The sequence below is a fragment of the Streptomyces sp. NPDC048650 genome (assembly GCF_043199095.1).
In the GTDB taxonomy this organism is placed as follows: Bacteria; Actinomycetota; Actinomycetes; order Streptomycetales; family Streptomycetaceae; genus Streptomyces.
On the sequence record NZ_JBICVM010000007.1, the window covers coordinates 1 to 55,237 of the forward strand.

General features: G+C 70.7%; 57 protein-coding genes and 1 rRNA gene (1 of these 58 cut by a window edge). 36 read left to right on the forward strand and 22 right to left on the reverse strand.

Translation table 11 applies throughout. From position 1 onward, the window contains the following. From rrf to ACGFML_RS20525, 9 genes are all read left to right on the forward strand, one after another. A 5S ribosomal RNA gene (gene rrf, locus ACGFML_RS20485) occupies nt 1-91 on the forward strand; the annotation flags it as partial. Between the two features lie 73 nt (nt 92-164). Continuing rightward, a complete protein-coding gene (locus ACGFML_RS20490) occupies nt 165-815 on the forward strand; it encodes an HAD family hydrolase (protein WP_393545617.1) in 651 nt (216 codons plus the stop codon). Between the two features lie 64 nt (nt 816-879). Then, a complete protein-coding gene (locus ACGFML_RS20495) occupies nt 880-2,103 on the forward strand; it encodes an MFS transporter (protein ID WP_393545619.1) in 1,224 nt (407 codons plus the stop codon). After that, entirely contained in the window at nt 2,072-3,247 is a 1,176-nt protein-coding gene (locus ACGFML_RS20500) for an acetoin utilization protein AcuC (RefSeq protein ID WP_393545620.1), read from the forward strand. Before ACGFML_RS20495 ends, ACGFML_RS20500 begins: the two co-directional genes overlap by 32 nt. A gap of 142 nt (nt 3,248-3,389) precedes the next feature. Beyond that, the gene (locus tag ACGFML_RS20505) at nt 3,390-4,205 is read left to right on the forward strand and encodes a phosphatase (protein ID WP_393545622.1); all 816 of its coding nucleotides are present in this window, start codon (nt 3,390-3,392) and stop codon (nt 4,203-4,205) included. 128 nt (nt 4,206-4,333) lie between these two features. After that, nucleotides 4,334-4,543, forward strand: a complete 210-nt coding sequence (locus ACGFML_RS20510) for a helix-turn-helix domain-containing protein (protein WP_014144137.1) — start codon at nt 4,334-4,336, stop codon at nt 4,541-4,543. A 118-nt stretch (nt 4,544-4,661) separates the two neighbouring features. Further along, complete coding sequence (locus ACGFML_RS20515) at nt 4,662-4,760, forward strand: 30S ribosomal protein bS22 (RefSeq protein ID WP_003948845.1); 99 nt, start codon at nt 4,662-4,664, stop codon at nt 4,758-4,760. Nucleotides 4,761-4,962: 202 nt separating this feature from the next. Continuing rightward, nucleotides 4,963-6,012 carry an NAD-dependent epimerase/dehydratase family protein gene (locus ACGFML_RS20520; RefSeq protein ID WP_393545624.1) on the forward strand — a complete coding sequence of 350 codons (1,050 nt, stop codon included), beginning with the start codon at nt 4,963-4,965 and terminating at the stop codon, nt 6,010-6,012. Between the two features lie 14 nt (nt 6,013-6,026). Next, the gene (locus ACGFML_RS20525; RefSeq protein WP_393545626.1) at nt 6,027-7,025 is read left to right on the forward strand and encodes a lysophospholipid acyltransferase family protein; all 999 of its coding nucleotides are present in this window, start codon (nt 6,027-6,029) and stop codon (nt 7,023-7,025) included. Between the two features lie 49 nt (nt 7,026-7,074). Here ACGFML_RS20525 and ACGFML_RS20530 read toward each other — a convergent pair whose 3' ends face one another. The 4 genes from ACGFML_RS20530 to ACGFML_RS20545 all read right to left on the reverse strand — a co-directional run bounded on the left by ACGFML_RS20530 (nt 7,075) and on the right by ACGFML_RS20545 (nt 11,017). Then, complete coding sequence (locus ACGFML_RS20530; protein WP_393545628.1) at nt 7,075-8,286, reverse strand: DUF5667 domain-containing protein; 1,212 nt, start codon at nt 8,284-8,286, stop codon at nt 7,075-7,077. Nucleotides 8,287-8,569: 283 nt separating this feature from the next. Beyond that, nucleotides 8,570-9,355 carry an ECF subfamily RNA polymerase sigma factor, BldN family gene (locus tag ACGFML_RS20535; RefSeq protein ID WP_393545629.1) on the reverse strand — a complete coding sequence of 262 codons (786 nt, stop codon included), beginning with the start codon at nt 9,353-9,355 and terminating at the stop codon, nt 8,570-8,572. Nucleotides 9,356-9,685: 330 nt separating this feature from the next. Beyond that, a complete protein-coding gene (locus ACGFML_RS20540; protein ID WP_393545630.1) occupies nt 9,686-10,615 on the reverse strand; it encodes an HAD family hydrolase in 930 nt (309 codons plus the stop codon). Nucleotides 10,616-10,738: 123 nt separating this feature from the next. After that, on the reverse strand, nt 10,739-11,017 hold the full coding sequence (locus ACGFML_RS20545; RefSeq protein WP_393545632.1) for a glutaredoxin family protein: 279 nt from the start codon (nt 11,015-11,017) through the stop codon (nt 10,739-10,741). A gap of 333 nt (nt 11,018-11,350) precedes the next feature. Between ACGFML_RS20545 and ACGFML_RS20550 the strand changes: the two genes are divergently transcribed. The 4 genes from ACGFML_RS20550 to ACGFML_RS20565 are packed head-to-tail and all read left to right on the forward strand — an operon-like array spanning nt 11,351 to nt 16,165. Continuing rightward, complete coding sequence (locus tag ACGFML_RS20550) at nt 11,351-12,139, forward strand: redox-sensing transcriptional repressor Rex (protein WP_393545634.1); 789 nt, start codon at nt 11,351-11,353, stop codon at nt 12,137-12,139. Continuing rightward, nucleotides 12,136-13,497, forward strand: a complete 1,362-nt coding sequence (locus tag ACGFML_RS20555; protein ID WP_393545636.1) for a glutamyl-tRNA reductase — start codon at nt 12,136-12,138, stop codon at nt 13,495-13,497. Before ACGFML_RS20550 ends, ACGFML_RS20555 begins: the two co-directional genes overlap by 4 nt. Further along, nucleotides 13,494-14,510, forward strand: coding sequence for a hydroxymethylbilane synthase (hemC, locus tag ACGFML_RS20560; protein WP_393545638.1), 1,017 nt, complete (start codon nt 13,494-13,496; stop codon nt 14,508-14,510). Before ACGFML_RS20555 ends, hemC begins: the two co-directional genes overlap by 4 nt. Next, entirely contained in the window at nt 14,507-16,165 is a 1,659-nt protein-coding gene (locus ACGFML_RS20565; RefSeq protein ID WP_393545640.1) for a uroporphyrinogen-III synthase, read from the forward strand. The genes hemC and ACGFML_RS20565 overlap by 4 nt, the downstream gene beginning before the upstream one ends. A 50-nt stretch (nt 16,166-16,215) precedes the next feature. On the opposite strand, the gene ACGFML_RS20570 is transcribed toward ACGFML_RS20565, so the two are convergent. Together ACGFML_RS20570 and ACGFML_RS20575 are read right to left on the reverse strand one after the other, a co-directional pair. After that, entirely contained in the window at nt 16,216-16,425 is a 210-nt protein-coding gene (locus ACGFML_RS20570; RefSeq protein WP_393545642.1) for a DUF397 domain-containing protein, read from the reverse strand. Continuing rightward, nucleotides 16,422-17,234: a helix-turn-helix domain-containing protein gene (locus tag ACGFML_RS20575; protein WP_393545644.1), complete on the reverse strand. Its 813-nt coding sequence runs from the start codon at nt 17,232-17,234 to the stop codon at nt 16,422-16,424. Before ACGFML_RS20575 ends, ACGFML_RS20570 begins: the two co-directional genes overlap by 4 nt. A 195-nt stretch (nt 17,235-17,429) precedes the next feature. On the opposite strand from ACGFML_RS20575, the gene ACGFML_RS20580 reads away from it, so the two are divergent. The 4 genes from ACGFML_RS20580 to ACGFML_RS20595 all read left to right on the forward strand — a co-directional run bounded on the left by ACGFML_RS20580 (nt 17,430) and on the right by ACGFML_RS20595 (nt 20,469). Further along, nucleotides 17,430-17,909, forward strand: a complete 480-nt coding sequence (locus ACGFML_RS20580) for an ATP-binding protein (RefSeq protein ID WP_393546377.1) — start codon at nt 17,430-17,432, stop codon at nt 17,907-17,909. A 236-nt stretch (nt 17,910-18,145) separates the two neighbouring features. Continuing rightward, nucleotides 18,146-19,090, forward strand: coding sequence for a helix-turn-helix domain-containing protein (locus ACGFML_RS20585; RefSeq protein WP_393545646.1), 945 nt, complete (start codon nt 18,146-18,148; stop codon nt 19,088-19,090). A gap of 55 nt (nt 19,091-19,145) precedes the next feature. Beyond that, entirely contained in the window at nt 19,146-20,135 is a 990-nt protein-coding gene (gene hemB, locus ACGFML_RS20590; RefSeq protein ID WP_393545648.1) for a porphobilinogen synthase, read from the forward strand. A 157-nt stretch (nt 20,136-20,292) separates the two neighbouring features. Next, complete coding sequence (locus ACGFML_RS20595; protein WP_393545650.1) at nt 20,293-20,469, forward strand: CsbD family protein; 177 nt, start codon at nt 20,293-20,295, stop codon at nt 20,467-20,469. Nucleotides 20,470-20,579: 110 nt separating this feature from the next. Here the strand turns inward: ACGFML_RS20595 and argS are convergent, their stop codons facing one another. Further along, nucleotides 20,580-22,358, reverse strand: coding sequence for an arginine--tRNA ligase (argS, locus tag ACGFML_RS20600; protein ID WP_393545651.1), 1,779 nt, complete (start codon nt 22,356-22,358; stop codon nt 20,580-20,582). A gap of 184 nt (nt 22,359-22,542) precedes the next feature. On the opposite strand from argS, the gene lysS reads away from it, so the two are divergent. Further along, nucleotides 22,543-24,291, forward strand: coding sequence for a lysine--tRNA ligase (gene lysS, locus ACGFML_RS20605; RefSeq protein WP_393545652.1), 1,749 nt, complete (start codon nt 22,543-22,545; stop codon nt 24,289-24,291). Nucleotides 24,292-24,407: 116 nt separating this feature from the next. After that, nucleotides 24,408-24,626: a hypothetical protein gene (locus ACGFML_RS20610; RefSeq protein ID WP_393545654.1), complete on the forward strand. Its 219-nt coding sequence runs from the start codon at nt 24,408-24,410 to the stop codon at nt 24,624-24,626. A 102-nt stretch (nt 24,627-24,728) separates the two neighbouring features. On the opposite strand, the gene ACGFML_RS20615 is transcribed toward ACGFML_RS20610, so the two are convergent. The 3 genes from ACGFML_RS20615 to ACGFML_RS20625 all read right to left on the reverse strand — a co-directional run bounded on the left by ACGFML_RS20615 (nt 24,729) and on the right by ACGFML_RS20625 (nt 27,964). Continuing rightward, nucleotides 24,729-26,069: a DUF2637 domain-containing protein gene (locus tag ACGFML_RS20615; RefSeq protein WP_393545656.1), complete on the reverse strand. Its 1,341-nt coding sequence runs from the start codon at nt 26,067-26,069 to the stop codon at nt 24,729-24,731. A gap of 88 nt (nt 26,070-26,157) precedes the next feature. Continuing rightward, the gene (locus ACGFML_RS20620) at nt 26,158-26,868 is read right to left on the reverse strand and encodes a DUF3558 domain-containing protein (RefSeq protein WP_393545658.1); all 711 of its coding nucleotides are present in this window, start codon (nt 26,866-26,868) and stop codon (nt 26,158-26,160) included. Nucleotides 26,869-27,076: 208 nt separating this feature from the next. Continuing rightward, nucleotides 27,077-27,964 carry a hypothetical protein gene (locus ACGFML_RS20625; RefSeq protein ID WP_393545660.1) on the reverse strand — a complete coding sequence of 296 codons (888 nt, stop codon included), beginning with the start codon at nt 27,962-27,964 and terminating at the stop codon, nt 27,077-27,079. Between the two features lie 174 nt (nt 27,965-28,138). On the opposite strand from ACGFML_RS20625, the gene ACGFML_RS20630 reads away from it, so the two are divergent. Then, complete coding sequence (locus tag ACGFML_RS20630; protein WP_393545661.1) at nt 28,139-29,332, forward strand: RtcB family protein; 1,194 nt, start codon at nt 28,139-28,141, stop codon at nt 29,330-29,332. A gap of 353 nt (nt 29,333-29,685) precedes the next feature. After that, nucleotides 29,686-30,315: an RDD family protein gene (locus ACGFML_RS20635; RefSeq protein WP_393545663.1), complete on the forward strand. Its 630-nt coding sequence runs from the start codon at nt 29,686-29,688 to the stop codon at nt 30,313-30,315. Nucleotides 30,316-30,512: 197 nt separating this feature from the next. On the opposite strand, the gene ACGFML_RS20640 is transcribed toward ACGFML_RS20635, so the two are convergent. Then, a complete protein-coding gene (locus ACGFML_RS20640; RefSeq protein ID WP_393545665.1) occupies nt 30,513-31,301 on the reverse strand; it encodes an SDR family NAD(P)-dependent oxidoreductase in 789 nt (262 codons plus the stop codon). A 93-nt stretch (nt 31,302-31,394) separates the two neighbouring features. Next, nucleotides 31,395-31,730: a YnfA family protein gene (locus tag ACGFML_RS20645; RefSeq protein ID WP_393545667.1), complete on the reverse strand. Its 336-nt coding sequence runs from the start codon at nt 31,728-31,730 to the stop codon at nt 31,395-31,397. Between the two features lie 88 nt (nt 31,731-31,818). Between ACGFML_RS20645 and ACGFML_RS20650 the strand changes: the two genes are divergently transcribed. Further along, nucleotides 31,819-32,562: an ATP-binding cassette domain-containing protein gene (locus ACGFML_RS20650; protein WP_393545669.1), complete on the forward strand. Its 744-nt coding sequence runs from the start codon at nt 31,819-31,821 to the stop codon at nt 32,560-32,562. A 75-nt stretch (nt 32,563-32,637) separates the two neighbouring features. Here ACGFML_RS20650 and ACGFML_RS20655 read toward each other — a convergent pair whose 3' ends face one another. After that, on the reverse strand, nt 32,638-34,224 hold the full coding sequence (locus ACGFML_RS20655; RefSeq protein ID WP_393545671.1) for an FAD-dependent oxidoreductase: 1,587 nt from the start codon (nt 34,222-34,224) through the stop codon (nt 32,638-32,640). 165 nt (nt 34,225-34,389) lie between these two features. Here ACGFML_RS20655 and ACGFML_RS20660 point away from each other — a divergent pair, with 165 nt between their 5' ends. Further along, on the forward strand, nt 34,390-34,980 hold the full coding sequence (locus tag ACGFML_RS20660) for a TetR family transcriptional regulator (RefSeq protein ID WP_393546379.1): 591 nt from the start codon (nt 34,390-34,392) through the stop codon (nt 34,978-34,980). A gap of 144 nt (nt 34,981-35,124) precedes the next feature. On the opposite strand, the gene ACGFML_RS20665 is transcribed toward ACGFML_RS20660, so the two are convergent. Beyond that, nucleotides 35,125-35,475 carry a MazG-like family protein gene (locus ACGFML_RS20665; protein ID WP_393545673.1) on the reverse strand — a complete coding sequence of 117 codons (351 nt, stop codon included), beginning with the start codon at nt 35,473-35,475 and terminating at the stop codon, nt 35,125-35,127. A gap of 73 nt (nt 35,476-35,548) precedes the next feature. On the opposite strand from ACGFML_RS20665, the gene ACGFML_RS20670 reads away from it, so the two are divergent. From ACGFML_RS20670 to ACGFML_RS20680, 3 genes are all read left to right on the forward strand, one after another. Further along, a complete protein-coding gene (locus ACGFML_RS20670) occupies nt 35,549-36,037 on the forward strand; it encodes a cupin domain-containing protein (protein WP_393545675.1) in 489 nt (162 codons plus the stop codon). Between the two features lie 215 nt (nt 36,038-36,252). Beyond that, nucleotides 36,253-37,008: an SDR family NAD(P)-dependent oxidoreductase gene (locus ACGFML_RS20675; RefSeq protein ID WP_393546381.1), complete on the forward strand. Its 756-nt coding sequence runs from the start codon at nt 36,253-36,255 to the stop codon at nt 37,006-37,008. Nucleotides 37,009-37,144: 136 nt separating this feature from the next. Beyond that, a complete protein-coding gene (locus ACGFML_RS20680; RefSeq protein WP_393545676.1) occupies nt 37,145-38,182 on the forward strand; it encodes a cation diffusion facilitator family transporter in 1,038 nt (345 codons plus the stop codon). Between the two features lie 140 nt (nt 38,183-38,322). On the opposite strand, the gene ACGFML_RS20685 is transcribed toward ACGFML_RS20680, so the two are convergent. Further along, a complete protein-coding gene (locus tag ACGFML_RS20685; RefSeq protein ID WP_393545678.1) occupies nt 38,323-38,883 on the reverse strand; it encodes a hypothetical protein in 561 nt (186 codons plus the stop codon). 324 nt (nt 38,884-39,207) lie between these two features. On the opposite strand from ACGFML_RS20685, the gene hemL reads away from it, so the two are divergent. The 7 genes from hemL to ccsB all read left to right on the forward strand — a co-directional run bounded on the left by hemL (nt 39,208) and on the right by ccsB (nt 46,994). Beyond that, nucleotides 39,208-40,515, forward strand: a complete 1,308-nt coding sequence (gene hemL / locus ACGFML_RS20690) for a glutamate-1-semialdehyde 2,1-aminomutase (RefSeq protein ID WP_393545679.1) — start codon at nt 39,208-39,210, stop codon at nt 40,513-40,515. A 26-nt stretch (nt 40,516-40,541) separates the two neighbouring features. Continuing rightward, nucleotides 40,542-41,222 (forward strand): histidine phosphatase family protein, encoded by a 681-nt coding sequence (locus ACGFML_RS20695; protein ID WP_393545680.1) that lies wholly within the window; start codon nt 40,542-40,544, stop codon nt 41,220-41,222. A gap of 145 nt (nt 41,223-41,367) precedes the next feature. Next, complete coding sequence (locus ACGFML_RS20700) at nt 41,368-42,591, forward strand: hypothetical protein (RefSeq protein ID WP_393545682.1); 1,224 nt, start codon at nt 41,368-41,370, stop codon at nt 42,589-42,591. Between the two features lie 110 nt (nt 42,592-42,701). Then, nucleotides 42,702-43,313: a TlpA family protein disulfide reductase gene (locus ACGFML_RS20705; RefSeq protein ID WP_393545684.1), complete on the forward strand. Its 612-nt coding sequence runs from the start codon at nt 42,702-42,704 to the stop codon at nt 43,311-43,313. Between the two features lie 4 nt (nt 43,314-43,317). Continuing rightward, entirely contained in the window at nt 43,318-44,079 is a 762-nt protein-coding gene (locus ACGFML_RS20710; protein WP_393545685.1) for a cytochrome c biogenesis CcdA family protein, read from the forward strand. Between the two features lie 3 nt (nt 44,080-44,082). Then, complete coding sequence (locus tag ACGFML_RS20715) at nt 44,083-45,909, forward strand: cytochrome c biogenesis protein ResB (protein WP_393545687.1); 1,827 nt, start codon at nt 44,083-44,085, stop codon at nt 45,907-45,909. Next, the gene (gene ccsB, locus ACGFML_RS20720) at nt 45,906-46,994 is read left to right on the forward strand and encodes a c-type cytochrome biogenesis protein CcsB (RefSeq protein ID WP_393545689.1); all 1,089 of its coding nucleotides are present in this window, start codon (nt 45,906-45,908) and stop codon (nt 46,992-46,994) included. Before ACGFML_RS20715 ends, ccsB begins: the two co-directional genes overlap by 4 nt. A gap of 85 nt (nt 46,995-47,079) precedes the next feature. Here ccsB and ACGFML_RS20725 read toward each other — a convergent pair whose 3' ends face one another. The 4 genes from ACGFML_RS20725 to ACGFML_RS20740 all read right to left on the reverse strand — a co-directional run bounded on the left by ACGFML_RS20725 (nt 47,080) and on the right by ACGFML_RS20740 (nt 50,484). Further along, complete coding sequence (locus tag ACGFML_RS20725; protein ID WP_393545691.1) at nt 47,080-48,507, reverse strand: alkaline phosphatase family protein; 1,428 nt, start codon at nt 48,505-48,507, stop codon at nt 47,080-47,082. Between the two features lie 213 nt (nt 48,508-48,720). Beyond that, nucleotides 48,721-49,335, reverse strand: coding sequence for a DUF4291 domain-containing protein (locus tag ACGFML_RS20730; protein ID WP_393545693.1), 615 nt, complete (start codon nt 49,333-49,335; stop codon nt 48,721-48,723). Nucleotides 49,336-49,405: 70 nt separating this feature from the next. After that, nucleotides 49,406-49,969, reverse strand: a complete 564-nt coding sequence (locus ACGFML_RS20735) for a nucleoside deaminase (RefSeq protein ID WP_393545695.1) — start codon at nt 49,967-49,969, stop codon at nt 49,406-49,408. Between the two features lie 68 nt (nt 49,970-50,037). Beyond that, nucleotides 50,038-50,484 carry a PLD nuclease N-terminal domain-containing protein gene (locus ACGFML_RS20740; RefSeq protein ID WP_393545697.1) on the reverse strand — a complete coding sequence of 149 codons (447 nt, stop codon included), beginning with the start codon at nt 50,482-50,484 and terminating at the stop codon, nt 50,038-50,040. Between the two features lie 87 nt (nt 50,485-50,571). On the opposite strand from ACGFML_RS20740, the gene ACGFML_RS20745 reads away from it, so the two are divergent. Next, a complete protein-coding gene (locus ACGFML_RS20745; RefSeq protein WP_393545699.1) occupies nt 50,572-52,029 on the forward strand; it encodes a menaquinone biosynthesis decarboxylase in 1,458 nt (485 codons plus the stop codon). Then, nucleotides 52,026-52,955, forward strand: a complete 930-nt coding sequence (gene mqnP, locus ACGFML_RS20750) for a menaquinone biosynthesis prenyltransferase MqnP (RefSeq protein WP_393545701.1) — start codon at nt 52,026-52,028, stop codon at nt 52,953-52,955. Before ACGFML_RS20745 ends, mqnP begins: the two co-directional genes overlap by 4 nt. Nucleotides 52,956-52,997: 42 nt before the next feature. Here mqnP and ACGFML_RS20755 read toward each other — a convergent pair whose 3' ends face one another. Then, nucleotides 52,998-53,624 carry a DUF4870 domain-containing protein gene (locus ACGFML_RS20755; protein ID WP_393545703.1) on the reverse strand — a complete coding sequence of 209 codons (627 nt, stop codon included), beginning with the start codon at nt 53,622-53,624 and terminating at the stop codon, nt 52,998-53,000. Between the two features lie 88 nt (nt 53,625-53,712). Further along, the gene (locus tag ACGFML_RS20760) at nt 53,713-54,306 is read right to left on the reverse strand and encodes a rhomboid family intramembrane serine protease (RefSeq protein ID WP_393545705.1); all 594 of its coding nucleotides are present in this window, start codon (nt 54,304-54,306) and stop codon (nt 53,713-53,715) included. 118 nt (nt 54,307-54,424) lie between these two features. On the opposite strand from ACGFML_RS20760, the gene ACGFML_RS20765 reads away from it, so the two are divergent. Beyond that, entirely contained in the window at nt 54,425-55,147 is a 723-nt protein-coding gene (locus ACGFML_RS20765; protein ID WP_393545707.1) for a UbiX family flavin prenyltransferase, read from the forward strand. 6 nt (nt 55,148-55,153) lie between these two features. Here ACGFML_RS20765 and ACGFML_RS20770 read toward each other — a convergent pair whose 3' ends face one another. Next, nucleotides 55,154-55,237: the 3' portion of a hypothetical protein gene (locus tag ACGFML_RS20770; RefSeq protein ID WP_393546436.1), read on the reverse strand. The gene runs 48 nt beyond the window's last position; the window shows 84 of its 132 coding nt (coding positions 49-132); its start codon lies beyond the right edge, outside the window; it ends in the stop codon at nt 55,154-55,156.

The window sequence follows — 55,237 nt, forward strand, 5'->3', positions numbered from 1 at the left end:
GCCCGGTTACATTTCGAACCCGGAAGCTAAGCCTTTCAGCGCCGATGGTACTGCAGGGGGGACCCTGTGGGAGAGTAGGACGCCGCCGAACAATCATTGTGGGAAAGCCCCGCACCTTATGGTGCGGGGCTTTTCTGCTTTTTCCCGCTCGGTAGGCTCACGGTATGCGCTATGACCTGGTCATCTTCGACAACGATGGCGTACTGGTGGACAGCGAGCCGATCTCCAATCGGATCCTGGCCGAGTACCTCACGGAATTGGGATACCCGACGACGTACGAGGATTCGTTGCGGGACTACATGGGTGCGGCGGTGCACCGTATCCATGATGTGGTGCTCGAGCGGTCCGGTGAGCGGCTGCCGGCGGAATTCGATGCGATATTTCACGGCCGGGTATTCGACGCGTTCCGGAGGCAGTTGGAGCCGGTCGACGGGGTGGCCGACGTACTGGAGAAGCTCGCCGTGGAGGAGGTTCCGTACTGCGTCGGATCGTCGGGGAGCCATGCGCGGATCCGGGTGGCGCTGGGGAAGACCGGGCTGTTCGATCGGTTCGGGGCGGAGCGGATCTTCTCGTCGCAGGATGTGGGGCGGGGGAAGCCGGCACCGGATCTGTTTCTGCATGCCGCACGGGTGATGGGCGTCGCGCCGCAGCGGTGTGCGGTGGTCGAGGACAGCGTGCTGGGGGTGCGGGCCGCGGTTGCTGCGGGGATGGACGTCTTCGGGTTCACGGCGATGACGCCGGCGGCGCAGCTGGCGGAGGCCGGGGCGACGGCGCTGTTCAGGGAGATGGCCGAGCTACCCGGGCTGCTGCAGTGAGGCACACAATTGGTTGAGTGATCCATCTACCCATCGGTAGCGCGGAGTCCTAGGCTGTGCGGCCATGACGGCCCCACGGGTACCAGGAGCGCAGCTGCGGCACGGGCGGGTCTCGCTCGCCCTCAGCTTCTTCATCCAGGGAGCGGTCTTCGCCCTCCTGGTGACGCGTATACCGGCGATACAGGACCGCTACGGGATATCCGACGGTCTGCTGCCCGTGTTTCTGGCCGCTGTGCCGGTGCTGGCCGGCGTCGGCAGTGTGGGCACCGAGCATCTGGTGAAGCGGGTGCGGCCGAGCCGGGTGCTGCGGAGCGTCCAGCCGGTGGTGTGTCTGGCGCTGCTGGCCGCCGGGTCGGTCGGGTCGACGGCGCAGGTGGCGGTGGCGCTGGCGGTGTTCGGACTGTCGGTGGGTGCGCTGGATGCCTCGATGAACATGCTCGGCGTCAGCCTCCAGCGGGTGTACGGGCGGAGCATCATGCTCGGCTTCCACGCCGCGTACAGCCTGGGCGGCATCGTGGGGGCGTCGCTGGCGTGGGCCGGGGCGCACTGGCATCTGTCGCTGGCGGGGCTGTACGGGCCGGTGGTGCTGGTGCTCGTGCCGTTGGCCCTGGTGGTCAGCAGGTGGTTCGTGGACGCGCGGGAGAAGGCAGGGGACGGGGCGGCGGCCGGCGGGGCTGCGAAGCCCGCTCCGGTGCCGATGCGTCTGCTGTTGCCGCTGTGCCTGGTCATGGCGTTCGCGTATATCGGGGACTCGACGGTTTCCAATTGGAGCGCCAAATACCTCCAGGACGTCCTGGGCAGCTCGGAGCAGCTCGCGACCGTCCCGTACAACGTCTATATGGTCACCACGCTGCTCGGGCGGGCCGTCGGTGACGTGGGGGTGCGGCGGTTCGGCGCGGTGGCGGTGGTGCGGGCCGGGTCGGTGGTCGCGGCCGGGGGCTTTGCGGTGGTCGCGGTAGCGCCGGGGGCGTGGACCGGGATGGCGGGCTTCACGCTGCTGGGGCTCGGGCTGTGTGTGATCGTTCCGCAGACGTTCGCGGCGGCCGGGCGCATGTTCCCGGGGGCTTCGGACACGGCCGTCGCGCGGCTGAATATTTTCAACTATGTGGGCTTTCTGGTGGGCTCTCCGCTGGTGGGGGCGTTGGGCGATGCCTGGAGCTATCGCGGGGCCATGCTCATACCGATGGTGCTCGTACTGGTGACCCTGGTGTACGCCCGTTCGTTCGGGTCATCGCGGGCCCTATACGGTGACGGATATGAGCGGCCGCGCACAGCTGATGTGGGATGAGGCAGTAACGGGCTACGACTTCGGGCCCGGCCATCCGATGGACCCGGTCAGGCTCGCGCTGACCATGCGACTGGTGGAGGCGTACGAGCTCGACCGGGGGCCTCTGGAGGTGGTCGCGGCCAAGCCTGCCGGGGACTCCACGCTGCGGCTGGTGCACCGCGAGGACTACATCAAGGCGGTGCGCAGTGCTTCGGCCGATCCGGCCTCGGCGGACATGTCGTACGGGCTGGGGACCGAGGACGACCCGGCCTTCGCGGGGATCCACGAGGCGTCGGCGCTGATCGCCGGGCAGTCCGTCGGGGCGGCGGAGGCGGTCTGGCGCGGTGACGCGCTGCACGCGGTGAACTTCGCCGGCGGGCTGCACCATGCGATGCCGGGCGGCGCGTCGGGCTTCTGCATCTACAACGACGCGGCGCTGGCCATCGCGCGGTTGCTGGAGCTGGGCGCCGAGCGGGTCGCGTACGTGGACGTGGACGTGCACCACGGGGACGGCGTGCAGGCGGCGTTCTGGGAGGACCCGCGGGTGCTGACGGTCTCGTTGCACGAGCATCCGCGGACGCTGTTTCCGCAGACCGGCTGGCCGGAGGAGACCGGTGGCGCGGGCGCGGAGGGCAGTGCGGTCAATGTGGCGCTGCCGGCCGGCACCGGTGACGAGGGCTGGCTGCGGGCCTTCCACGCGGTGGTGCCGGAGCTCCTGGGCGCTTTCCGGCCACAGGTGATCGTCACCCAGCACGGCGCGGACACCCATTTCGAAGATCCGCTGGCGCATCTGGCGGTGAGTGTGGACGCCCAGCGGAAGGTGGCGGAGTCCTGCCACGAGCTGGCCCACGAGCGTGCGGACGGGCGATGGATCGCGCTGGGTGGCGGTGGCTACGCAGTGGTGGACGTCGTGCCGCGCAGTTGGACGCACCTGACGGCGATCGCGGCGGGCCGGCCGATCGATCCGGCCTCGATGATCCCGGAATCGTGGCGGCACGAAGTGTTCCGCCGGACACGGCAGTTGGCGCCGCAGCGGATGACGGACGGCCGGATGCCGCAGTGGCGGGACTTCGCCGACAGCGGCTACGACCCGGCCGACCGGCTGGACCAGGCGGTGCTGGCGACCCGCCGCGCGGTGTTCCCCGCGCACGGGCTGCTGCCGTGACGGTGCGGCGGCGGACGCCGTAACGCCGTCATAGCGCGCCGGTCGCCGTGACACGGCCGCAGGCGTCCCCGTACCCCACGGATGTGTGACTACCCGTCGGTTGGGGCATTCGTCCGCCGGCCGGCGGACCACCATGTGATGCGTGTTGGGCACCGGGACGCTGCGGGCGCATCTGATCGAGGCGCGGCTCGCGGGGACGATCGCGACCACGCGCGAGAAGAGTCTGGGACGCTACCGGCTCTTCTCGGCGCGCGATCCCCGGGTCCTGCTGGGGCTGGACCCCGAACGGGACTGGCCCGTGGGGGAAGTTCTGCGACTGATGGGACAGAAGTGCGGGGTTTCGGTCGATCCCGCGCACACTTCAGGCCCCGATGTGATCGATCCGGATCGTACGCTCGCGGCGCTCGACGGGTTCGCGGACCGGGTGGGTGAGGCGGCCGGCTGCCGTGTTCCGGTGCTGCTGGGCACCGGGCATCCGCACCGGCTGCTGGAGTTCTACGCCGCCCTCGCAGACGCTCTCTCATCAGCGGGTTGCCCCGTTCTCACCCCGGCGTATGGCCGCCGTGTCGACATGCCGACCGGGTTCGGGGTACGCACTCGCTCGCTCGACTACGTACGGGGAGTCGCGCTGGTGCGCGAGGTGGGCGCACGCGGAGCACCCGGTGCGGGGGGCGTGCACACCCACTCACCGCTCCCGGTGCGGACCGCTCTGGGGGCGGCGGCGGATGCCGGAGGGCCGCTGCCGGGTCTGGTGATCGGTGACCACGGATGGGTCTGCGGGGCAGGTCAGCTGGGCATCGAGGCCATCGGGCTGGCGGATACGGACGATCCCGCGCCGTTCGTCGGGCAGGCCGAGGGCCGGGTCGCCGTGGTGGTGCCGCTCGATGACGCCGTACGGTCCGCCCACTACCGGCCCCTGGCGCGCTATGTACTCAATCGGGCGTGTCTGTCACAGTAGGCGGCTGTTCGCTGCTCCTCTTCCCCACTCGCATCACCCGCCCCTAATCTGGGGAGTGAGCGCATAGCGACGAAGAGTCACCGGAGGGGAAGCCGGTGACCGTCTTATGCGGAAGGTGCAGGTGTGGCATGGCTGCAGACCAGAGGCCTCTGAACGAGGTCGTGTTCCTGACCGTGGCGGAAGTCGCCACGGTGATGCGAGTGTCGAAGATGACCGTGTACCGCTTGGTGCACAGCGGTCATCTGCCCGCGATCCGGGTGGGGAGGTCTTTCCGGGTCCCGGAGCAGGCGGTTCACGACTACCTCCGTGAGTCCTATGTGGGGGTGGAGTCGGCCTGAGAAGCCGCCCGGACCCTCGGATTACGCCGTACGCCCGGCGGCGGGTAGGCTGGCCCGATGTAGGTAGTGTGGGCTCGGACGCCCCGCACCGAGTGATTCGAAGTAAGCGAGGGTAGTCGTGGGCTCTGTTATCAAAAAGCGGCGCAAGCGGATGGCGAAGAAGAAGCACCGCAAGCTGCTCAAGCGCACCCGCGTTCAGCGTCGCAACAAGAAGTAAGCGACGCTGGATCGCGTTTCGCGGCCCCCTGCCACCTTGGTGTGGCAGGGGGCCGCGGTGCGTTGTGGGCCGTATGGGCGGGCCTGGGGGACGAAATGCGGCTCGGGGCATCCTGTGGTCATCACCGCGCAACATCGACCAGATAGCGTGGCTCGTGCAGCTCGACTCAGGCGGAGGCCGAGGGCGGAAGGAAGGGCTGATCTTGGGCAAGGTCGTGCTCGTCACGGGAGTCGCGCGACAGCTGGGGGGCCGGTTCGTCCGCCGCATCCAGCGGGATCCCGACATCGACCGGGTGATCGGTGTCGACGCCGTGCCACCGGAGCACCATCTGGGCGGCGCCGAATTCCTCCGGGCCGACATCCGGCATCCGACGATCGCCAGAGTCCTGGCCGAGACGGGCGTCGACACCGTGGTCCACATGGACATCAACGGCACGCCCCTGGGCAGCCGTGGCGGCCGTACCGCCGTGAAGGAAACCAACGTCATCGGGACCATGCAGCTCCTCGGCGCCTGCCAGAAGGCCCCGAAGGTGCAGCGCCTGGTCATCAAATCCAGCGCCAACTTCTACGGTTCCGCCCCCAAGGACCCGGCCGTCTTCACCGAGACCACGCCACCCAAGTCGCTGCCCAGCGGCGGCTTCGCGAAGGACGTCGTCGAGGTCGAGGGATATGTGCGCGGTTTCGCGCGGCGCCGGCCCGATGTGGCGGTGTGCGTACTGCGCTTCGCCAACATTCTCGGGCCGTGCGCGGACTCGCCGCTCGCCGAGTACTTCTCCCTGCCCGTGTGGCCCACGGTTCTCGGCTACGACCCGAGGTTGCAGTTCGTCCACGAGAACGATGCCATCGAGGTGCTGCGGATCGCCGCCTCCGCGCCGCGCCGCGGCACGCTCAACAGTGGCACCTTCAACATCGCCGGCGACGGCGTGCTGCTGCTCTCGCAGACCTCCCGGCGGCTGGGGCGGCCCACCCTGCCGCTGTTCCTGCCGACCGTGACCTGGGCCGGTACGGCGCTGCGCGCCATCGGGATCACGGACTTCTCGCCGGAGCAGATCCGGATGCTGACGCACGGCAGAGTGGTCGAAACGACGCAGATGCGCGAGACACTGGGGTTCCGGCCGCAGTACACGACGGCGGAGACCTTCGCGGAATTCGCCCGCAGCCGCGGACCCGGGCTGTTGCCGCCCGAGTCCCTCGCCCGCACCGTCGACCGGATCGGCGGCGTGCTGCCCGCACGTCGCGGCCCGACCCAGTGAGGAGTTCACCCACGATGGCGGACGCCAAGGTCATTCCCTTCGGCGAGGAGCCTCGGGCGCGCAGAAAGGCCCGGCGGGCCGAGCGCGCGGGCCACGGCGCTGCCCTGGCGCCCGTACCGGAGGCGCGCAGTGGGCCCGAGGAACCGGCGGCCCGGCAGCGGCCCAGCGCCGGGCGGTCCCTCGACGAGCGGATCGCGGGTGGCCTGGCCTTCCTGCGTCGGCGGATCACCGGCGACTACGAGGTCGACGACTTCGGCTACGACGAGGAGCTGACCGACCAGGTCCTGATGTCGCTGCTGCGACCCTTCTACGAGAAGTACTTCCGGGTCGAGGTGAAGGGCATCGAGAACATCCCTTCCGACGGCGGGGCGCTGATCGTCGCCAATCACTCCGGGACGCTGCCCCTGGACGGCCTGATGCTTCAGGTCGCGGTGCACGACACCCATCCCGCAGAGCGTCATCTGCGGCTGCTGGCGGCCGATTTGGTGTTCGTCCTGCCGGTGATAAACGAGCTGGCGCGCAAGGCGGGACACACGCTGGCGTGCGCGGAGGACGCGCAGCGGCTGCTGGAGCGCGGCGAGGTCGTCGGGGTGATGCCGGAGGGGTTCAAGGGCATCGGGAAGCCCTTTGCCGACCGGTACAAGCTGCAGCGGTTCGGGCGGGGCGGGTTCGTTTCGACGGCGCTGACGGCCGGGGTGCCGATCGTGCCGTGCTCCATCGTGGGCGCGGAGGAGATCTACCCGATGATCGGCAACGCCAAGACGCTGGCCCGGGTACTGGGGCTGCCGTACTTCCCGGTCACGCCGACGTTCCCGTGGCTGGGGCCGCTGGGGGCGGCGCCGCTGCCGACGAAGTGGACGATCCAGTTCGGCGAGCCGATCTCCACGGACGGCTATCCGCCCGAGGCGGCGGACGACCCGATGCTGATGTTCAACCTGACCGATCAGGTGCGCGAAACGATTCAGCACACCCTCTACAAGCTGCTCGTGCAGCGGCGCTCGGTGTTCTTCTGAGGGAAGGACCAGAAGAACACCGAGCGCCGGGCCCGGTGACCGCGCAGGGTTACTTGGACAGGTCCTCGCCGTCGATGCCAAGGCCGGGAAGCAGCCCGGGCAGCAGCGGCGGGAGGGTGACGTCCGGGTGACCGGGGGCGTGCTGCCCCTGGCTGTGACCGGTGCGCGGGCTGGGGCTGCCGTCCTTGCCGGGCGGATCCAGCAGGCCGCCCGTATTGCCGCCGAGCAGACCGTCCTCATGGGACGGTGAGGCCGACGGGCGCGGCGCCTGCGAACGGTCGCCGTGGTGGCCCGAGGACGCCCCATGACCGGACTGGTGTGTCCGGCCGCCGGGTGTCGAAGCGGTCCCCGGAGTGGCGGGGGCGTCGTGGTGCGGGCGCCTGCCGTCGGGGGCCTGCGGCAGCAACGAGCGGAGCGGACCGACCTCTTCGTCTATGGCGTCGAAGACCGAGCTCACCTTGTCGCGGACGTCCGTGAGCTGAACCGGAAGCCTGTCGCGCAGCTGCGACCAGGTGCCGCGATGGGACCTGGTGAAGGAGTTCAGCGCCTGGATGGGGCTGAGCGAGCCGTCGCGTTGGTACGCCTCGTGCAGCAGCCGATGGCCCTCGCCCGCGTCATGGGTGACGCCGGCCAGGGCCCTGCGGACCTCGCCGAGCGACTCGTGGTCGAGGTCGGCGACCCTGCCGCGCTCCATCAGGCGACGGGCCTCCATCATGCGGGTGGCGGCCTGGTCCAGAAAGAGCCGCCCGCGGTCGGAGTCGTCGCCGGCCATGCCGAGCTTGAGGTCCTCCATGCCGCGTTTGAGGCCGTAGAGGGAGTCGCCTGGCAGGGCGTCGGAGCTGGCCGCGGCGACGCCGCTGAACGCTCCGGCGGCGACGCCGACCGTCAGCCCGCCCGCGGCCAGCCCCTTGGAGAGGCGGGAACGCGGCCGGAGCCGGCCGAGCGATTTGGCGGCGCGGTGTGCGCCCTTGGATGTGCGCTGTCCGGGCACCCTGGCGTCGCCGGACGGGGAGCCTTCGGCGAAGGCGGCCTCCATCGCGGCAACGAGCTGGGCGCGCTGAACAGTCTTGACCTCAGCGGCCAGCTCCGGCTTCGGGAGTCCCCCGAGGCCGTCGGCGACCGCCAACAGGCGTGTTCCTTCCGGTGTCTGCTGCGCCGGACTGTCGACCTGGTCCTCGGCCACCGTGCCGTGGAGGTTCTGCTCCTCCAAGGCCTGGGCGAAGGCGTTGGCCCGCCGGTGCGCCGAGACATTCGCGATCACCTGCGGCACCTCCTCTCGTCATCCCGCTCGACTCCCCGGACTGGCTTTGACTGTCCAGACGGACCGGACGGTTGCACGCCGTGCCTGGCGGCCACTCGAAAGAGTGAGTGGCGGTGGGCATGGCGTGACCGCATGGAGCCTGCATTCCGCACAACGAGCGCCGCGGCACTCGGGTTACGCACTCACGATGATCTGACCGACCGGACATGGACGGTCACCAAGGGTAAGTGGCTGACGGCGTGCGGGTGTTGGTGGATTCAGTGAGGAGGAGGCGGGGGAAGGGTCAGCGTGCGTCTTCGGGGAGAAGCCGCGCGAGGGTACGGACGGCCCGGTACTGGAGCGTCTTGATCGCGCCTTCGTTCTTGCCCATGACGCGGGCGGTTTCGGCGACCGAGAGGCCCTGCAGAAATCGCAGGGTGACGCATTCCTGTTGCTGGGGGTTGAGCTTACGTACCGCCTCCAGCAGGGCGGCGTTGGAGAGGGACTCGAGGACGGAGTCCTCGGGGCTGCGCTCGACTTCGTTGGCGTCGAGCATCTCTCCGGTGGTGACTTCCAGGCGGAAGCGGGAGGACTTGAAGTGATCGGCGACCAGGTTGCGCGCGATGGTCACCAGCCAGGCGCCGAAGTCGCGGCCCTGCCAGGTGAAGGTGCCGATGCGGCGCAGCGCGCGCAGAAAGGTCTCACTGGTGAGGTCCTCGGCCGTGGCCCGGCCCCCCACGCGGTAGTAGATGTAGCGGTAGACCGTGTCGGCGTACTGGTCGTAGAGGCGGCCGAAGGCGTCGGCCTCTCCGGCTTGGGCGCGTTCGACGAGGTCCATCATGCGACGGCTGTCGCTGTCGGCGGGGCGGCGGGCGGTGGCCGTGCCGGTGCCGGAACGGCGGGTTCTGCCGGCGGCCTTGCCGACCGTGGCGCTCCCATCGGCCAAGGCGTAGCAGGGGCCGGCAGCGGGGACGGCTGAGGCGAATGCGGGGACGGTGTACGCGGTGGGGACAAAACTGCGCAGGTGGTCGACGAGCGTCGTACGCAGCGTAGCCAGGCCCGAGGCGTCAACCCCGACGTGTGGGTACACGGGACTCCCAGAGGCAGAGCTTCCATCACGTGCAGTGCGGGACCGTTCACTCGTCGTAGGGACGTGTGGGTTCCGGATTGCGTCTGAGGAGAATAACGCTTCGTACAGGCAGCGCTACACCCAGTTGTTCAAATCATCGATTACTTACGTTCCGTGTCTGGTTCATGACGGATCAAGTATCGAATATTGAGCAACTATTGATCGGAAGGCGACGTAATCTGCCTGGTTGGAGGGCGTGTTGTGGTTGACCGCCAGCAACGGGACTGACGAGGCGGCGACGGGGGTAGACAGTCGGGATGGTCCGGCCCGCCGTCTTGTGATCAACCCTGGTCAGCGGCGGCGGCGCTGGAGCGCGACGGCGGCCGCGGCGCCGCCTGCGAGGGCACCCACGCCGGCGGCGGCCGGGATGCCGATCCTGACCGCCTTGCGGCCCGTGCGGTAGTCGCGCAGCCGCCAGCCCTGTTCCCGGGCGTGCTTGCGCAGCCGGCTGTCGGGATTGATCGCGTACGGGTGCCCGACGAGCGAGAGCATCGGGATGTCGTTGGCGGAGTCGCTGTAGGCGGCGCAGTGCGAGAGGTCCAGGCCCTCCGCCGTGGCGAGCGCGCGGACCGCCTCGGCCTTGGCCGGGCCGTGTAGCGGTTCGCCCACCAACTTGCCCGTGTAGACGCCGCCCACGGACTCGGCGACGGTGCCCAGGGCGCCGGTCAGGCCGAGCCGGCGGGCGATGATCGTCGCGGTCTCGACGGGCGCCGCGGTCACCAGCCAGACCTTCTGGCCGGCGTCGAGGTGTGCCTGGGCGAGCGCGCGGGTGCCGGGCCAGACGCGCTCGGCCATGTACTCGTCGTAGATCTCCTCGCCGATGGACATCAACTCGGCGACGCGATGGCCCTGGACGATGGAGAGCGCGCTGTTGCGGACGTCCGCCATGTGCTCGGGGTTCTCCGAGCCGGCCAGCCGGAAGTAGATCTGCTGCCAGGCGAAGCGGGCCAGGTCGCGCTTGTGGAAGAAGTGGCGCTTGTAGAGGCCGCGGCCGAAGTGGAAGAGGGCCGCGCCCTGCATGACGGTGTTGTCGAGGTCGAAGAAGGCGGCGGCCGCTTCGTCCCCGGCGACCGGAAAGTCCGGCTCCTCCGGGGCTTCCTCGGGTTCGGGCGCCTCCTGGGAGGACTTGCGGGCGGCCTCGGCCGCGGCCTCGCCGGCCAGCACGCTGCGTGCCGTGGCGGGTCGTCTGCGGCGGGTGAACCATTGGGGAGCGGGCGCCATGACGGTAGCGTAGCCAGTTTGTTCGGTGCGACTGGTTACGGGCGCGTGTCCGGCACCCCTGGTAAGGGAAAAGGTTGCGCAATGCCGGGCGGTACGGGCGCTCCGTGGGGGTTTCGGCGGTGTTCAGGCACCCAGCGCCGTGCGGAGTCGCCGGGGGTCGACGCGCCAGAAATCGTGCTGCTTGCCGTCCACCAGGACGACAGGGATCTGCTCCCAGTACTTGCGGTGGAGCTCGGCGTCCTCGGTGATGTCCTTCTTCTCCCAGGACGCGCCCGTCTCGGCGCAGACCTGTTCGATCACGGCCTGGGCGTCGTCGCACAGGTGGCAGCCGGGCTTCCCGACGAGGGTGACCGTCGAGTCGGCGGGGTTCTTGCGGGGGGTGCGGCTGAACAAGGGGGCCATGGAGTCATTGTGCCGGGTCGGTGCGGTGCTCCGGGGGCGCAGGTTCGATTACCATCGGTGGGCGATTTGTAGGTTTTCCGGGGGCGTAGCGGTAAGGAGTGAGGACTCGTGCTCCCGTCGGCGCTCCCGCGATACCAGTGGGAAGCGAGTGAACGGTGTGACGTGGGAGTTGGTTCCGCGGACACTGGTATAAGCCGCGTGACCCCGGTCACTTTGGGCGGACAAAGCGGACACCATCTTTGTGCACGCGTTCACAAAGGCATAGCCTGCGAGAGACAGGGCGGTCGGGTTCCACGCCGGCGCCCGCAGCCCCGCTCTACCCGCAGGAGCACCGTGGCAACTGGCCGAACTCACCGACCGGCGACCCGAAGCCGAGGCATTCCCGAGGCCACCGTCGCCAGGCTCCCGCTGTATCTGCGTGCGCTGACCGCGCTCTCCGAGCGCTCGGTCCCCACGGTCTCCTCCGAGGAGCTCGCAGCCGCGGCGGGGGTCAATTCCGCGAAGCTGCGCAAGGACTTCTCCTACCTCGGCTCCTACGGGACCCGTGGCGTCGGCTACGACGTGGAGTACCTCGTCTACCAGATCTCGCGTGAGCTCGGCCTGACCCAGGACTGGCCCGTGGTCATCGTCGGTATCGGTAACCTCGGCGCCGCCCTCGCCAACTACGGTGGCTTCGCCTCCCGCGGCTTCCGCGTCGCGGCCCTGATAGACGCCGACCCGGCCATGGCCGGCAAGCCCGTCGCGGGGATCGCGGTCCAGCACACCGACGAGCTGGAACACATCATCGAGAGCGACGGCGTCTCGATCGGCGTCATCGCGACGCCGGCGGGCGCGGCCCAGCAGGTCTGCGACCGTCTGGTCGCCGCCGGTGTCACCTCGATCCTGAACTTCGCACCGACCGTCCTGACCGTCCCGGACGGGGTGGACGTGCGCAAGGTCGACCTGTCGATAGAGCTGCAGATCCTCGCCTTCCACGAGCAGCGCAAGGCGGGCGAGGAATCCGGCCACCAGGGCGGCCCGCCGGCCCCCGTGGCCCGTGCCGCCGCCGCGGCGACCGACGCGCCCGGCGCGACCGACCGCAAGGGACCGGACGGGGACGTTCCCGCCGTGATGCCGGCATGAGCCTCCTCGTCGTCGGACTGAGCCATCGCAGCGCGCCCGTGAGCGTGCTGGAGCGCGCCGCGCTCGCCCCCGAGGCGCGCGGCAAGCTGCTGCAGGACGCGGTGTCGGCCGAGCCGGCCACCGAGGCCGCGGTGCTCTCCACCTGCAACCGCATCGAGCTCTACGCCGACGTGGACAAGTTCCACGCCGGTGTCGCCGAGCTGTCCACCCTCCTGGCCCGCCACGGCGGCGCCGCCCTGGAGGAGCTCACCCCTTATCTGTACGTCCACTACGAGGACCGCGCCGTCCACCACCTCTTCTCGGTGGCCTGCGGCCTGGACTCGATGGTCATCGGCGAGGGCCAGATCCTCGGCCAGATCAAGGACGCGCTCGCCGTCGCCCAGGAGCAGCACACCGCGGGCCGGCTGCTGAACGACCTCTTCCAGCAGGCGCTGCGGGTCGGCAAGCGTGCCCACAGCGAGACCGGCATCGACAAGGCCGGCCAGTCGCTGGTCACCTTCGGCCTGGAGCAGCTGGCCGGTGGCGCCGGAGTCGACGCGTGGGCCGAAGGCAAGCGGGCCCTGGTGATCGGAGCCGGGTCGATGTCCTCCCTGGCCGCGACCACGCTCGTACGCGCCGGTGTGGCCGAACTGGCGGTCGCCAACCGTACGGTGGAGCGCGCCGAGCGGCTCGTGCAGATCCTCACCGAGCCCGGCGGCCCGGGGGCGGCGAGCGGGCTGCGCGCCCGCGCCGTGCCGATGACCGCCGTCGAGGCGGAGCTGGCGCGGGCCGACGTGGTCGTCTCGTGTACGGGCGCGGCCGGCCTGGTGCTGGGTGCCGACGCCGTAGCCGCCGCCCTGGCGGACCGTACGGACAGCCTGGCGCTGCTCGACCTCGCGATGCCCCGGGACATAGACGCCGCGATCCACCGGATCGAGGCCGCGCACCTCGTCGACATCGAGTCGCTGGCCGACGCGTCCGCGGACGCTCCCATGGCGGCCGACGTGGACAAGGTGCGCGGCATCGTCTCCGACGAGGTCGCGGCCTTCGGCGCCGCCCAGCGGGCCGCACACATCACCCCCACCGTGGTCGCCCTGCGCACCATGGCCGCGGACGTCGTCACCGGTGAGATCGCCCGGCTCGACGGCCGCCTGCCCGACCTGGACGACAAGCAGCGCGCCGAGATCACGCAGACCGTGCGCCGCGTCGTCGACAAGCTCCTGCACGCGCCCACCGTGCGGGTCAAGCAGCTCGCCAGCGAGCCCGGCGGCGCCGGGTACGCGGACGCGCTGCGCGAACTCTTCGACCTCGACCCGCAGACGGTCGCCGCCGTCAGTCGGGCCGACACGCGCGACGCAGCACGGGAGCGCACACCATGAACGACAGCACCACACGAGCTCTGAGGCTGGGCACCCGGCGCAGCAAGCTCGCCATGGCCCAGTCCGGACAGGTCGCCGAGGCGGTGCGCGAGCTGACCGGCCGCCCCGTCGAACTGGTGGAGATCACCACCTACGGCGACACCTCCCGCGAGCACCTCGCGCAGATCGGCGGCACGGGCGTCTTCGTCTCCGCGCTGCGCGACGCGCTGCTGGCAGGGGACATCGACTTCGCCGTCCACTCGCTCAAGGACCTGCCCACCGCGCAGCCCGAGGACCTGGTCCTGGCCGCGATCCCCGTCCGGGAAGACCCCCGCGACGCGCTGATCGCCCGGGACGGGCTCACGTTCGAGGAGCTCCCCGACGGCGCCCGCGTCGGCACCGGGTCTCCCAGGCGGATGGCACAGCTCAACGCCTGGGCCAGGGCGCTGGGCCGGCGTGTGGAGACGGTACCGATACGCGGGAACATCGACACCCGCATCGGGTTCGTCGAAAAGGGCGAGCTGGACGCGGTCGTGCTGGCCGCCGCCGGGCTCACCCGGATCGGCCGGATCGACGAGGCGACGCAGCTGCTGCCGCCCGACATGTTTTTGCCCGCCCCCGGCCAGGGGGCACTGGCGATCGAATGCGCTGCGGTCAACGTGGACCTCGTCGCCCAGCTTGCCGAGCTCGACGACCCGGACACCCGGGCCGCCGTGACCGCCGAGCGTTCCCTGCTCGCCGCCCTGGAGGCCGGCTGCTCCGCACCTGTGGGTGCGTTGGCCGACCTTTCCCCACGCTCTCGACTTCGTTCGAGCAGGGGAGGCCCCAAGGCTGGCGAGCAGGCTGTCACCGAATTGCATCTGCGCGGTGTCGTCGGCACGACCGACGGCAGCACGCTGGTGCAACTGTCCACCACCGGGCACGTACCCGCCTCTCTTGACGACGTGTCGACCCCGCTGAACATGGGTCGTGAACTCGCCGCCGAGATGCTCGCAAAGGGTGCGGCCGGTCTTATGGGGGAGCGAGCACTTTGAACCCCACCGTCCCCAATCACTCCGCCTCCGGTCAGGTCACCTTCCTCGGTGCCGGGCCGGGAGACCCGGGTCTGCTGACGTTGCGTGCCGTGGAGGCGCTGGCCTCCGCGGACGTACTGATCGCCGATCCGCAGGTGCTGGACGTCGTGCGCGTGCATGCCCGCGCACACGTGGACACACCACTGCAGACGTCAGCTGACGAGGCGTCAATCCCCGTCACACCCAACGGTGTTTCCGCCCTGCGGGACACCGCCAATCTTGTCATGGCGGCCGCCCGCGCGGGCAAGCGGGTCGTCCGTGCGGTCACCGGTGACCCCGGCCTGGACGGGTACGTCGCCGAGGAGATGCTGGCGTGCGCCGCCGAGGGCATCGTCTTCGAGGTCGTCCCCGGCATCGCCGCCGCCGTCGGTGTGCCCGCTTACGCGGGTGTACCGCTGCGGGACGCACAGGGCACCGACGTGCGCTTCGTCGACGCGCGCACCGCCGATGACCGCTGCTGGGCCGAGCTCGGTGCCAGCGATGCCACCGCGGTCGTCTCCACGACGCTGGATTCGGTGGCCGCGGCCGCCGGCGAGCTGGTGACCGCGGGCCGCAAGCCCGACACCCCGCTCAGCGTCACGGTCGCCGGCACCACGACCCGCCAGCGCACCTGGACCGCGACCCTCGGGTCCGTCGCCCAGGTGCTCAAGGCCGCCAAGGTGCTGCCGTCGCCGGACGGCGGTCAGCCGGTCATAGCCGTGGTCGGTGAGCGGAGCGCCGCGGCGCAGCGCGACCAGCTGTCGTGGTTCGAGAACAAGCCGCTGTTCGGCTGGCGGGTGCTCGTGCCGCGAACCAAGGAGCAGGCCGCGTCGCTCTCCGACCAGCTCGTCTCCTACGGCGCGGTGCCGCACGAGGTGCCGACCATCGCCGTCGAGCCGCCGCGCACCCCGCAGCAGATGGAGCGCGCGGTCAAGGGCCTGGTCACCGGCCGCTACGAGTGGATCGCCTTCACCTCGGTCAACGCCGTCAAGGCCGTCCGGGAGAAGTTCGAGGAGTACGGCCTGGATGCCCGCGCCTTCGCCGGGATCAAGGTCGCCGCGGTCGGCGAGCAGACCGCCAAGGCGCTGGTCGCCTTCGGTGTGAAGCCCGACCTGGTGCCGTCCGGCGAGCAGTCGGCGGCCGGGTTGCTGGAGGACTGGCCGCCCTACGACCCGGTCTTCGACCCGATCGACCGCGTCTTCCTGCCGCGCGCCGACATCGCCACCGAGACCCTGGTGGCCGGGCTGATCGAGCTGGGCTGGGAGGTCGACGACGTCACCGCCTACCGGACCGTGCGCGCCTCGCCGCCCCCGGCCGAGACCCGCGAGGCGATCAAGGGCGGCGGCTTCGACGCCGTGCTCTTCACCTCGTCCTCGACCGTGCGGAACCTCGTCGGCATCGCCGGCAAGCCGCACAACGTGACCGTGATCGCCTGCATCGGCCCGGCCACCGCCAAGACGGCGGAGGAGCACGGGCTGCGGGTGGACGTCATGTCGCCCGAGCCGTCGGTGCACAAGCTGGCCGAAGCCCTCGCGGACTTCGGCGCGGCGCGGCGCGATGCGGCGCTGGAGGCCGGTGACCCGGTCACCCGGCCGAGCGAGCGGCGTCCGGGGTCGCGTCGGCGGGCCCGTAGCTGAGCGGCAGTAGAACGGTTTGAAGGGCGCCTCTCTTGGGGCGCCCTTCTGCGTTACTGCCGTTCGGTGGCGTACGGCAGGAAGCCGGCCCAGCTGGTAGGGGTGAAGGTGAGCTGGGGGCCGTCGGGGTCCTTGGAGTCGCGGATGTGGATGGTGTCGGGGGTGGCGGCTACCTCGACGCAGTCCGGCCCGTCGCCGGTGCTGTAGCTGCTCTTTATCCACGCCAGGGCGGAGCAGTGCCCGCCAGAGGGCTTGAGGGTCATGTCTCTCCCCGCACTTTCTCGATGAAGGCAAGCGATTCCCGTGGGGTGAGCGCCTGCGCCCGGATCATGCCATAGCGCAATTCGAGGATCTGGACCTCTCGCGGATTGGAGATCACCCGGCTCAGGTGTTGGACTTCGAGGTGTCCGAGCGTGGTGCCGTCCTTGAGTCTGAGGAGCCGGAACGGCCCTTCGAGCCCTGCGTTGTCCTGCCGTTGGAGAGGCAGGACCTGGATCGACACGTTCGACAACTGCCCGACCTCCAACAACCGTTCGAGCTGCCTGCGCAGGACCATTCTGCCCCCGGTGCAGCGTCGTAACGTCGCCTCGCACTGTACGAAGCTGAAAACCGGCAGCGCCGCAGCGTGGTTGACGATCCCCTGGCGGTCCATGCGACCGGCGACGCGCCGCTCGATCTCGTCCTCCGGGAAGGGCGGCTGCCGGTTTCCGATCACCGCCCGTGCGTACTCGTCCGTCTGCAACAACCCGTGGATCACCGAGTTGTTGTACGCGCACAGCTCGACCGACTCGGACTCCAGCTTCTTCAAGTCCCGTACCTTCTTGGGGTACCTGACCGCGGCCACGTCCGCCTTCAGCGCCGCGACTTTGCCGTCCGCGCCCGTGACCTCGTCCGTGCGGTCCAGGAACTCCGGCCGGGGGATCCGTCGGCCGCGTTCCACGGAGGAGACCGTCTCCTCCCCGTAACCGATCGCCGCGCCCAATTCCGTCTGGGTGAGGCCGGATGCCTCCCGCCAGAGCTTCACCTGCCGGGCCACGGCCTTCATCACCGCATTGGCCTCGTCGTCGTCCATTCCCGTGTCCCAGTCATCCACGTCTGCCGCCGCCCCTCCGCCGAGCCGTACGCGTCCAACTCCGGTTGCCTCTGCCCCGTCACCCCGGACGACCCGGACAGAGCCGGACCGCAGCCGGACAGTCGCCGTGAGCACGGGCGTCGGCCCTTCCCAGGCTAGATACGTACGACCACGCTGTGTGACATGAATCAGCGAATGGCCCAAATCGGCAATTCCGTCGCAGGGCCAGCGGCGGACCCTGCCCTGGCGCCCCGGTACTCCGTACCGCTCTCCGCCACCCGTCGGGGGGCGCGGCTGGCCCGGCTCCTGGCCGCAGAGCAACTGCACTCGTGGGGGCTGCCGCTGGACCCGGCCCGGTTGATCGTCGCTGAGCTGGCGGCGAATGCTGCGCTGCACGGTCGCGTTCCCGGACGGAGCTTCCGTCTCACGCTCGCCGTCGCGCCGCCCGCCACGCTCCGTATCGAAGTGACGGACACCCGGGGTGATCGGCTGCCCATTCGCACGTACACCGCCGAGGCCCCGGCCGAGTCCGGCTACGGGCTACTGCTCGTCGGGGAGTTGGCGGACCGCTGGGGTGTCGGGGACGGGCCGGTGCCGTGCCGGCCTGGGCGGAACTCGACTTCGATGCCTGACGCCGAACGTCGGACCGGAGCCCGGAAACGCGGGATCCGGTGAGCCGGACGGCGGTGCGGCGGGCGGTCAAGGACAAAGAACCCGGGGGAAAGAACCTTCCAAACCCACCAAACCTCGGATGTGTCACCCATGGGGGTGAAACGCCTCAACTCGGCTGGCGTGGCGGCGGGTTGGGCGGGCAGTCTCGGCCGTGACAACCGCAGACATGCGACGGCCCCCGCCGGGACGGCAATCCCAGTGCGAGGGCCTGACCACAAAAGGAAGCCAGAACCTTCCCGATGGCTGAGAAGCAGCTTAGCGCCGCCGTGCGCCCGCGCCCCCGTGTTCGGCGAAGTGCCGCCCGCACCGGGGTCACCCATATCAGGCACCACCAGCCCGACCGCTACACGATCATCGGCAACCACCTCGCCCAGCACCGCGAACTGTCGCTGACCGCGATCGGGGTGGGCACCCACATCCTGTCGCTGCCCGAGGGCGCCTCCGTCGACATCCGGACCCTCGCCGCCCGCTTTCCCGAAGGGCGCGACCGGATCGCCTTCGCCCTGCGGGAGCTGGAGGCGCAGGGGTACATCGAGCGGGTGCGGGAGCGGACACCCGGTGGCCGGGTGATCACGCGGACCTACGCCCACAATGACCCCGCCGGCCGTGTCCGGGGCGTGGCGGCGGACGAGCGGGTCGCACCTCCGCCTCCGCCTCCTTCGCCTTCGCCTTCGCATTCGCCTTCGCCTTCGCCCGAGCCTGTGCGCGTGCCGTCGGTGCCGTCGGTGCCGCCGGTGCCGCCCGAGCCCGCGGCGGCTCCCGGTTCCCGTACGCCTCCCCACGGCCCCGCCGTCGCGCTGCTCGCGGGCCTGCGCCGCACCGACGAGCGGCTCACCCTCCCCGAGCGGGACGTGCGCCGTCTCGCCCCGGGGGTCACCGCCTGGTTCGTGAACGGCGCCACCGCGGCGGCCGTCCACCGCACCCTGACGGCGAACCTCCCGGCCGAGGTGACGAACCCGGCCGGGCTGCTCGCCCACCGCCTGCGGGAGTTGCTGCCGCCGCCGCTCCCAGCGGATGCGGCGATCCCGGCGGGCCCCGGCCGGGGCGGCGGGCCGCGCCCGCATCCGCTCCAGACCTGCGAGGGGTGCGACCGCGCCTTCCGCGCCCTGGAGCCGGGGCGCTGCCGCGACTGCCGGGACGGCCGTGGCGATCCGGCGGGCGAAGACGCCGTTCTCGCGGCCTGATCACCCGACGCCGAGTCGGCAAAGGCACGTGCGGGGCGGGCGTAGCGTGGGCCGTATGACGAAGTACGGAAGCTTCCCAGGGGCCCGGCCGCGGCGGCTGCGTACCACCCCCGCCATGCGGCGGATGGTGGCCGAACACCGGCTGCACCCGGCCGACCTGATCCTTCCCGCGTTCGTGCGGGAGGGCATCAGCGAGCCGGTAGCGATCTCCGCGATGCCGGGCGTCGTCCAGCACACCCGCGACACCCTGCGGAAGGCCGCAGTGGAGGCGCGGGAGGCCGGGGTCGCCGGGATCATGCTGTTCGGTGTGCCGGAGGACGCGAAGAAGGACGCGGCCGGTACGGCGGGCACGGACCCCGAGGGCATTCTCCAGGTCGCCATCGGGGACGTCCGGGCCGAGGTGGGCGACGATCTCGTGATCATGTCGGACCTGTGCCTGGACGAGTACACCGACCACGGCCACTGCGGCGTCCTGGACGCCGAGGGCCGCGTCGACAACGACGCGACGCTGGAGCGCTACGCCGAGATGGCGCAGGTGCAGGCCGACGCGGGCGCCCATGTGGTGGGCCCCAGCGGCATGATGGACGGCCAGGTCGGCGTCGTCCGGGACGCGTTGGACCAGACCGGGCACGAGGACGTGTCGATCCTGGCCTACACCGTCAAGTACTCGTCGGCGTTCTACGGGCCGTTCCGCGAGGCGGTCGGCTCGTCGCTCCAGGGCGACCGCAAGACCTACCAGCAGGACTCGGCCAACGTCCGCGAGTCGCTGCGCGAGCTGGCGCTCGACCTGGACGAGGGCGCCGACATGGTCATGGTCAAGCCGGCGCTGCCGTACCTGGACGTCCTCGCCAAGATCGCGGACGCGGTCGACGTGCCGGTCGCGGCGTACCAGATCTCCGGTGAGTACGCGATGGTCGAGGCGGCCGCCGAGAAGGGCTGGATCGACCGGGACAAGGCGATCCTGGAGACCCTGACGGGGATCAAGCGGGCCGGCGCGAACATGATCCTCACCTACTGGGCGACGGAGGTCGCGCGAGGGCTCTGAGGCACCCGGCACTCCTCGGTCCCGGCAGCCGGCACTCCTCGGTCCCGTCCCCGGCCTTCGGGGGCGGGACCTTCGGATGCCGATGTTTTGCCCACCACACCCCGGGCACGCGACCTGTTGTCAAGGAAAACCCCGACCGAACGAGGAGAGGGCGACCATGACCGCCAAGCGCACGATGCAGGCCAAGGGTGCACAGGCACGGGGCAGCCTCAAGGAGGCCGCGGGCCGTGCGACGGGCAACCGTCGGATGCAGGCGGAGGGGCATGCGGAGAAATCCGCCGGCCGCTCGCTGGACGCCGCCCAGAAGACCAAGCACACCCTGCGCGGGCATTGACGCTCAGCGCCCCGCCCCCGCCCCGACGGGCGGGAACGGGGTGAGCGACAGAAGGGTGGCCCCGGCGGTATCCGCCGGGGCCACCCTTCTGCGATGCGTCCGCCGGGCCGTCAGAGCCGCTCGGGCGTCCGGATGCCCAGCAGCGCCATGCCCTGGTGGAGGGTGCGGGCCGTCAGGTCGCAGAGGAAGAGGCGGTTCTCGACGACCTCGGCCGGGTTGTCCGCACTGACGACCTGGCACTGGTCGTAGAACGTCGTGAACAGCGAGGCGAGGCCGTAGAGGTACGCGGCGAGCTTGTGCGGCTCGTACGACTCGGCCACCTCGGCCAGGGTCTCGCCGAACTGGTCCAGATGCAGGCCCATCGCCCGCTCGGCCGGGGCCAGTTCGAGCTCCGGGTGGGCCACCGGGCGCGCCTCGCCGGCCCGCCGGATGATCGAGCGGATACGGGCGTACGCGTACTGGAGGTACACGGACGTGTCGCCGTTCAGCGAGACCATCTGGTCCAGGTCGAACTTGTAGTCGCGGCTGGCGGACGTCGACAGGTCGGCGTACTTGACCGCGCCGATGCCGATCTGGGTGCCGTTCTCGACGATCTCTTCCTCGGTGAGGTTGATCTTCTCGTTGTTCTTCTCGCGCACGACCGCCGTCGCCCGCTCGATCGCCTCGTCCAGCAGATCCACCAGCCGGACCGTCTCGCCCTCACGGGTCTTGAAGGGCTTGCCGTCCTTGCCCAGGACCGTGCCGAAGGCGAGCTGGACGGCTTCCGTCCCGTCGTTCAGCCAGCCGGCCCGGCGGGCGGTCTCGAAGACCATCTTGAAGTGCAGGGACTGCCGGGCGTCGACGACGTACAGCAGGGTGTCGGCGGAGAGGTTCTGCACCCGGTCGCGGATCGCGGAGAGGTCGGTGGCGGCGTAGCCGTAGCCGCCGTTGGACTTCTTCACGATCAGGGGCACCGGGTTGCCGTCCGGCCCCTTCACGTCGTCGAAGAAGACGCACAGCGCGCCCTCGGAGCGCACCGCGACGCCGGACTCCTCCAGCAGCCGGCAGGTCTCCTCCAGCATGTCGTTGTAGCCGGACTCGCCGACGACATCGGGGTCGTGGATCTTCATGTCGAGCTTGTCGAAGACCGAGTAGAAGTAGATCTTCGACTCGTCGACGAAGCGCCGCCACAGCGCGAGGGTCTCTTCGTCGCCCGCCTGGAGGTCGACGACCCGGCGCCGGGCCCGCTCCTTGAACTCCTCGTCGGAGTCGAAGAGGGCGCGGGACGCCTTGTAGAGGCGGTTGAGGTTCGACATGGCCTCCTCACCGGAGACCTCGCCGCCCGACTCGCCCTTGTGGTCCAGCTCGTGCGGGTGCTCGATCAGGAACTGGATGAGCATGCCGAACTGGGTGCCCCAGTCGCCGATGTGGTGCCGGCGGACGACCTTCTCGCCCGTGAACTCCAGGATCTCGACCATCGCCGCGCCGATCACCGCGGACCGCAGATGACCGACGTGCATCTCCTTCGCGACGTTCGGCTGCGCGTAGTCGATGACGGTCGTGCCGGCCCCGGCGGCGTACGGCACACCCAGCCGGTCGTCGGCGGCGCGCCCGGCCAGGGTCTTGATGATCGCTTCGTCCGCGACGGTGATGTTGAGGAAGCCGGGCCCGGAGACCTCGATCTCCTTGAGGACGCCGTCCGCCCCGATCGCGTCGACGACCTTGCCCGCCAGCTCCCGCGGATTGCCCTTGAGCTTCTTCGCCAGCGCCAGCATGCCGTTGGCCTGGAAGTCGGCCCGGTCGCTGCGTCGCAGCAGCGGGTCCGCGGAACCGGCCTCCGGCAGGGCTGCCGAGAGGGCGTCCGCGACGCGCTGATGGACCGTAGCTGCGAGGGAAGTGACCGAGGCCATGGGGATGAGCCGTTCCGTTGGAGTGGAAAGGGTTTGCCAGCGAGTATCCCACGCCGATACCACTGAATTTCTGTCCGGTCGAGGTCTGGGAGAATGGCACCGTCAGGCTTTTGTGCATCGGACGGCGACGTCGGGCGCACGACAGGGCGCAACGAGCAAGCACCAGGAAGAGGAAGGGCCGATCGTGGCTCAGCAGAGCACCGAGACCGACTGGGTCTCCAGGTTCGCGGACGAGGTCATTGCCGAGGCGGAGCGCCGCGCCCCGGGCAAAGTGACATCAGGTGCTCCCGCACCGGTGATCGTCTGCGCCTCGGGCCTGAGCCCGTCCGGCCCGATCCACCTCGGCAACCTCCGCGAGGTCATGACCCCGCACCTGGTCGCGGACGAGATCCGCCGCCGCGGCCACGAGGTCCGTCACCTCATCTCCTGGGACGACTACGACCGCTACCGCAAGGTCCCGGCCGGCGTCGCGGGCGTCGACGACTCCTGGGCCGAGCACATCGGCAAGCCGCTGACCTCGGTACCGGCGCCCGCCGGCTCCGCGTACCCGAACTGGGCCGAGCACTTCAAGGCCGCCATGACCGAGGCGCTCGCCGAGTTGGGCGTCGAGTACGACGGCATCAGCCAGACCGAGCAGTACACCTCCGGCGTCTACCGCGAGCAGGTCCTGCACGCGATGAAGCACCGCGCCGAGATCGACGCGATCCTCGGGCAGTACCGCACGAAGAAGAGCCCGGCCAAGAAGTCGCAGAAGCCGGTGGACGAGGCCGAGCTGGAGGCCGCCGAGGGTTCCGGAGCGGCCGCCGAGGACGACGGCAGCGGCGGCTCGGCGGGCTACTTCCCGTACAAGCCCTACTGCGGCCGATGCGAGAAGGACCTCACCCTCGTCACCTCGTACGACGACGAGACCACCGAGCTGGCCTACACCTGCACGGCGTGCGACTTCGCCGAGACCGTCCGGCTGAGCGAGTTCCACCGCGGCAAGCTGGTCTGGAAGGTCGACTGGCCGATGCGTTGGGCCTACGAGGGCGTGGTCTTCGAGCCGTCCGGTGTCGACCACTCCTCGCCGGGCTCGTCCTTCGTCGTCGGCGGTCAGATCGTCCGCGAGATCTTCGACGGCGCCCAGCCCATCGGCCCCATGTACGCCTTCGTCGGCATCAGCGGCATGGCCAAGATGTCGTCGTCCAAGGGCGGCGTCCCCACCCCGGGCGACGCGCTGAAGATCATGGAGGCGCCGCTGCTGCGCTGGCTCTACGCACGCCGCAGGCCCAACCAGTCCTTCAAGATCGCCTTTGACCAGGAGATCCAGCGGCTCTACGACGAGTGGGACAAGCTGGCGTCCAAGGTCGCCGACGGCTCGGCGCAGCCCGCCGACGCCGCCGCCTACAAGCGCGCCGTCGGCACCGCCGCCGGCGAGCTGCCCACGACGCCGCGCCCGCTCCCGTACCGCACCCTGGCGTCCGTCATGGACATCACCGCCGGCCACGACGAGCAGACGCTGCGGATCCTGAGCGACCTGGACCCCGCCAACCCGGTCGCCTCGCTGGACGAGACCAGGCCGCGGCTCGACAAGGCCGAGTACTGGATCACCAGCCAGGTCCCGGCCGAGCAGCGCACCATCGTGCGCGACGAACCCGACCAGGAGCGGCTCGACGCCCTCGACGACCAGGGGCGCGCCTCGCTGCGACTGCTGCTCGACGGGCTGGACGACCACTGGTCGCTGGACGGCCTGACCACCCTGGTCTACGGCGTGCCGAAGATCCAGGCGGGCCTGGAGCCGGACGCCAAGCCGACGCCGGAACTCAAGGTCGCCCAGCGCGGGTTCTTCGCGCTGCTCTACCACCTGCTGGTGGGCCGGGACACCGGGCCGCGGCTGCCCACCCTGCTGCTGGCCGTGGGCGCCGACCGGGTGCGCAAGCTGCTCGGCGGCTGAGCGGGCCGGCCTGCCGCTGAGTCGTACGGCCCGATGCCGGCGTGCGACTTACGGATGAGGACGGGCTCGGCCCCGGGGACGAGGATCCCCGGGGCCGAGCCCGTCACGCTATGGGCATGAGGGGATTCATCGGATTCATCGCCATGCTCCAGGGGGCCGTGGCCTTCATCGGCCAGGTCTTCTTCGACAAGAGCTGGGGACTGCTGTCCCACTTCTTCGATCTGCCCGCCGCCGCCCACCTCGGCGTGTTCGCGGTCGGCGCGGGGCTCGCCGTGTGGGGGGACATCGACAAGAAGCGCAAGGAGAAGCAGGCGGGGTCGGGAGCCGTCGGCTGAGGGGGGTCCCGTGGTCCTCGGCCAGGAGCCGGGCTACGGGATGTGCCCGGTCTCGGCTACGGGATGTGCCCGGTCTCGGCTCCGAGAAGTGCTCCGTATCGGCTACGGGATGTGCTCGGTCTCCATCTCCATACGGAAGCGCGCCTGGAAGTCCCGTACGAACGTGCGCAGGTAGTTCTCGGTCAGCGGGCCGCCGTCCCGCCCCGTCACCCCGTAGGAGTCGAGCAGATAGCGGGCGAACTGCCGGGTGTCGGGGAAGTAGTTCTTCTCCGCGACGTAGGTGCGGTACGCGCCGTAGTACGCCTCGTCGCGCGGGACGTCGTCGGGGAGCGCGGAGACCGGGGGCAACGACTCGGGTTCGGGCTCGGGTTCGGGGACGTACCCGCGCTGCTCGGGGAGCGGCAGCGGGTCACCGGCACTGCCCAGGGGGCGACTGCGCCCGGGGCCGACGGGGACGGTCAACTGGCTTGCCACGGCGGCCGGTTCGGGGGCCGGGGGCGAGGCCGCGAAGTCGCCGGTGGCCTCGTAGGCGGCCCCGCCGGTGATCTCTGCGTCGCTCTGGGCCCGGAGGGCGGCCCTGTCGGCGGTCTCGGTGGCGGTCTCGGTGGCCGTCCCGGTGGCGGCCCGGCCGGCGGTTTCGCGCACCGGCTCCGGGGTATCGGCCGCCGGCGCCTGCTCCGCGCCCGGTCGGGGCACCACGGCAGGCGTGGACTCCGCCACCACCCCCACCGGCATCAGTACGGGCGGAACGATCCCCGCGGCCGTCAGCCCGGCCGGCGCCGTCCTCGCCAGCGGCACGCCGTACCGCGCCAGCCGCAACGGCATCAGCGACTCGACCGGCGCCCGGCGCCGCCACGCGCGCCCGTAGCGGGCCCGCAGCCGCGCCTGGTAGACGAGGCGATCCTGTTCGAGCCGGATGACCTCGTCGTAGCTGCGCAGCTCCCACAGCTTCATCCGTCGCCACAGCCGGAACGTGGAGGGGAACGCCAGCAGCCAGCGGGTGAGCCGCACGCCCTCCATGTGCTTGTCGGCCGTGATGTCGGCGATCCGGCCGACGGCGTGCCGGGCGGCCTCGACGGCCACCACGAACAGCACCGGGATCACCGCGTGCATCCCCACACCCAGCGCGTCGGGCCAGGCGGCCGCGCCGTTGAACGCGATCGTCGCGGTCGTCAGCACCCATGCTGTCTGGCGCAGCAGCGGGAACGGGATACGGATCCAGGTCAGCAGCAGATCGAGTGCCAGCAGCACCACGATCCCCGCGTCGATGCCGATCGGAAAGACGACGGAGAAGCTTCCGAAGCCCTTCTTCTCGGCCAGCTCGCGCACCGCCGTGTACGAGCCGGTGAACCCGATGGCCGCGATCAGTGCCGCCCCGGCGATGACCACACCGATCAGGATGCGGTGCGTTCGAGTCAACTGCGCCGTCTTCGTCGCGGACACCCGCGGTCCTCCCCGGCCTCGGCGAAATGGCGCGCCTAGCGTGGCACACGGCGATCCGGCGCCGGAGAGGGCCCTGGGCGGCCGGCGGTCAGCCGTTCGTCTTGACGGCGGCCCCGACGGCCTCCTTGGCGGCGGACTGGGCCTGCTTCAGCAGGTCGGCCTTCTTCGGGGCGTCGGCACCGGCCAGGCCGGCGCCGTTGTAGTTGACCGTGACGACGATGTTCGACGTGCGGGCGACGACGGTGGTGTTCTTGAAGGCGTTGCCGTCCTTCTTCACGTCGTACGTGACCGCGGTGGCCTCGTCGCCCGTGCCGGAGGTCTTGGTGGTCTCCAGCTTCTTGGCGCCGGAGGCGTCCTTAGCGTCGGCGACCTGCTTGGCGTAGAACTCCGTGGCCCGCTTCTCGCCGGAGCCGACGTTGGGGTTGGGGTCGGAGTCGTAGCGCTGGAAGGCGACGTCGAGCCAGCGGAACTGGGTGCCGTCGACGCCGTTCTCGTCCGAGCTGTTCCACGAGCAGGTGCCGTGCGCCGTGACATCGGCGGACTCGCCCTGGTCGCCGGCCTTCTCCTTGGCCTTGGGCACCAGCTTGCCGAGGGTGTCCTTGGAGAACGCCTGACACGGGTTCGGCAGCTTCTTGAACTTGGCGGCAGCGACGGTCGGCGACGGGCTGGCCGACTTGCCGGGCGCCGCGGACGATTCGGTGGAGCTCTTGGTGTCCGAGCCGGAGCAGCCGGCGACGAGCATCACCGGGACTGCTGCGCAGGCGAGAAGGCTGGCGAGTCGCTTGGCTGATCGGTGCATGGTTCCTTCGCTGTTCGTCGTCGTGACTGCGGCCCCTCTCGCGCACGAGGCCGTACGAGGCCGTACGAGGGTCCGCACGGGGCCGGGGCTAGACGGCACGGTACGCGGCGGAGCGGGGCCGGTGACCGTTTCGTGTCGTTCGGCCAGGTGAAGAATCAGCGCCAATCCCATAGATGCCGGGCTACTGGCGCCATTCGCGCAATTCGGGCTATTCGCTCAGGTTGTCGGCCAGCTCGCCGGCCAGTGAACGGGCCTTGTCCTGCAGTTCCTGGCTCTCCGGCAGATTGGCCTTGTCCGTGGACCACTGGTCGTAGGTGATCGTCACGACGACGTTCGACGTGCGAAAGACCACAGTGACGTCGCGGTGCACTCCGGAGTCCGCGGTCGCCAGATCGTCGTTCAGGAACGCCGCGTCCCCGAGATCGGCCAGGACGCGCGGCGCGGTGGAGGCGTCGGGGGCCGTGCTCGCCTCGGCGGACGGCGACGCGGGGCTGCCGGATGCCTTCCCCTTGGCGTCCGCCGGGTCCTTGGCGTCCGCCGGGCCCTTGGCGCCCTTGCCGGACTGCGCCCGCGGCTTGCCCTGGGTGGACGGCGGCGGCGTGGTGGGGGTGCCGGATCCGTCGGACGGGATTTCGGCGGCCGACTCCTTGCCGGTGTAGATCTCCTGCGCCCGGTCGTCGTCGCTGACGGCCGGGTCGTACGAGACCACCCGCACGATGTCGAGCGCCAGGTGGCGGGTGCCCTCGGTCGTCTCGCGCTTCCAGCGGCAGCCGACGCGGCGGTCGGTGTCGTAGGTGACGTCGGGCTGGCCGGCGTAGATCTTCTCGGTGTCGGCGCGCGAAAGCTGCCGGTCGTCGCCGGGCAGCAGGTTGCGTACGGTGCTGCGCGCGGGGAGCCCGCAGGCCTCCGGGAGGGTTTGGTAGCGGCCCGGCTCGGCGGCCTGGGCCGAGGTCGAGGCGTCGCCGCTCTTGGCGTCGGTGGCCCCGCCGTCGGTGCTGGAGCCGCCGGTGCAGCCGGTGAGGCCGACGGCGAGCGCCGCGGCGGCCATCAGTGCGGCACCGGGGACGAACGACTTCCGTTGCGTGGTGCGTCGCATCGTTCGCGGCTCCTTTCCTGTGGAGTCCCCCACGAAATGTGGTTGCCGCCGAGCGGCGGCCGATGGACACAATGTCTACCGCACGTCCCGCCGCGGACGCCGGTCGACTGTCCAAGATCAGATGAGTTGTCCGTGATTTGCGTTTTATCTGCTTTTCGGGGGAATGGGGGAGTTATGCCGTACACCGAAGTGCCCGGTGCGCAGGTACCGATCCGGATGTGGACGGACCCGGCCACGGTCGAGGACGGCGCGATGCAGCAACTGCGCAATGTCGCCACGCTGCCGTGGATCAAGGGCCTGGCCGTGATGCCGGACGTGCACTACGGCAAGGGGGCCACCGTCGGCTCGGTGATCGCGATGCACGGAGCGGTCTGCCCGGCGGCGGTCGGTGTCGACATCGGCTGTGGCATGAGCGCGGTCAAGACCTCGCTCACCGCCAACGACCTCCCCGGCGATCTCTCCCGGCTCCGCTCCAAGATCGAGCAGGCGATTCCGGTCGGGCGCGGCATGCACGACCACGCGGTCGACCCCCGTCGGATGCACGGCTTCGCGACGGCGGGTTGGGACGACTTCTGGGCGCGGTTCGACGGGGTGGCCGAAGCGGTCAAGTTCCGTCAGGAACGGGCCACCAAGCAAATGGGCTCGCTGGGCGCGGGCAACCACTTCTGGGAGCTGTGCCTCGACGCCGACGATGCGGTGTGGATCATGCTGCACTCCGGTTCGCGCAACATCGGCAAGGAACTCGCCGAGTACCACATGGGCGTGGCCCAGAAGCTGCCGCAGAACCAGGGACTGGTCGACCGCGACCTCGCCGTCTTCATCGCGGACACCCCGCAGATGGCGGCGTACCGCAACGACCTCTTCTGGGCGCAGGAGTACGCGAAGCACAACCGCGACATCATGATGGCGCTCTCCCAGGACGTCGTCCGCCGCGAGTTCAAGAAGGCGAAGGTGACCTTCGGCGACGTCATCTCCTGCCACCACAACTACGTGGCGGAGGAGCGGTACGACGGCATGGACCTGCTGGTGACCCGTAAGGGCGCGATCCGCGCGGGCAGTGGTGAGTACGGCATCATCCCGGGTTCGATGGGCACTGGCTCGTACATCGTCAAGGGCTTGGGGAACGCCGCGAGTTTCCACTCCGCCTCGCACGGCGCCGGCCGCAGGATGAGCCGCAACGCGGCCAAGAAGCGCTTCTCGACGCGGGATCTGGAGGAGCAGACGCGGGGTGTGGAGTGCCGTAAGGACTCCGGCGTCGTGGACGAGATCCCCGGCGCGTACAAGCCGATCGAGCAGGTCATCGACCAGCAGCGGGACCTGGTGGAGGTCGTCGCCAAGCTCAAGCAGGTCGTCTGCGTGAAGGGCTGAGGGGCAGCACGCCACGTGATCGACAGGGCCCCGGACCGGATGTGGTCCGGGGTGGTCGGCGCAGGTGGCGGGCGCGGCGGCGACGATGTCCTCGTTCAGGTTTCGACCTTCGACCACGACCTGGAGCGACCGCCGCCCGCAGCACGCCTCATGGCGTCAGCACGGCGTCAGCTGTTCTGGCCATGCCACTGTTCTGGCCATGCCTCCCGGTCTTGACTGGACAGAGTCAAGACGCAACTAGAAGATCGTCGGGCAGCAGTGCTGCAGGCATCGTCGGGGGCGGGCCAGTGAAACCTGTTTTACCTCCGAGTCACGCCGCGTCGGCCCCCTGACACATCGGAGGAAATCCACAGATGAGCTTCGGCAACCCGCACAACCCCTACGGCCAGCAACCGCCGCAGGCCCCGTACGGAGCTCCGCAGCAGCCGGGACAGTACGGCTACCCGCAGCAGGCCGCGCCGGGCTACGGCCACCCGCAGCAGCCGGGGATGGGGCCCGTCGGGCACGGGGCGTACGGGGCGTACGCGAGCTGGGGTGCCCGCTTCGGTGCCACTCTGATCGATTTCCTGATCGCCGTAGTCGTGCCGATCATCATGGTCGCCATCTCGATGCTTCTCAGGCACACATGGGGCTCGGACTGCGAATACCTCGACATTGGGTGCACGAACGCCGCGAAGAGAGAAATACTCCCCTTCATAGTCGCCCTGTGGGTGCTCGCCTTCCTGTGGCTCGTCGTCGCCAACATCTTCGTCCTCGTCAAGGAGGGCAAGGGCGCGTCGCCGGGCAAGAAGGCCATGAAGATCCGGCTCATCCGCGAGGAGACCGGCCGGCCGCTCGGCTTCGGCAGGGCCCTGCTGCGCCGGATCTGCCACGGGCTGGACAGCGCGCCGTGCAGCATCGGCTACCTGTGGCCGGCGTGGGACGCCAAGGGCCAGACCTTCGCGGACAAGGTCATGCGCACCGTGGTCGTCAGCACGGAGTAGGTCAGGGCCGAGTAGGTCAGGACCGAGTCGGTCGGTGCCGAGCCGGCCGGCGTCGAACCGGCCGGCGGTCGCGCCCATCCCGTCCGAAGGCCCCCTCGCATGCGCGCGAGCGGGGCCTTCGCGGCGCTCGGCCGGGACACCGCGGCGCGGCGCCGGAAGGGTGCGGCGCGGCGCCGGAAGGGCGCCGCGCCGCGGTGTCAACGGGCCCGGTGGACCTTGGAGTTGGATGCCTGCGCACGCGGACGGACGACCAGGAGGTCGATGTTGACGTGCGGTGGGCGGGTGACGGCCCAGGTGATGGTGTCGGCGACGTCGTCCGCGCTGAGCGGCTCGGCCACGCCCTCGTAGACCTTGGCGGCCTTGGTGCTGTCGCCACGGAAACGGGTGGTGGCGAACTCGTCGGTCTTGACCATGCCGGGCGCGACCTCGAGGACCCGTACGGGCTCGCCGCACAGTTCCAGGCGCAGGGTTTCGGCGATGACGTGTGAGCCGTGCTTGGCGGCGACGTAGCCGCCGCCGCCTTCGTAGGTGCCGTGGCCCGCGGTGGAGGACACCACGACGACCGTTCCGTCGCCGGAGGCGGTGAGGGCGGGCAGCAGCGCCTGGGTCATGTGGAGCACGCCGAGGACGTTGACCTCGTACATCGCGCGCCAGTCGGCCGGGTCGCCGGTGGCGACCGGCTCCGCGCCCAGGGCGCCGCCGGCGTTGTTGACCAGCACGTCGATGGAGGGGTAGCGGTCGAGGGAGGCCGCGAAGGCGTCGACGGCGGCGCGGTCGGTGACATCGAGGGCGTATGCCTCGGCGTGCGGCAGCTCGGCGGCGAGCGCCTCGATGCGGTCCTTGCGGCGGGCGGTCAGGACGACGCGGTATCCGGCCGCGGCCAGCTGCCGTGCGGTCGCGGCGCCGATGCCGCTGCTCGCTCCGGTGATGACGGCGGTGCGGCCCTCGGCGATATGGCCCTCGGCGGTGCGGTCGTCGGCGGTCATGCTTTCTCCTTGGGCCAGGACGGTGTGCGGTCCCCTGGGGCTGATCGAGCCGGGAGCCGACGGGCGGTAGACGGCCAGGATATGCAGGCGGCGTCACCGGCCCCGTGGGGCGTACATGATCACTGCCATGCCGGCCAGGCAGATGAGCGCGCCGATGACGTCCCAGCGGTCGGGGCGGTAACCGTCCGCGACCATGCCCCAGGCCAGCGACCCGGCGACGAACACGCCGCCGTACGCGGCGAGGATGCGACCGAACTCGGCGTCCGGCTGGAGAGTCGCCACAAAGCCGTACAGCCCCAGGGCGATCACCCCCGCGCCGATCCAGACCCAGCCCCGGTGCTCCCGGACCCCCTGCCAGACCAGCCAGGCTCCGCCGATCTCGAAGAGAGCGGCGACCACGAACAGGGCGATGGAGCGGGCGATCAGCATGGACGCCAGGGTAGAGAGCGGACGTCCGGGCAGTGCCGGGCGCGTGCCCGCGGGGGCCGGTGTCGGTCCCCTGTGAGAGCTTCGGGGCATGCTCATCGAACGTGCCTACGTGGACCTCCCGCAGGGCGGGGACGCGGCCCCGGACGGCTGGCCCTGGACGGTGCCGTGCGTACGGCAGCTGGTCGAGGAAGGGCTGACGTTCCGAGCGCCGGTCACCTTCCTCGTGGGGGAGAACGGCTCGGGAAAATCGACGGTGGCGGAGGCGCTGGCCGAGGCTTTCGGGCTGGATTCGTACGGTGGGTCGGCGGGCTACAAGTACGCGAGTTCGCGGGCGCCGTCGGAGCTCGGTGGGCTGCTGCGCTTCGATCCCACGCACGCCGGGCGCCGGATGGTGCGGGGGCCGCGCACCCGCCGCCGCGGATTCTTTCTGCGGGCCGAGACCGCGCTGGAGGCCCTGAGCGCCGAGCGCCGGGCGCAGCGGCTGTCACAGGACCCGGACGAGCTGAGCCACGGGGAGGGCTTTCTGCTGGCCTTCCGTGAGCGGTTCGCGCAGCCGGGGTTGTATGTGATGGACGAGCCGGAGGCGGCGCTGTCCTTCTCCTCCTGTCTTCAACTGGTGGGCCTGATGGACGAGTTGGCTGCCATCGGTGCGCAGATCGTCTGTGCCACGCATTCGCCGGTGCTGACGGCGCTGCCCGGCGCCGGGATCGTCGAATTCGGAGAGCACGGCATGCGCCCGGCCGAGTGGGCGGAGCTGGGCCTCGTCGATCACTGGCGCCGCTATCTGACCGATCCCCGGGCCTATCTGCGGCATGTGCTCCACGGCTCATGAACCGACGGTCCACGGCTTTTCGTGAACCGTCATGAGCCGACGGTCCACAGCGCTTCGTGAGCCGGCGGTCCGCGGCTACGAACCAGCGGCGACCAGCGGGCCGGACGGGCCGGCGTCCGCGCGCGCGTCGGCTGCCCCGGTCCAGCGTATGAGAGCGGTGCGCAGGGCCGCGGCCCGCTCGGCAGGGCTGGTGGCGTCGGTGGCCCAGGCGACATAGCCGTCGGGGCGGACGAGCAGGGCCGTGCGGCGGTCGCTGCGCCAGGCGGCGGTGATGACGTTGTCGGCGGCGGGGCGTGGGGCGCCGGGCTCGCCGGCGGGGGTGATGAGGACGAACGCGCCCCGGCGGAGGAGTTCGTAGAGCCGGCTGCCGTCGGCCAGGCGGATGTCAGGGGCGCGCCGGCCGGCCAGGGGATGGGCGCCGCGCGCGGCGCCATAGGCGATGTCGATACCGGAGACGGCACCGATGGCGCGGCGGGACAGCGGCGGCAGGTGGTTGATCAGCTGGGCGGCGAGCGCGCGGACCGCGCGGCCCGGCAGCGAGCGCACCAGCGCGAGCCGGATGATCGCGCCGCTGCTGCGGAGCACCGCTTTGCCCACCGGGTGCCGCTCGCTCTCGTAGCTGTCCAGCAGGGTGTCGGGGGAGTGGCCCTTGAGCACTGCCGCCAGCTTCCAGCCGAGGTTGGCCGCGTCCTGGAGGCCGACGTTCATGCCCTGGCCGCCCGCGGGGGAGTGCACATGCGCGGCGTCGCCGGCCAGGAGGACGCGGCCGACGCGGTATGCGGGGGCCTGGCGTTCGTCGCTGTGGAAGCGGGAGATCCAGCGCGGGTCGTGCATGCCGTAGTCGGTGCCGAGGGCGAGCCGGGCGACCTCACGGACCTCGGCGAAGTCGGCCGGGGTGTCGTCGTCCGCCTGGGCGTGGCGGTTCCAGCCGATGATGCGATACCAGCCGTCGCCGAACGATGCGGCCAGTGCGAAGGCGTCGCGGGTGGCGTTGACGGTGAAGGGGGACGCGGGCTCCTGGGCCAGCCGGACATCGGCGAGGACCACGGACCGGATGACGGCCTTGCCGGGGAAGGGCAGCCCGACGGCCGAGCGGACGGTGCTGCGGGCGCCGTCGGTGCCGACGACGTAGGGGGCGCGGACGCTGCCGAGGCCGTCGCCGTCGCGGAGGCGCACCGTCACCGCGTCCGTGTCCTGGTCGAGGCCGAGGACCTCGCAGCCGTGGCGGAAGGTGACACCGGCCTGCCGGGCCCGGCGCTCCAGCAGCCGCTCGACCTCGAACTGAGGGGTGATCAGCACGAACGGGAAACGGGAGGGGAGCCGGCCCGGGACGAGGGTGGCCCTGCCGAAAGCGGCGAGGCGGTCGAGCCGGTGTCCGCGGGCGATCAGCTCGTCGGCGAGTCCACGGGCGTCGAGCTGCTCGAGCGAGCGGGCGTGCACGGCCAGCGCGCGGGTGAGATTGCTGATCGTCTCGGGCCGGCGCTCCAGGAGCGTCACCCGCAGTCCCGCTTCGGCGAGATCGCCGGCGAGCAGCAGCCCGGTCGGGCCGGCGCCGACAACCACGACGTCGTCGAGCGGGGGAGTCGGGGGAGTCGGGGGCTCGGTGGTCGCGGGGGTCGTGGTCGGGTCGGTGGTGCCGGACTCGCGGTGGGTTTTCGTCATGGCGGCCTCCAATGCCCACAGGTGTTGGTCAACGCTTGTTGGCAACGGTAGGACCCGCGCGACTGGCATGTCAACACGTGTTGGCCTACATTTGTTGGCATGGCCGACCGCAGACCCTCCGACGCCCGAGCGTTCACCCCCGATGTCGCCGTCGACCCACTTCCGGTGACGCCGGTCGCCCCCGACGCCGGACACCGCCCGCGCCCCAGCCGCTCCGCGGCCACCCGTGCCGCGATCCTCGCCGCCGCCCGGGACCGCTTCGCCGCCGACGGCTACGAACGCGCCACGATCCGGGCCATCGCGAAGGACGCGGGCATCGACCCGTCGATGGTGATGCGCTACTACGGCAACAAAGAGGGCCTCTTCGCGGCTGCCTCGGAGATCGACATCAAGGTCCCCGATCTGACCCGGGTGCCGCTCGGCGAGATCGGTGCCCGACTCGTCCGACACTTCATCGAACGCTGGGAGGGCGACGAGACGCTGACCGGCATGATGCGCGTCGGCGTCACGAACGAAGCCGGCGCGGAGCGGATGCGGGGGATCTTCGCCGACCAGATCGAGCCGGTGCTCGAGGCCGTCTGCCCGGTGCCCGAGGAGGCGGAGACCCGCGCCGCGCTGATCGCGTCGCAGATCCTGGGCGTGGCACTGTGCCGTTATGTCCTGCACATGCCGTCCGTCGTCGCTCTCGGCCACGACGAGCTCATCGCCTGGCTCGCCCCCACCGTGCAGCGCTACCTGACGGCCGAACGGCCCTGAGGCTCCGCCCCCGAACAGCCCCGAGGGCCCGGCACGAACGGCCCCGAGGGCCCGGCACGAACGGCCCTGAGCCCTCTGCCCGGAGCGGCCGGAGCGGCCGGAGCGGCCCACCCTGCGCCCGCCTGCCCGCCCGCCGGCCGTTGCTCAGGACGACGACCGCTCCACCACCCGCCCCACATGTTCCTCGAACACCCGCCGTGCCTCCGGTGTCAGCGTCCGCAGGGCCACCATCGCCGTGAGGATCACATCGCACAGCTCGCTGCGGACGTCGTCCCAGGTGTGGCTGTGGCCCTTGCGCGGGTTCTGCCCCACGGCCCCGATGACGGCTTGCGCCACTTCACCGGCCTCCTCCGACAGCTTCAGGATCCGCAGCAGCCGCTCCTGTTCGGGCGGCAGCGCACTCTCGTGGTCGAGCCAGCGGACCAGCCCTGCGACGGCCTCCCACACGGCCGCCCCTTCCCACGGATCCGGGACATCGGACGCAGCATCAGACATGGCCCGATTGTGCCGCGCCGCCCCCTGTCCCTGCCTAGGGTGTGGAACAGGACAGCAGTACGGGAGGCCGTGGATGCACCAGCCGACGCCCGAAGCCCTGATCGACTTCTACGGGCTGACTCCGCTGCCGCGCGAGGGCGGGCGGTTCCGCCGCACCTGGGCCGGCCCCGAGCGCGCCGACGGGCGCCCGGAAGGGTCGGCGATCGTCATGCTGCTGACCTCCGAACCCGGCGACTTCTCCGCGCTGCACCGGCTGCCGGCCGACGAGATCTGGCACTTCTACCGAGGCGATCCGCTCACCCTGTTGCTGCTGCACGAGGACGGCACCGGCCGGACCGCCGTCCTCGGCCCGGACATCCTGGGCGGCCAGCATGTGCAGTTCACCGTCCCGGCCGGCACGTGGATGGCCGCCCGGGTCGCCGACGGCGGATCCTGGGCACTCTTCGGCTGCACCATGGCCCCCGGCTTCACCTTCGCCGACTACGAACACGGGGACGCCACCGAACTGAGCGCGCGCTTCCCCGGGGAGGCGGCGCGGATCGCCGTGCTGAGCCGGCCATGACAGAGGCGACGCCCCCCTGTGGGTCCAGCAACGACGGTGAGGGGGCGGCTGCTCCCGAGGGGCCCGCGGGCTGCGGAAGTTCGCCCGAAAGCGTGCCCGAGCGGCCGGGCCATCAGGGCCGTCGCGGCCATCCGGGCCACGGTCACCGCGGGGATCCCACCCGCCCCGGACATCACGGCCGCCCCGGGCCCGCCCACGGCCCCGCCCGGACGGCCCTGCCCGATCTCACCGGACAGGTCGTCCTGGTCACCGGCGCGGCCGGCACCATCGGCCGCGGTGTCGCGCTCCGCTTCGCCGCCGCGGGCGCCGCCGTGGTGGCGCACTACCGAACGGCTGCCGATGCCGCCCGGGCCCTCGTCAAGCAGATCGAGTCGGGCGGCGGGAGCGCCCTGGCACTGTCCGCCGACCTGGCCGCCGAGGAGGAGTGCCACCGCCTGGTGACGGAGGCGGCGGCCTGGCGCGGCCGGCTGACGGCCCTGGTCAACAACGCGGGCGTGCAGCCGACTCAAGAACTGCCGGGCATGACGCTGGCCGACTGGCGGGCGGTGGCGGACCTCAACGTGCACAGCGTCGTCGCCTGCACCCAGGCCGCGGCGGCCGTCCTGCGGGAGGGCGGCGGGTCGGTCACCCATATCGCGTCCATCGAGGCGCACCGCCCGGCGCCGCACCACGCCCACTACAGCGCGGCGAAGGCGGCGGTGGTCATGCACGCCCGCTCGGCGGCGCTGGAGTACGGGCCGTACGGCATCCGCGTCAACAGCGTGTCCCCGGGGCTGATCGCGCGTCCCGGGATCGAGAACGACTGGCCGGAGGGCGTACGGCGCTGGCAGGAAGCGGCGCCCGCCGGACGGCTCGGCCGGCCCGACGACGTGGGCGACGCCTGCGTCTTCCTCGCCTCCCCGATGGCCTCCTGGATCACCGGCCACGACCTCGTCGTGGACGGTGGCGTCTCCGCCCGCCCCGGGTGGTGAGGGGCACCACCCCGCCCGGCGTCCCGCACCACTCTTCGCAACGCCGTCCGGTAGGCAGTTGCGACGGCATCGCAGCTGGTCATGAGCCCTGTTTCGGCAGTGGCCGCAGGGGAGTCGGCGTGCCACGGTGGAGTACATGGAGCGACACCACCACCCGCACGACGGACCGCGCCGGCCTGCCGTCCGCCACCGGGTCGCGCACCTGCTGAAGCCGCACGGCCACCAAGCGGCGGACAAGACCGACCCGGCCATGGAGAGCTCGGCCGAGGGCCTGCGCACCCTGTGGGTCTCGGTGGCCGTACTGGGCCTGACCGCCGCGGTGCAGGCCGCGGTCGTCGCCTGGTCGGGGTCGGTGGCACTGCTGGGCGACACCGTCCACAACGCCGCCGACGCGCTGACCGCGGTGCCGCTGGGCATCGCCTTCGTCCTGGGCCGGCGGGCGGCCGACCGCCGCTACACCTACGGCTACGGGCGGGCGGAGGACCTGGCCGCGGTCGTCATCGTGCTGACGGTCGCCGCGTCGGCAGTGGTGGCCGCCTGGCAGGCCGTCGACCGGCTGCTGCACCCCAGGGACGTGACCCACCTGGGCGCCGTGGCGCTGGCCGCGGTGGTCGGGTGCGTCGGCAACGAATGGGTGGCCCGCTACCGCATCCGCACCGGCCGCAAGATCGGCTCGGCGGCGCTGGTCGCCGACGGACTGCACGCCCGGACCGACGGCTTCACCTCGCTCGCCGTCCTGTTGGGGGCGGGCGGTACGGCACTCGGCCTGCCTGCCGCCGATCCGGCGATCGGCCTGCTCATCACCCTGGCCATCGCGCTGGTCCTACGGGACACGGCGCGTGAGGTCTGCCGGCGCCTGATGGACGCCGTCGACCCGGAACTGGTCGAACGGGCCGAGCGCGCGCTGCGCGGCGTGCCGGGGGTGCGGGACATCGGGCCGGTGCGGATGCGCTGGATCGGCCATACGCTCCGGGCCGAGACGGCGATCGTGGTCGATCCGCGGCTGTCGGTGGTGGCGGCGCACCGGCTGGCGGTGGCCGCCGAGCACGCACTGATCCACGCGGTGCCGCGGCTGACCGCGGCCACGGTGCACACCGACCACGCCCCTCTCGACGCGACCGCCGCCGACCCGCACGCCGCGCTGGCACACCATCGCCATCACGCCACCGCTTGACGGCCCACTCCGTGGGGGCGGGCCCGCAGCCGCGCCGGAGAGCGGCCTGAACGGAGCGGCCTGAACCGGAGGGCCTGAGCGCGGAAGTGGAGCGCCACGGCCCGACCGGAGCGGTCGGGCCGTGGGGCCCGAGGCGTGGGTCAGGGCCACACCAGGCAGTACGCCTGATGGCCCGCCTCGTGCAGCCGGTGGCTGAAGTCCTGCCACTCGTGCAGGAGCTGGTAGACGCCGTAGGCGTCGCGCGGTCCGCCGCGGTCGGGAACGGTGGACCAGATGAAGGCGGCCGCGCCGACCGATTCCTCGCCGACACCGCGCAGCGGGTCGACCACGGTCATGGGGAGCTTGACGACGGCGTAATCCGGGTGCAGGACGACCAGCTCGAGCGGGGGAACCTTATGGAGCGGTATGCCCTCTATACCGGTGAGGACCATCGCGGCCATGGTCTCGGGCTTGATCTTGGTGAACATGCCGCCCATCCCGAGCTCGTCACCGCCGAGTTCCTCGGGACGCATCGAGATGGGGACCCTGGCCGCCGTGGCGCCGTTGGGTGCGCCGAAGTATTTGTACGTCACCCCCATGCGGCCGCCCCTGTTTTCCCCGACCGTGCTGCCCTCGTCGTCCTCGCGCCGGTGACGGCCGCGCTGGGCGCGCTCGGGACCCCGGTCATTGGTCCCCTCACCCAGTTCGCCACCGCGATGCATATCTCCACCCGACCACTCGCAGCTCCAGCCGCGCAACCCGATCATCGTCCCAGAGACCTCCCCCGTCACCGGCGCGTGAAACGCCCGGCCACGCGCCCCGGTACGGCTCTGAGACCATTGCTTGCGTGACTTACTCGTACGTCGCCCCAGTTTTGCAGACGCACGGGGCCTGACGCCCGGTCGAGAGCGAGAGGAATCAAAAAGGGACCGAGATGGAACCGAGTGGCGCCCCTGAGGGGTCCGCGAGGGGAATCCGTACCGTTGTCAGCCGGGCCGTGTCCGTGTGCCGCCGCCCTCCCTCCGTTTATGCAGGTCAGGATCACAGTGTCTTTTCCGTATGAAGCCCCTGTTTCGCAGTCGCTGTTCGACCGGGCGTCCGTGGTGACCCCGGGCGGCGTCAATTCCCCGGTGCGGGCGTTCCGGGCCGTGGGTGGTACGCCCCGGTTCATGGTGTCCGGTACGGGTCCGTATCTCACTGATGTTGATGGTCGTGAATACGTCGATCTGGTGTGTTCGTGGGGGCCGATGATCCTCGGCCACGCGCACCCCGAGGTGATCGCCGCGGTCCAGGAGGCGGTCGCCCGCGGCACGTCCTTCGGCACGCCCGGCGCCGGCGAGGTCGAGCTGGCAGAGGAAATCGTCGCCCGTATCGAGCCGGTCGAGCAGGTGCGGCTGGTGTCGTCGGGCACCGAGGCGACGATGTCGGCGATCCGGCTGGCGCGCGGCTTCACCGGCCGGGCCAAGGTGATCAAGTTCGCGGGTTGCTACCACGGGCACGTCGACGCGTTGCTGGCCGCGGCCGGTTCGGGCGTGGCGACCTTCGGTCTGCCCGACACGCCCGGGGTGACCGGCGCGCAGGCCGGCGACACCATCGTGCTGCCGTACAACGACATCGAGGCGGTCCGCGCCGCGTTCGCCGCGCACCAGGGCGAGATCGCGTGTGTGATCACCGAGGCGTCGGCGGGCAACATGGGCGTGGTGCCGCCGCTGCCGGGCTTCAATCAGGGCCTCAAGGACCTCTGCACCGCCAACGGCGCGCTCTACATCTCCGACGAGGTCATGACCGGCTTCCGGGTCAGCAAGGCCGGCTGGTACGGCCTCGACGGCGTCCGCCCGGACCTGATGACCTTCGGGAAGGTGATGGGCGGCGGCTTCCCGGCCGCGGCGTTCGGCGGCCGCGCGGACGTCATGGCGCACCTCGCGCCGGTCGGCCCCGTCTACCAGGCGGGCACCCTCTCCGGGAACCCGATCGCCACCGCCGCCGGTGTCGCGCAGCTGCGGCTGCTGGACGACGCGGCGTACGAGAAGGTCGACGCGGTCTCGGCCGAGCTGCGGGGACTGGTCGGCGAGGCGTTCACCAAGGCGGGTGTGGCACACCGCGTCCAGGTGGCGGGCAACATGTTCTCGGTCTTCTTCACCGACCGGGACGTGACGGACTACGACAGCGCCAAGGCGCAGGAGTCGTTCCGCTTCACCGCCTTCTTCCACGCCATGCTGGAGCAGGGCGTCTACCTGCCGCCGTCGGCCTTCGAGTCGTGGTTCGTGTCGACCGCGCACGACACGGCGGCCGTGGAGCGCATCGCCGCCGCGCTGCCGTCGGCCGCGCGGGCCGCCGCCGAGGCCACCGCATGAGCGGGCCGGACCGGGAGACGGGTGACATGAGCAGCGACGACATCACCGTGGTGCATCTGATGCGGCACGGCGAGGTACACAACCCCGAGGGCGTCCTCTACGGGCGCCGGCCCGGCTATCACCTCTCCGATCTGGGGCGGAAGATGGCCGACCGGGTCGCGGAGCATCTGGCGGAGCGGGACATCACCCATGTCGTCGCCTCCCCGCTCGAGCGGGCGCAGGAGACGGCGCTGCCGGTCGCCGGTGCCCATGACCTGGAGCCGGCCACCGACGAGCGGCTGATCGAGGCGGGCAACGTCTTCGAGGGCAAGACCTTCGGTGTCGGTGACGGCGCGCTCAAGAATCCGGGGAACTGGAAGTACCTGACGAATCCGTTCCGGCCCTCGTGGGGCGAGCCGTACATCGAGCAGGTCGTCCGGATGATGGCGGCGCTCGGTGCGGCGCGGGACGCGGCGCGCGGGCACGAGGCGGTGGCGGTCAGCCATCAGCTGCCGATCTGGATCGTGCGCAGCTTCGCCGAGCGGCGGCGTCTGTGGCACGACCCGCGGAAGCGGCAGTGCACGCTGGCCTCGCTGACGTCGTTCACCTTCCACGGCGACAAGCTCATCTCGGTCGGCTACACCGAGCCCGCGCGTGATCTGGTTCCCTCCCATCTTCTGGCGGGCGGCAAACCCGTCAAGGGAAAGGCCAAGGCTTTCGGGGCCTGATGACGCCTCAATTGGCGGTACGTCAATCGAGGACCGAAAAAGAGATTTGAGCGAGTAAACCGGAACCCCGGCGTTCGACATGCCCTCTACTCGGTTGTCCGTTTATATGGACAACGAGTACGGCGAGTACGGATGGGGTCACGGTATGCGCGCAATGAGTCGGCGGGACCTGCTGGGCATGGGAGTTGGAGCAGCGGCGGCCTTCGGCATAGCAGGCTGCTCCTCGTCCGATTCGGGCGAGGAGGCGGACAAGCAGCGGGTGCAGAACTCGGTGCAGGCCCGTTCAAAGCTCATCGGTGACGGCTCGACCGCCAATTCAGGGGCGCAGCCCAATCAGCCCAAGCGGCCCGAACGGCTGGAGCCCGGCCAGACCCCGCCGCAGTTCGTGGTGTTCTCCTGGGACGGCGCGGGAGAGGTCGGAAACGGCCTCTTCCCGCGCTTCCTCAAACTCGCGAAGGACCATGGCGCGGCCATGACGTTCTTCCTCTCCGGCCTCTACCTCCTGCCGGAGTCCAAGCGGCACCTCTACGAGCCGCCGAACAACCGGCGCGGCGCCTCCGACATCGGCTACCTCACCGATGACCACATCAAGGCGACGCTGAAGAACGTGCGCACGGCGTGGCTGGACGGCCACGAGGTCGGCACCCACTTCAACGGCCACTTCTGCTCCGGCTCCGGCGCCGTGAAGCACTGGACGCCCCGGCAATGGCAGTCCGAGATCGACCAGGCGGTGGATTTCGTCACCAAGTGGCGTACGCATACGGGGTTCACGGACATAGAACCGCTGCCGTTCGACTACCGCAAGGAATTGGTCGGCGGCCGCACCCCCTGCCTGCTCGGTCAGGAAAACCTGCTGCCGACCGCCAAGAATCTCGGATGGCGCTACGACGCCAGCTCGCCCGGCGGTCTGCAGATGTGGCCCAGGAAAAAGCTCGGCATCTGGGACTACCCGCTCCAGCAGATTCCCTTCCCGGGTCACTCCTTCGAGGTCCTCTCGATGGACTACAACATCCTCGCCAATCAGTCGCGGAACTCCACCAAGGCCCCGCCGGTGAACTACCCCGGATGGCGGCAGCAGGCCACCGACGCCTACATCGCCGGATTCCGCAGGGCCTACGAGACGAACCGCGCGCCGTTCTTCATCGGCAACCACTTCGAGCAGTGGAACGGCGGGATCTATATGGACGCCGTCGAGGAAGCGCTCAAGCGCATCGCGAACGAGAGCAACCGGGACGTGCATCTGGTGTCGTTCCGGCAGTTCACCGACTGGGTCGACGCACAGGACCCGGAGGTACTGGCCAAGCTCCAGCGGATGGGGGTCGGCGAGCGGCCGGCCGGCGGCTGGAACTCCTACCTCTCGGCGGCCTGAGTCCGTACGCCGGCCCGAGCCCGTACGTCTGACATGCCCCTTTGCGCCGGGTGCCACCGGGTGAGGGGGGGTGTGGAAGATCCGGAATCGGCCCATGCGAAACTTTTCACATGAGTGCCTGCCGTCCACGCCGCACCAGTCGTCGCCGTCTCGCCCTGTTCGGCGCAGGGGTCGCGGTGGCTTCGCTGACGCTGAGCGCCTGTGGTGAAGGCGTCTCCGGCGGCTCCTCCCAGACCAGGTTCGTCCAGGGCAAGAACGGCATCGACACCGTGCCCAAGGCCGACCGCCAGCCCGCGCCCGACCTGTCCGGTGAGACCACCACCAGCAAGAAGCGGCTCGACGTCGCCGACTACAAGGGCAAGGTCGTCATCCTCAACGTCTGGGGATCGTGGTGCGGGCCGTGCAGCGCGGAGGCGCCGAACTTCGCCAAGGTCGCGAACGCGACCAAGGCCAAGGGCGTCCAGTTCATCGGCATCAACACCCGCGACAACGAGAAGTCGCAGGCGGTCAGCTTCGAGGAGCTGCACAAGATGCCGTACCCGAGCCTGTACGACCCGACCGGCAAGCTGATGCTGCGGTTCCCCAAGGGCAGCCTCAACCCGCAGGCCATCCCCTCCACGATCGCCATCGACCGGCACGGCAGGATCGCCGCCCGCTCGCTCGGTCCGCTCACCGAGGGCGATCTGCGCAAGATGATCGCCCCACTGACCACCGAGAAGTGATCGCGTGATCGCGCTCGCCGCCGCCGCGGAGAACCAGACCGTCCTGTCCGGCGCCCTGCTCGCCGCCGTACCCGTGGCGCTGTTCGCCGGCCTCGTCTCCTTCTTCTCCCCCTGCGTCCTGCCGCTGGTTCCCGGCTACATGTCGTACGTGACCGGCGTCACCGGCACCGACCTCGGCGAGGCCCGGCGCGGCCGGATGCTCGCCGGTGCCTCCCTGTTCGTCCTCGGCTTCACCGCCGTCTTCGTCTCCACCGGCGCCCTCTTCGGCTACTTCGGCCAGGCACTCCAGGGATACAAGGACATCGTCTCGCGGGTCCTCGGTGTGCTGATGATCCTGCTCGGCCTGGCGTTCGCGGGTGTCCTGCGGCGCTTCGGCCAGCGCGAGCTGCGCTTCCACAAGAAGCCCGCCATGGGGCTGATCGGCGCGCCGGTGCTCGGCGCGCTCTTCGGGATCGGCTGGACGCCCTGCCTGGGCCCCACCTTCGCCGCCGTCAGCACCCTCTCGCTCTACGACGCCAGCGCCGGGCGGGGCGCCCTGCTCACCGTGGCCTACTGTCTGGGTCTGGGTCTGCCGTTCATCGCCGTTGCGCTGGCCTTCCGCCGGGTGCTCGGGGCGTTCGGCTGGGTCAAGCGGCACTACCAGTGGGTGATGCGGATCGGCGGCGGCATGATGATCGCCCTCGGCATCGTCCTCGTCACCGGCGTCTGGGACAGCCTGATGCAGGACCTCCAGACCTGGACGCAAAGCTTCAATGTTGGGATCTGATTGATGTCCACGAAGACCGACATCCCCCGCGAACCCGGCTCGGCGCCCGATGCGGGCGCCGAGCTCGGCGCCGCCGGATCCCAGCTCTCCACCGCCCCCCAGGAAGACGTCAGCTTCCCCTCGCTCGGCCCCATCGGCTGGGCGCGCTGGTTCTGGCGGCAGCTGACCTCCATGCGGGTGGCGCTGTTGCTGCTGTTCCTGCTCTCCATCGGGGCGATCCCCGGCTCGCTGATCCCCCAGACCAGCATCGACCCGGTCAAGGTCGAGCAGTTCAAGACCGACCACGACATGCTCGGTGCGATCTACGACAAGCTGGGCATGTTCCACGTCTACAGCTCGGTGTGGTTCTCGGCGATCTACCTGCTGCTGTTCATCTCGCTGATCGGCTGCATCGTCCCGCGCACCTGGCAGTTCGTCGGACAGCTCCGCGGCCGCCCGCCGGCCGCGCCGCGCCGGCTGACCCGGCTCCCCGCGTACACCACCTGGCGCAGCGAGGCCGAGCCCGAGGCGATCCTCGAGGCGGCGCAGCGGATGCTGAAGAAGCGCCGATTCCGGGTGCACCGGACGGGCACCGCGGTCGCCGCCGAGAAGGGCTATCTGCGGGAGGTCGGCAACCTCCTCTTCCACGTCGCGCTGATCGTCATGCTGGTGGCGTTCGCCGTGGGCAGCCTGTGGAAGTCCGAGGGCGGCAAGCTGATCACCGAGGGCGACGGCTTCTCCAACAGCCTCGTCCAGTACGACGACTTCAAGTCCGGCCCGTTCTTCGACACCGACACCATGGAGCCGTTCGGCTTCTCGCTGAAGAAGTTCGAGGCGACCTACGAGCGGACCGGGCCGCAGAAGGGCACCCCCCGCGTCTTCCGCGCCGACGTCACGTACTTCACCGGTGCGGACGGCAAGGAGCACAAGAAGGCGATCGAGGTGAACACGCCGCTCGACATCGCGGGCAACAAGGTCTTCCTGCTCTCGCACGGCTACTCGCCGGTGGTCACCGTCAAGGACGGCCGCGGCAAGGTCGTCTACCACGGCGCGGTGCCCTTCCTGCCGCAGGACCCGAAGAACTTCACCTCGACCGGTGTGGTCAAGGTGCCCGGCGCCGAGACCAAGGACGGCAAGCGCAACCAGCTCGGTTTCAACGGGCTGTTCGTACCGACCTTCGGCGGCAAGAACTCCGGGTCGATGTTCTCGCAGTTCCCCGCGCTGGACTTCCCCGTGCTGGCGGTGAACGCCTGGCACGGCGACCTGGGCGTCGACTCCGGTCTGCCGCAGAACGTCTACCAGCTCGACACCAAACGGATGAAGCAGTACAAGGACGCCAAGGGCAACATCTTCAAGAAGATGCTGCTGCCCAAGGACCGCATGGCGCAGCAGGCGAAGCAGCACGCCGGCGGCAAGGGCGGCCTCTCGAAGAAGGACCTCGAGGCCGACAGCACGATGCAGCTCCCCGGCGGCCAGGGCTCCCTCACCTTCGACGGCGTCAAGAGCTGGGCCAGCTTCAAGATCACTCACCAGCCCGGCAACGGTCTCGCACTGACCGGCGCGGTCTGCGCCCTGGTCGGCCTGGCCGGCTCGCTGTTCATCCAACGGCGCCGGATCTGGGTCCGCGCGGAGCGGGCCGCCGACGGCGTCACCGTCGTCGAGATGGCGGGTCTGGGCCGCAGCGAGTCTCCCCGGCTGCCGGACGAACTCGCCGGTCTCGCCGTGGCGCTCGGGCCGAACGCCCCGCTCGCCCCGGACGCCGGGCCCGCGGCCGACGCCGCCGACGAAGACCCGACGGAGCCCACCGACTCTGCCGATCCTGCTGATCCCTCCGAAGGAGCGCGCGCGTGAACCTCGCGGCCGCAGCCAACGAGACACTGGCCCACAACAGCAATCTGCTGGTCTATTCGGCGATGGCCGTCTACACCCTCGCCTTCCTCGCGCACATGGCCGAGTGGGTGTTCGGCAGCCGCAGCAAGGTCGGCCGCACCGCCGCCGCCCTCACGGCCGACGCGAAGGCGCCCGCCGCGGTCTCCGTCCAGGCGGCTCGGCAGGGCGGCGGGACCGCCGTCCTGGAACGCCCGAAGATCATCACGAAGGCCGCGGCCGGCAGCCGTGACGTCCCCGACGGCCCCGGCGCCGCGGGCGGCACCGAGAAGGGCGACCTCTACGGCCGGATCGCCATCTCGCTGACCGTCCTGGCCTGGGCGCTGCACGTCGCGGGCATCGTCACCCGCGCCCTGTCCGTGCAGCGTGCCCCCTGGGGCAACATGTACGAGTTCTCCACGACGCTCGGTGGCGTGGCGGTGGGCTTCTACCTGCTGCTGCTCGTCCTGAAGAAGAACGTCCGCTGGATCGGCCTGCCCCTGGTCACCACCGTCCTGCTCGACCTCGGGCTCGCCGTCTCGGTGCTCTACACCGCCAGCGACCAGCTGGTGCCCGCGCTGCACTCGTACTGGCTGTGGATCCACGTCAGCTGCGCGATCATCTCCGGTGCGGCGCTCTACGTCGGCGCGGTCGCCACGCTGCTCTTCCTCTTCCGCGACCCCTACGAGGCCAAGCTCGCCAACCCGTCGGGCAAGCAGCCCGGCGCGTTCGCCACCTCCGTGCTGGAGCGGCTGCCCTCGGCGGCCTCGCTGGACAAGTTCGCCTACCGCATCAACGCCACCGTCTTCCCGCTGTGGACGTTCACGATCATCGCGGGCGCCATCTGGGCCGGGGCTGCCTGGGGCCGCTACTGGGGCTGGGACCCCAAGGAGGTCTGGTCCTTCATCACCTGGGTCGCCTACGCCTGCTACCTGCACGCCCGTGCCACGGCCGGCTGGAAGGGCCGCAAGGCCGCCGTGGTGGGCCTGATCGGGTTCGCCTGCTACCTGTTCAACTACTTCGGCGTGAACATCTTCGTGACGGGGCTGCACTCCTACGCCGGAGTCTGAGCCGCCCCACCCGCACCGGTGCCGTACGGAACCGGGCCCGCCCCGCGCCGGCCCCCGTACGGCACCGCTGTGTGCCGGGCCCTTCTCAGCGCCGCCTGCGCCGCCCGCGCTCCTGGCGGGGCGGCAGCTGACCGCCCCCCGGCAGCGTCGGCTTCGGCAGGTTCGCCACCTCCCACTGGGCGTCGGCCAGCTGCGCGGCGGTGTCGTCCGGCAGCCGCGGCGGCCGGCGGACGCCGTGCCGGAAGCCGAACGCGGAGGTCAGATCGCCGAAGGCCGCGCGCCGCCAGTCGCTGATGTTGGGCTCCGTGACGCCGGTGAACCGCTCCAGGAACTGCAGCACCGAGGTGTGGTCGAAGGCGTCGCCGGCGGCCCAGCCGCCGACCGTCCAGGGAGAGACGATCAGGCACGGGACGCGGAATCCGCCGCCGATCGGCAGGCCCTGGACGAACTCGTCCTGGGTGCCGGCGGCCGGCACCGGTGGCGGCACATGGTCGAAGAGCCCGTCGTTCTCGTCGTAATTGAGGATGAAGACGGTCTTGCGCCACACCTTCGGGTTCGCGGCGATGGCCTCGATCTTCTTGGCGACGTAGTCGGCGCCGGCGGCCGGCAGGTAGTCCGGGTGCTCGGACTCCGTGCTGGTGGGGATCAGCCAGGAGACGGCCGGCAGCCGGTCGTGGCGGGCGTCGTCCTCGAAGGTCCCGGCCGGTTGCGGCCGTACCCCGCGCTCGTACAGGGCCTGGCCCGGCTTGGCGTCCCGGAACGTCTGGAACTGCTCCAGCAGATTGCAGCCGTAGTCGTCCTCCTCCTGGTACACCTTCCAGCTGATGCCGGCCGTCTCCAGCCGCTCCGCGTACGTCGTCCAGCGGTACGGCTTGGGCGCGGTGTTGTTGAGGACCGGGCCGCCCCGTGTGCCGCCCGCGTCGATCGTGCCGGTCATCCAGTAGAGGCGGTTGGGCCAGGTGGGGCCGAGGACCGAGCAGAAGTAGTTGTCGCAGAGGGTGAACGTCTCGGCGAGGGCGAACTGGAAGGGGATGTCCTCGCGGGTGTGATAGCCCATCACGTACGGACCGTTGATCCCGTCGGCCTTGCGGTGGGCGGGCAGCCAGCGGTCCATCCGTCCGCCGTTCCACGCGTCGTGCTGGACCGACCAGGCGTGGCTGGTGGAGGGGATGGCCTGTGCGCTGGAGGTGTGCGTGTTGAGGCGGAACGGCAGCAGGTAGCCGTCCGGGTTCTCCGCGTCCGGCTGGTGGAAGACGGACCGGCCGTCGGGCAGGGCGAGCGCGTCCGGGTCGGCGAAGCCGCGGACGCCGCGCAGGGTGCCGAAATAGTGGTCGAAGGAGCGGTTCTCCTGCATGAGCATCACGACGTGCTCGACGTCCTCGAGCGAGCCGTGACGCGGGGGTCCGGCGGCCACGGCCTTCTGGACGCTGGGTGGCAGGAGCGACAGCGCGGCTCCGCCGCCGAGCGCGCCGGCTGCGGAGCCGAGGAGTCTGCGTCGGGTCATGTCGGGCATATGTGCCACTCTCCCTGAGTCGCGTGCGGCCTCGGAGGGCCGAACCGACTGTGGCGGTGGCAGGGTTTCCCGGGCAGGGGTCGGTATCTGAACGATGTGTCAATTGGCCGTGAACGGACGCGAGTTGGCCGGTCGTCGCTACGTCTCGTACGCCACACGAAGCAGGCCGCTGCGGACCGTGAGGGGCCCCGGCTACGCGTGGATGACGCCTTGTCAGGACACGCGGCTCAGGCCCGGAGTTCCCCCGGGTGCCGGGTACGGATCCTCCTCCGGGAGCAGCGCGGCGGCCTCCTCGGTCCGCCCCGAACGCACCAGCCCGTGGATCTCGTGCGCCAGCGGCGTCACATCCGAGATGGCCACCGTCCACTCGTCCGCGTACCGCCGCGCGGCCTCTCCGGCCAGCCCCAGCTGCAGCGACCGGTGCGGCAGCGCCGACAGATGCAGATCGCGCTCCGGGTCCCACTGCACACGGGCCGGCGAGGTCTTCAACTGCCACTGCCAGGCCGTGCGGTCGGCGTGCTCCTCGGCGTCGTAGTGCGACAGGCACGCGTGGCCCAGCGCCCAGTCGAAGCCCGCCCGGTCGATCTCAACGGCCAGCACCGTCTCCTGGCTGTCCTTGGTGCCCCAGCCGCAGCGGTACATCATCCACAGGAACGACGGCTTGATCCAGGTCATCCGCCCGCGCTTCCAGGCCGTGGGGAAACGGCCGTCCCGCGCGGCCGGCACGCCGAGCGCGGGGGCGTACGCCTGATAGACGGTGACGGTGTGCGCGGTGTGCCGCGCCCGGATGCGGCGGGCGGGTTCGGGGATGCCGGGGCCGGTGCTCATGGGGGCTCATCCTTGCCCAGGGGGCGGCCCGGCGGCCACCGGATTCCGCTCCGGCCCGCCCGCCTGCCGCCTACTCGTCGCCGATGTCCTCGTTCCACAGCGCCGGATGCGTCCCGATGAAGTCCCGCATCATGCCCGCGCACCCGGGGTCGTCCAGCAGCACGATCCGTACGCCGTGCCGGGCGAGCCAGTCGTGTCCGCCGTGGAAGGACCGGGCCTCGCCGATCACCACCCGGGAGATGCCGAACTGACGCACCAGTCCGCTGCAGTACCAGCAGGGCGAGAGGGTGGTCACCATCGTCGTACCGCGGTAGCTGCGCTGCCGGCCGGCAGCGCGGAAGGCCGCGGTCTCGGCGTGCATCGACGGGTCGTCGTCCTGGACGCGGCGGTTGCGGCCCCGCCCCAGCAGCATCCCGTCCGGCCCGTAGAGCGCCGCACCGATCGGGATGCCGCCCTCGGCCAGCCCGGCCCGCGCCTCGGCGACCGCCGTGGCCAGCATCGTGCGGGCCTGTTCCTGGAGGTGATCGGGGTGGCCGTGCGGGTCGCCGCGGCCGTCGGCGCTGCCGCGCAGCCGGAGCTCGTCGCGGTCGGCCGCCCAGTCCTGCGTACGGCGCTGATCCGGTGCCTGGTCCATGACCGCCACTCTCCTCGCCCCGCCGCGGCCCGGCAACGTGCGAACGGGCGAAGTGCGGGCGGGAGGGCTCAGCCCTTGGCAGGCGGCGGGGTGTCCTCGGGGCCGTCCGTGGCCTCTTCCGCCCGGCGGTCCGCAGGGCCCTGACTGCGCCGCAGCTCCTCCTCGCGGCGCCGCAGGTCGGCCTCCCAGTCCTTGAGCAGCGCCTCGTCCTTCTTGTTCGCGTCCTTGAGGGAGCTGAGGAACTCGGGGTTGTCGTCCGGCGCGATCCACTTCCGGCTGCTGCGGCTGCGGTGCCACTCGGCGGGAGTGCCGCCCCCGGCCGTCGCCGGCCGCCGCTGCTTGCCCGCCACCAGCCAGGCGATCGGGCCGAGCAGCACCTCGCCGAAGAGCAGGATGATGATCACCCACGCCACCTTGGGCAGGCCGCGCACCTGCGATTCGGGGGTGTTGAGGCAGTCGATGAAGGCGTAGATCCACAGCGCCAGGACCAAGAGGACCGGCAGATACCTGAGCATTGCGGGACGTCCCCCTACGCGCGGTGGCGGGCCCGCGGCGGGGCCCGGTGACCCGTACAGGGTAGTGCGTACCGGATACTGGGGCGTATGGCTTACGACGATCTTCGCTCCCTGCTGCGGGCCCTGGAGCGCGAGGGCGACCTCAAGCGCATCAAGGCCGAGGTCGACCCGTATCTGGAAGTCGGCGAGATCGTGGACCGGGTGCAGAAGTCCGGTGGCCCGGCGCTGCTCTTCGAGAACGTCAAGGGCTCGGCGATGCCGCTGGCCATGAATGTCTACGGCACCGACCGCCGGCTGCTCAAGGCGCTCGGCCTGACGTCGTACGGCGACATCAGCGACAAGATCGGCGGGCTGCTCAAGCCGGAGCTGCCGCAGGGCTTCGTCGGGGTGCGGGAGGCGTTCGGCAAGCTCGCCGGAATGATGCACGTCCCGCCGAAGAAGGTGAAGGGCGAGAGCGCACCCGTCCAGGACGTCGTGCTCCAGGGGGACGAGGTGGATCTCGACCGGCTTCCGGCCCTGTTCACCTGGCCCGAGGACGGCGGCTCCTTCTTCAACCTGGGGCTGACGCACACCAAGCACCCGGAGACGGGCGTGCGCAATCTGGGCCTCTACCGCCTCCAGCGCCACGACAAGCGCACCATCGGCATGCACTGGCAGATCCACAAGGACAGCCGCAACCACTACCAGGCCGCCGCCAAGCGCGGTGAGCGGCTGCCGGTCGCGATCGCCTTCGGCTGCCCGCCGGCGGTGACGTACGCCTCGACGGCACCGCTGCCCGGCGACATCGACGAATACCTCTTGGCGGGCTTCGTACAGGGCAAGCGGGTCGAGATGGTCGACTGCAAGACCGTCCCGCTGCAGGTCCCGGCGAACGCCGAGGTGGTGCTGGAGGGCTGGCTGGAGCCCGGGGAGATGCTGCCCGAGGGGCCGTTCGGCGACCACACCGGCTTCTACACGCCGCAGGAGCCGTTCCCGGCGCTGACGATCGACTGCGTGACGATGCGGCGGCGCCCGCTGCTCCAGTCGATCGTCGTGGGCCGCCCGCCGACGGAGGACGGTCCGCTGGGCCGCGCCACCGAGCGGTTCTTCCTGCCGCTGCTCAAGATCATCGTCCCGGACATCGTGGACTACCACCTCCCGGAGTCCGGCGGCTTCCACAACTGCGCGATCGTCTCGATCGACAAGAAGTACCCCAAGCACGCGCAGAAGGTGATGCACGCCATCTGGGGCGCGCACATGATGTCGCTGACCAAGCTGATCGTGGTCGTGGACGCGGACTGCGATGTCCACAACCTCCACGAGGTGTCCTGGCGGGCACTGGGCAACACCGACTACGCCCGCGACCTCACCGTCGCCGAAGGCCCCGTCGACCATCTCGACCACGCCTCCTACCAGCAGTTCTGGGGCGGCAAGGCGGGTATCGACGCGACCGCGAAGTGGCCCGAGGAGGGCTACACGCGGGACGGGGGCTGGCCGCACATGGTCGAGTCCGACCCGCAGGTCGCCGACCGAGTGACCAAGCGTTGGAAGGAGTACGGCCTGTGAGCGGCGAAGCCGTTGCCGAAGGCGGCAGCGCGAACGTAGAGCCTGCCCGCCCGCGCGGGGGCGTCCCGGCGTTTCTCCGGCTGGTGATGATCGAGCACTCGGTCTTCGCGCTGCCCTTCGCCTATATCGCCGCGCTCACCGCGATGTTCCAGTGGGACAGGAACATCCACTGGGGCCGGCTGCTGCTCGTCACCGTCGCGATGGTCGGGCTGCGGACGTTCGCGATGGCCTGCAACCGCATCATCGACCGCGAGATCGACGCCCGGAACCCGCGGACGGCCGGCCGCGAGCTGGTCACCGGCGCGGTCACCGTGAAGGCCGCGTGGACCGGTGCGCTGGTCGCCGTGGTGGTGTTCCTCGGTGCCGCGGCGCTGCTCAACCCGCTGTGCCTGGCGCTGGCGCCGATCGCGGTGGTGCCGATGGTGGTCTATCCGTACGGCAAGCGCTTCACCGACTTCCCGCACGCGATCCTGGGTCTCGCCCAGGCGATGGGGCCGGTCGGCGCCTGGATCGCGATCAGCGGGACCTGGTCCTGGGACGCGGTCGTCCTCGGTCTCGCGGTCGGCGTCTGGATCGGCGGCTTCGACCTGATCTTCGGCTGTCAGGACGTCCAGGCCGACCGGGCACACGGTGTGAAGTCGGTGCCGGCCCGCTTCGGCATCCCGGCGGCCCTGCACGGTGCCCGCGCCTGCCATGCCGTCACCACCGCGCTGCTGGTCTGGTACGCGCTGGCCACCGGTGCCGGGATCTTCTTCTGGGCCGGCCTGGTGATCGTGGCCGCGGCCTTCCTCTACGAGCACACCATCGTGCGCCCGCACGACCTGTCCCGGCTCAACCGGGCCTTCTTCACGGTCAACGGCTTCATCGGCATCGCGCTCTTCCTCTGCGCGCTGCTGGATCTGCTGGTGCGCGGCCTGACGGTCTGACGGGTCCGCCGGCCGGGCCCCGGCCGGCGGTCCGCGCGCGACTCAGACCTTGGCCATCGGCCAGGCGATCAGCCGCGGGTACGTCCACAGCTCGCCGCTGTTCGCCTTCACCGTGCCGATGACGGCGCAGACCATGCCGGCGATGGCGTAGGCGGCCATGATGCCCATCACCGTCAGCACCGGCACCGCCACCCCGGGGCCGTCGCGCTGGGCGGGATTGGCGGCGGCCGCGAAGATGAGGGTGCTGCCGACGTACAGGACCAGCCCGAGGCCCGCCACGATCGCCTGGGTGAAGCCGAAGTTCATGGCCTGGGTGGCGTGGTGGCGGACGTAGAGGTCGTGGCGGTGGCGGGCGCCGTTGCGGATGGACAGCGGAGCCACCCACCCGAGGAAGCCGCCGAGACCGCAGCACATCCCCGAGCCCACCACGACGGTCAGCAGTGCGCCGAGGTGGGTCCACATCGCGGGGCTCGTCGAGGGCGCGGGCGGCTGGGGGCCGCCGTAGCCGGGCTGTTGATAGAGGGGGTCCACCGGATACCCGGGGCCCGGCGGATAGCCGTAGGAGCCGCCCGCCGCCGGATCGGGGCCGCCCCAGGTCGGCTGCGCGCCGTACGGCTGCTGCGGTCCACCGGTGTGCGGCCCGTATCCGGGCTGGTGGTAGTCGGACATGCTCTGCTCACCCCGTTGCGCTCATGCTGCCACCCGCTGCCCGGGCGTCAACTCCCCCTGGCGGCCCGCGGGTCCCGTTCTTCCGAGACTACGGGACGGCGCGGACAGCGGGCCCGGCGGTGACCGAACGCGTGCGCCGGCGCAGCACGAAAGCGGCGGCCACACCGCCCGCCAGCCCGAACAGGTGGCCCTGCCAGCTGATCTGGCTGTCGGTCGGCAGCGCGCCCCAGACGATCGAGCCGTACACCGCGCCGACCAGCACCCCGATGCCGACATCGACGAGCTTGCGCTCGATGAAGCCGCGCACCAGGAGATAGCCGAAGAGACCGAAGACGACGCCGGAGGCGCCCGCGGTGTTGCTGCCCGGGGCGGCCGTCAGCCAGACGCCGAGGCCGCTGGTGACGACGATCAGCGCGACGACGGCCAGGAAGCGGCGTATCCCGGCGCGCAGCGCGGCGACGAAGCCGAGCACCAGCAGCGGCACGGTGTTGGCTGCCAGGTGGTCGAAGCCGAAGTGCAGGAAGGCGGCGGGCACCACGTCGACCAGCTCGGCGGGGTCGCGCGGCTGGATGCCGAAGGCGTCCAGGGCGTTGCCGCTGACGAAGTCGAGCCCCTCCAGTGCCCAGAGCAGGGCGCCCCAGCCCAGCATCAGGCAGATCGCGGGCTTCAGGCGTGCGCTCATCTTCCGGCCGTCCCTTCTCGTCCCCCGGGGGGCGGCCCCCCGGCAAGGCGGTGCGAGGGGCACACAAGGGGGAACGGCCGTGACGGGGTCAGTGGTTCCGCCGGATAGGCTCGATGTCGTGGAGCCGCCGCACATCAACACCAGTAAGCAGGATCCCGGACGCCGCCGTCCGTGGGTCGTGGGGATCTCCGGCGCGTCCGGAACGCCGTATGCCGCGTCCGTGCTGCGCGGGCTGCTCGCCGCGGGGGAGGCGGTCGATCTCATCGTCAGCCGGGCGTCTCGGCTGACGTTGCTGGACGAGACCGGCATCGCTTTCCGGGACGCCCACTGGCGCACCGACCTGCGGAATTGGCTGGCGCGTGGGGCCGACGGCAAGCCGGAGACCTTCCCGGTGACCGAGGAGGCGCTGGCGGATGTGCGGTACTGGCCGGCCGGTGATCTGGCGGCCGGCCCGTCGTCCGGTTCGTATGCCGTCAAGGGGATGCTGATCGTTCCGGCGAGCACGGCGTGTGTGGCCGGGGTGGCGCTCGGACTCTCGAAGGATCTTCTCCAGCGGGTGGCGAGCGTGACGCTCAAGGAGCGCCGCCGGCTGGTGGTCACGGTGCGGGAGACCCCGCTGAACGGACCTACGCTGAAGCATCTGGTGACGCTGGACGAGGCGGGCGCCGTGGTGTTGCCCGCCTCGCCGGCGTTCTACGCGGGAGCGACGCACATCCAGGATCTGGTGGACTTCGTCGCGGGCCGGGTGCTCGATGCGGCCGAGGTGCCGCACGGTCTGTACCGGCGCTGGGAGGGGGAGCTGCGGGGAGGCTCCAAGGAGGAGGCCCCGGGCCCGTCCTAGCTGTGTCTAGCGCTTCTTGGCGGCCGCGCGGCCGAAGAGACGCCGGGCCTGCGGGGCCGCTTCCTTGTGGGCGCGTGAACGATTGGCCTG

Bases quoted from the DNA above. Each gene is read 5' to 3' on its own strand.
- ACGFML_RS20570 (WP_393545642.1), bottom strand. From the start codon at position 16,425: ATGACCCTCAAGCCCTCTGGCGGGCACTGCTCCGCCCTGGCGTGGATA.
- ACGFML_RS20490 (WP_393545617.1), top strand. From the start codon at position 165: ATGCGCTATGACCTGGTCATCTTCGACAACGATGGCGTACTGGTGGAC.
- ACGFML_RS20610 (WP_393545654.1), top strand. From the start codon at position 24,408: ATGAGGGGATTCATCGGATTCATCGCCATGCTCCAGGGGGCCGTGGCC.
- ACGFML_RS20745 (WP_393545699.1), top strand. From the start codon at position 50,572: ATGGCTTACGACGATCTTCGCTCCCTGCTGCGGGCCCTGGAGCGCGAG.
- ACGFML_RS20585 (WP_393545646.1), top strand. From the start codon at position 18,146: ATGGCTGAGAAGCAGCTTAGCGCCGCCGTGCGCCCGCGCCCCCGTGTT.
- ACGFML_RS20620 (WP_393545658.1), bottom strand. From the start codon at position 26,868: ATGCACCGATCAGCCAAGCGACTCGCCAGCCTTCTCGCCTGCGCAGCA.
- ACGFML_RS20705 (WP_393545684.1), top strand. From the start codon at position 42,702: ATGAGTGCCTGCCGTCCACGCCGCACCAGTCGTCGCCGTCTCGCCCTG.
- argS (WP_393545651.1), bottom strand. From the start codon at position 22,358: ATGGCCTCGGTCACTTCCCTCGCAGCTACGGTCCATCAGCGCGTCGCG.
- ACGFML_RS20740 (WP_393545697.1), bottom strand. From the start codon at position 50,484: ATGCTCAGGTATCTGCCGGTCCTCTTGGTCCTGGCGCTGTGGATCTAC.
- ACGFML_RS20700 (WP_393545682.1), top strand. From the start codon at position 41,368: ATGCGCGCAATGAGTCGGCGGGACCTGCTGGGCATGGGAGTTGGAGCA.
- ACGFML_RS20555 (WP_393545636.1), top strand. From the start codon at position 12,136: ATGAGCCTCCTCGTCGTCGGACTGAGCCATCGCAGCGCGCCCGTGAGC.
- ACGFML_RS20525 (WP_393545626.1), top strand. From the start codon at position 6,027: ATGGCGGACGCCAAGGTCATTCCCTTCGGCGAGGAGCCTCGGGCGCGC.
- ACGFML_RS20635 (WP_393545663.1), top strand. From the start codon at position 29,686: ATGAGCTTCGGCAACCCGCACAACCCCTACGGCCAGCAACCGCCGCAG.
- ACGFML_RS20580 (WP_393546377.1), top strand. From the start codon at position 17,430: ATGGCCCAAATCGGCAATTCCGTCGCAGGGCCAGCGGCGGACCCTGCC.
- ACGFML_RS20545 (WP_393545632.1), bottom strand. From the start codon at position 11,017: ATGGCCCCCTTGTTCAGCCGCACCCCCCGCAAGAACCCCGCCGACTCG.
- ACGFML_RS20760 (WP_393545705.1), bottom strand. From the start codon at position 54,306: ATGAGCGCACGCCTGAAGCCCGCGATCTGCCTGATGCTGGGCTGGGGC.
- ACGFML_RS20540 (WP_393545630.1), bottom strand. From the start codon at position 10,615: ATGGCGCCCGCTCCCCAATGGTTCACCCGCCGCAGACGACCCGCCACG.
- ACGFML_RS20715 (WP_393545687.1), top strand. From the start codon at position 44,083: ATGTCCACGAAGACCGACATCCCCCGCGAACCCGGCTCGGCGCCCGAT.
- ACGFML_RS20670 (WP_393545675.1), top strand. From the start codon at position 35,549: ATGCACCAGCCGACGCCCGAAGCCCTGATCGACTTCTACGGGCTGACT.
- ACGFML_RS20730 (WP_393545693.1), bottom strand. From the start codon at position 49,335: ATGAGCACCGGCCCCGGCATCCCCGAACCCGCCCGCCGCATCCGGGCG.
- ACGFML_RS20735 (WP_393545695.1), bottom strand. From the start codon at position 49,969: ATGGACCAGGCACCGGATCAGCGCCGTACGCAGGACTGGGCGGCCGAC.
- ACGFML_RS20640 (WP_393545665.1), bottom strand. From the start codon at position 31,301: ATGACCGCCGACGACCGCACCGCCGAGGGCCATATCGCCGAGGGCCGC.
- ACGFML_RS20625 (WP_393545660.1), bottom strand. From the start codon at position 27,964: ATGCGACGCACCACGCAACGGAAGTCGTTCGTCCCCGGTGCCGCACTG.
- ACGFML_RS20495 (WP_393545619.1), top strand. From the start codon at position 880: ATGACGGCCCCACGGGTACCAGGAGCGCAGCTGCGGCACGGGCGGGTC.
- ACGFML_RS20665 (WP_393545673.1), bottom strand. From the start codon at position 35,475: ATGTCTGATGCTGCGTCCGATGTCCCGGATCCGTGGGAAGGGGCGGCC.
- ACGFML_RS20645 (WP_393545667.1), bottom strand. From the start codon at position 31,730: ATGCTGATCGCCCGCTCCATCGCCCTGTTCGTGGTCGCCGCTCTCTTC.
- hemB (WP_393545648.1), top strand. From the start codon at position 19,146: ATGACGAAGTACGGAAGCTTCCCAGGGGCCCGGCCGCGGCGGCTGCGT.
- ACGFML_RS20500 (WP_393545620.1), top strand. From the start codon at position 2,072: ATGAGCGGCCGCGCACAGCTGATGTGGGATGAGGCAGTAACGGGCTAC.
- ACGFML_RS20655 (WP_393545671.1), bottom strand. From the start codon at position 34,224: ATGACGAAAACCCACCGCGAGTCCGGCACCACCGACCCGACCACGACC.
- ACGFML_RS20575 (WP_393545644.1), bottom strand. From the start codon at position 17,234: ATGGACGACGACGAGGCCAATGCGGTGATGAAGGCCGTGGCCCGGCAG.
- ACGFML_RS20650 (WP_393545669.1), top strand. From the start codon at position 31,819: ATGCTCATCGAACGTGCCTACGTGGACCTCCCGCAGGGCGGGGACGCG.
- ACGFML_RS20595 (WP_393545650.1), top strand. From the start codon at position 20,293: ATGACCGCCAAGCGCACGATGCAGGCCAAGGGTGCACAGGCACGGGGC.
- ACGFML_RS20755 (WP_393545703.1), bottom strand. From the start codon at position 53,624: ATGTCCGACTACCACCAGCCCGGATACGGGCCGCACACCGGTGGACCG.
- ACGFML_RS20630 (WP_393545661.1), top strand. From the start codon at position 28,139: ATGCCGTACACCGAAGTGCCCGGTGCGCAGGTACCGATCCGGATGTGG.
- ACGFML_RS20685 (WP_393545678.1), bottom strand. From the start codon at position 38,883: ATGCATCGCGGTGGCGAACTGGGTGAGGGGACCAATGACCGGGGTCCC.
- ACGFML_RS20695 (WP_393545680.1), top strand. From the start codon at position 40,542: ATGAGCAGCGACGACATCACCGTGGTGCATCTGATGCGGCACGGCGAG.
- hemC (WP_393545638.1), top strand. From the start codon at position 13,494: ATGAACGACAGCACCACACGAGCTCTGAGGCTGGGCACCCGGCGCAGC.
- ACGFML_RS20725 (WP_393545691.1), bottom strand. From the start codon at position 48,507: ATGCCCGACATGACCCGACGCAGACTCCTCGGCTCCGCAGCCGGCGCG.
- ACGFML_RS20510 (WP_014144137.1), top strand. From the start codon at position 4,334: ATGGCTGCAGACCAGAGGCCTCTGAACGAGGTCGTGTTCCTGACCGTG.
- ACGFML_RS20680 (WP_393545676.1), top strand. From the start codon at position 37,145: ATGGAGCGACACCACCACCCGCACGACGGACCGCGCCGGCCTGCCGTC.